Raw genomic sequence first — 54711 nt, forward strand, 5'->3', positions numbered from 1 at the left:
GCGCGGTTCCCCGCCGGCGCGCTCCGGGCTCGGAGAGGGGCCGATCATCTCCAGCGCCTCCCGGGCCGGGGCCTGGACGACCCGGGGCTCGGCCGGGCCGTCCGGGCGCGGCGCGGACGAGCGGGCCCCGCCCGCCGACGGGTCGGCCGCGGCCGGACCCCTGACCGTCGTACAGCCGGTCAGGGCCGAGACAGCCACGGTCACCAGAAGCGTTGCGGTGGTCGTCGTTCGATGCACCCGCGCCACTCTGCTGGTTCGGGCGCCCCGGCCGGCGCCGGACGGGCGGAGGTTGCCCCGCACGGGTGATCTCCGGCCCCGTACGGAGGCCCGTGGGCGCCCGGGGGTGACGTCAGTCGCCCGTGGCTCCGTCCAGCCGCTCGCGGAGAAGGTCCGCGTGTCCGTTGTGGCGGGCGTACTCCTCGATCATGTGGGTGTGGATCCAGCGCAGGGTGTAGCGCTCGCCGGTGCGCAGGTGCTTGCCCCGGGTCGGTTCGTCCAGGGGGACGCCGGCCGCGTTCCGGCGGGCCGCCTCGATCTCGGCCTGCCAGGTGGCGTGGGCCTGAGCGAAGGTGTCCGCCTCGGTGAGCCGGAACTCGCCGTCCGGATCCTCGTCGGAGTAGTAGATCGGGCCCGCGTCCTCGGCCGCCAGCACCCTGCGGTACCAGCTGCGCTCCACCTCCGCCATGTGCCGGACGAGTCCCATCAGGGACAGCGTCGACGGTGCCACGGCGGCCGTCCTCAACTGCTCGTCGGTGAGTCCCTCGCACTTCCAGGCGAGGGTCTGCCGGTGGTACTCGAGCCAGCCCTCCAGCATCGCGCGTTCGTCGGCGTCGACGGGGGGTTCACGGCGTTCGGTCGTCATCCCGGCATCCTCGCCCAGAACGGGCCGGTCCCACCAGGGGGTTTCAGCTGTCCGGCCCGCCGCCCAGCATGCCGTCCAGGAGCTCCCGCAGCCCCGACCGCACCTCCTGGAGGCTCGGCACCTCGGCGTGGAAGGTCCCGGCCACGCAGCTGAACATCAGGCCGTCCGCCCAGGCGACCAGCGAGAGCACGTGCCGGGCCGGTTCGGCCGAGCCCATCGCGGTGACGAGGGCGCCCAGCTGCTCCCGGAAGCGGGCGCCCGCCGTGTCGAAGTGCGCCCGCAGCTCGGGGCGGCGGGTGGCCTCCAGCGCCAGTTCGTACCGGGCCAGCGTCAGCGCGCGGTTGCGGGTCAGGGCGCGGTGTGTCGCCAGCGCCAGCGCGTCCACCAGGGCGTCGAGGCCGGCGCGCGGGTCCGGCATCTCGTGCAGCGCCAGCACCCGGGCCTCCCGGTCGGCCAGCCGCCGCACCGCCAGCTCCAGCAGCGCCTGCCGGGTCCGCGCGACGTTGGAGGTGGAGCCCTGGGGGAGCGCGGCCGTCTCGTCGACCGCCCGGTGCGTGAGCCCGCGCATCCCGCGCTCGGCGAGCAGGGCCAGGGCGGCGTCGGCGACCAGGTCGGCGCGGGAGGCGCCCGCCGAGGGTCCGGGGGACGCGGTGTGTGCGGACATGGAGATCAACCTACCCGGCTCACTACGGCTGTAGTACAGTCGACGGCGAGTGCTACTACACCTGTAGTGAGCCATGCGTCGAGGAAGTGCCGAGGAGAGTCATGACCCGCACGAAGACGGCCGTCGTGATCGGCGGCGGCATCGGCGGCCTGACCGCGGCGGCCGCCCTGCACCAGAGCGGCCTGCGGGTCACCGTCCTGGAGCGGGCACCCTCGCTCCGGCCGATCGGCGCGGCCATCTCGCTGTCGCCCAACGCCCTGCGCGCCCTGGACGTGATCGGACTCGGCGAGGAGATCCGCGACCTCGCCGCCTGGCAGGGCGACGGGGGACTGCGCACCCCCGGCGGCCGCTGGCTCTCCCGGACCAGCGCCGAGGCCGCCGCGGCACGCTTCGGCGGTCCGCTGGTGCTGCTGCACCGGTCCACCCTCGTCGAGCGCCTCGCCGCGCTGCTGCCGCCGGACGCCGTCCGCACGGCCGCCGACGCGATGGTCGCCGACCCCGGGAACCGCGACCGTCCGGCGACGGTCCGCACGCCGGACGGCGAACTGGAGGCCGACCTGGTCGTCGCGGCCGACGGCATCCACTCCGTCGCGCGCCGCGCGCTCTTCCCGGACCACCCGGGGCCCGTCTACTCCGGCTTCACCACCTGGCGGATCGTGATCCCGGTCCCCGGCGCCGAGTTCGCCTCCCACGAGACCTGGGGCCGGGGCCGCATCTGGGGCACGCACCCGCTGGGGGACGGCCGGGTCTACGCCTACGCCGCCGCCGTCACCCCGGCCGGCGGACACGCGGCCGACGAGAAGGCCGAACTGCTGCACCGCTACGGCGACTGGCACCATCCCGTCCCCGCCGTCCTCGCGGCCGCCCGCCCCGAGGACGTCCTGCGCCACGACGTGCACCACCTCGCCGAACCGCTGCCGGCCTACCACCGCGGCCGGGTCGCCCTCCTCGGGGACGCCGCGCACGCCATGCCGCCCAACCTCGGCCAGGGCGGCAACCAGGCCATCGAGGACGCCATCGTGCTCGCCCACCACAGCCAGGACCTCGCCGCCTACACGGCCGCCCGGCTGCCCCGCACCACCGCGATCGCCCGGCGGGCCGTCAAGGTCGCCCGCCTCAACCTGATGGGCAACCGCGCCGGGACCGCGGTCCGCGACGCCGCGATCCTCGCCCTGTCCAAGGCCGGACCCGCCCTGTTCCTGCGCGGCTTCGACGGCATCGCCGACTGGCGGCCACCGCAGCCCCCGTATGCTTCCCGGCGGACCCAGGTCGGCGAGCGTTACGAGCGTTAGAGGAGTACATCCCGTGAAGGTCGGCTGCATCGGACTCGGCGACATCGCGCAGAAGGCCTACCTGCCGGTGCTCGCCGCCCTCCCCGGGATCGAACCGCACCTGCAGACCCGCACCCCCGCCACCCTCACCCGGGTCGCGGACCGGCTGCGCATCCCGCCGGCGCAGCGCCACGCCGACCTCGACGCGCTCCTCGCCCAGGGACTGGACGCCGCCTTCGTGCACGCGCCGACCGCCGCCCACCCCGAGATCGTGACCCGGCTCCTCGAAGCCGGCGTCCCCACCTACGTCGACAAGCCCCTCGCCTACGAACTCGCCGACTCCGCACGCCTGGTGACCCTCGCCGAGGAGCGCGGCACCAGCCTCGCCGTCGGCTTCAACCGGCGCCACGCCCCCGGGTACGCGCAGTGCGCCGAGCACCCGCGCGAGCTGATCCTCATGCAGAAGAACCGCACCGGACTGCCCGAGGACCCGCGCACGATGATCCTCGACGACTTCATCCACGTCGTCGACACCCTGAGGTTCCTGGTGCCGGGACCGGTCGACGACGTGACCGTGCGCGCCCGTGCCGAGGACGGCCTGCTCCACCACGTGGTGCTCCAGCTCGCCGGGGACGGCTTCACCGCGCTCGGTGTGATGAACCGGCTCAGCGGCTCGGCGGAGGAGATCCTGGAGGTCTCCGGCCAGGACACCAAGCGCCAGGTGGTCAACCTCGCCGAGGTGATCGACCACAAGGGCCAGCCCACCGTGCGGCGGCGCGGCGACTGGGTCCCCGTGGCCCGTCAGCGCGGCATCGAGCAGGCGGTGCTCGCCTTCCTCGACGCGGTGCGCTCCGGCAAGGTGCTCAGCGCCCGGGACGCGCTGGAGACCCATGAGCTGTGCGAGCGCGTGGTGCGGGCCGTGCTCGACCGCTCCGCCTGAGCCGCACCGTCCGTACACCCTCGGCGGCGCCCCAGGCCGCGAGGGTGAGCAGCGCCGCGTACACCGTCCAGTCGCCGTAGCGGACGTACGGCGTGGTGCCGTGGGTGAGGGGGATCTCGTACACCCGCGAGGTGCTCGCGTCGGTGCCGAGCCAGGAGCCGATCCGCGCGCCGTTCGCGTCGTAGACGGCGGAGACGCCGGTCAGCGTCGCGTGCACCATCGGCCGGCCGGTCTCGGCGGCACGCAGCGCGGCCAGCGAGGCGTGCTGCTCGGGTGCCCAGGTGTGCTGGAAGGTCGAGGTCGAGGACTGGGCGACCAGCACCTCGGCACCGTCGGCGACGAGACTGCGGCTCATGTCGGGGAACGCGCTCTCGAAGCAGACCATCGGCCCGATCCGCAGGCCGTCGCCGACGTCCATCACCACCTGCTCGGTGCCCTGCCTGCGGTCCTCGCCCGCCGCCTTGCCCACGGAGGTGGCCCAGCCGAGCACCGAGCGGAACGGCACGTACTCCCCGAAGGGAACGAGCCGCATCTTGTCGTACCGGTCGCCGGTCGGGCCCTGGGGGCCGACGAGCACCGAACTCTTGTAGATGCCGGGTTTGTCGGAGCGCCGCGCGTCCACGTTGACCAGGATGTCCGCGCCGGTCTCCCGGGACAGCGCGGCGAGCCGCCGGGCGAGGTCCGGCCGGTCGTCCAGGTCGAATCCGACGCTGCTCTCGCCCCAGACGATCAGGTCGAGGTCCCGGTCCGTGAGCCGCCGGGTCAGCTGCTCCTCGCGGTCGAACCGCCGGTCGGCGCTGTCCGCCCCGGCGACGACGCCCGGCTGCACCACGGCGATCGCGGCCCGCTCGTCGGTGTCGGGGCGCGGCGACCAGACCCAGGCCGCCGAGGTGGCCGCGGCCGTGGCGAGGAGCCCCGCCAGGGCCGGCACCCTCGCCCGGCGCACGGCGACGAGGACGGCGAGCGCGACGTTGACGGCCACGACCAGGAAGCTGAGCAGCCACACGCCGCCCACCGAGGCCAGCCGCAGCGCCGGAGCCACCTGCCACTGGCTGGCGCCGAGCATCCCCCAGGGACCGCCGAGCCCCTGCCAGGAGCGGACCAGCTCCGCCAGCAGCCAGCCCGACGGCAGCACCACCAGGGCCGCCGCGACCCGGCCGGCGGACGGCGCCCCGCCCAGCGTCCGGCGCACCAGCCAGCCCCACGGGACCCACAGCGCGCCGAGCAGCGCGGCGATGACGAACGTGAACACGTGCAGGTTCGGCAGCAGCCAGTGGTGCATGGCCAGCACGAACCCGAACCCGCCGCACCACCCGTCGTACGCCGCGCGCCTGCCGCCCGGCGCGGTCCGGGCCAGCAGGATCCAGGGGACCAGCGCGAACCAGGCCCACCACCACAGGGCCGGGCCCGGGAAGGCGAGCACGGGCAGGGCCCCGGCGAGCACGGCGACGGCCGAGCGCCGCCACGGGGAGGCGAGCCAGTGGTCGAGCGTCTTCATGGGCTCCTCTCTACCGATGATCCCTACCCGGTGATCCCTACAGTGTGCGCACGCGACGGGGTGCGAATTCAGTTGATCACACCGAAGTCCGTGTCCGTCAGTCCGTCACCCCGAAGCCTGTCCAGCGCCTGAGGCCTCACCTAGGATGATCGATGATCGATCAAAGCCTGGAGGTAGCTCATGACACGGCCCATCACGGTGGTCACCGGCGGCAGCAGGGGGATCGGGGCGGCGACCTGTCTGCGCCTGGCGGCGGACGGCCACGACGTCGTCGTGGGCTACGCGCGAGACTCCGCGGCCGCCGAAACGGTCGTGTCGGGGGTGCGCGACGCGGGCGGCCGCGGGGTCGCGGTGCGCGCGGACACGTCCGTGGAGGCCGACGTCGAGCGGCTCTTCGACGTGGCGGAGGAGCGGCTGGGCCCGGTCACGGGGCTGGTGAACAACGCGGCCGTGACCGGCCCGCTGGGGCGGCTCGCCGACAGCGACACCGCCGATCTGCGCCGGGTCCTCGACGTCAACCTGCTGGGCGTGCTGCTGTGCGCCCGGCGGGCGGCGCGGCTGATGACGCCGCGCGGGAGCGGTGCGATCGTGAACGTGTCGTCGGGCGCCGCGACCCTCGGCAGCCCGGGGGAGTACGTGCACTACGCGGCGAGCAAGGCGGGCGTCGACGCGCTGACGCTGGGCCTGGCCAAGGAGCTCGGCCCGGACGGGGTCCGGGTCAACGCCGTCGCACCCGGGGTGATCGACACCGAGATGCACGCGGCGGCGGGCGACGCCGGGCGGGCGGAGCGGATGGGGGCGGCGGTGCCGCTGGGGCGCGCGGGCCGGGCGGAGGAGATCGCCGCGGCGATCTCCTGGCTGCTGTCACCCCAGGCGTCGTACACGACGGGGACCGTGCTCCGGGTGGCGGGCGGGCGCTGACGGGGCCAAGGGGGCGGGGCGGGGGCCGGGCGGTGGGGCGGCGTGGGGTGGTCCGCCGCTCAGGCCGCCTCGATGACCTGGCCGCGGATCGCGGTCGCCCACTCGACCACCAGCAGCTCGTACTCCACACGCTCCTGCGCGGACAGGGTCCCGCCCGCACGCCGCCACAGGGCGCGGATCTGCTCGTTCAGTTCCGCGGCGGACCGCACGGAACCAGGGGTCACGTAATCGGGGGACATGCGGACAAGCCTAGGGGCAAGCACTGACACTGCGCTACCGCACGGCTACACAAGCGGATCGTCTCAGCCGGAGGACTCCGCGGCGTGCGGGCTGAGGGCACCCGTCGCGACCAGGGCGATGATGACGATGCCGAGCGCGATGCGGTACCAGACGAACGGCATGAAGCTCTTGGTGGAGATGAACTTCATGAACCAGGCGATGACCACGTACCCGGTGGCGAAGGCGATGACCGTGGCGAAGAGCGTCGGTCCCCAGGAGACGTGGTCGCTCTCCATCGCGTCCTTCAGCTCGAAGACGCCGGAGGCGAGCACCGCCGGGATCGCGAGCAGGAACGAGTACCGCGCGGCGGCCTCGCGCCGGTAGCCCATGAAGAGGCCGCCGCTGATGGTCGCGCCGGAGCGGGAGACGCCGGGGATGAGGGCCGCCGCCTGGCACAGGCCGTAGATCAGGCCGTCCCGCACGCCCAGGTTCTCCAGTTCCTTGCGCTGCTGCGGCGCGCGGTGCCGGCCGCCCTTCTCGTCCCGGGCGGCCATCCGGTCGGCGATGCCGATGACGACGCCGACGACGATCAGCATCGTCGCGGTGATCCGCAGGTCGCGGAAGGGGCCCTCGATCTGGTCCTTCAGCGTCAGGCCGAGCACACCGATCGGGATCGAGCCGACGATCACCAGCCAGCCCATGCGCGCGTCGGGGTTGTGCCGCATCGACTTGTCGGTGAGCGAGCGGGTCCACGCCGCGATGATCCGCCCGATGTCCTTGCGGAAGTAGATGAGCACCGCGGCCTCGGTGCCGATCTGGGTGATCGCCGTGAAGGCCGCGCCCGGGTCGTGCCAGCCGGAGAACGCCGCGGTCAGCCGCAGGTGCGCGCTGGAGGAAACGGGGAGGAACTCGGTCAGTCCCTGGACGAGTCCGAGGACGAGGGATTCAAACCAAGACATGGAGTTACGTCAGTCCAAGCGGCGATCGGGGAACGGCGAGAAACGGTCGGCGGACACGCCGAACCGTCGCGTGCGGTGATCGGGACCTGGCGTGCCGAGGGGCAGCGTAGCGCCCCGAAATGAACCCGGGACGACGGGGGTGAGCAGGCCCCTGCGCCACCGCGGGGCCCGGCACCGTCCAGCCGGGGACGCCACGAGCGTCATCAGGACCGACCCGCTGCCGATGCCCACCGGCGTCGTGCCGGCCCGGCGGCAGGAGACCGGCGCCGACCGGATCCCGGAAGCGGTGCAACGCCCCGTCAGTGCCCGCGCAGCCGGTGCCGCTTGCGCCAGGCCACCACCACGCCCGCGAGGCCCGGCAGGGCGATGCAGGCCAGCGCGATCAGGAAGGCGGGAGAGGTCGGCGTCGAGGCGCGGGCGCCCGCGACGACGTAGGCGGCGGTGTTGGGGATCGAGCCGAGCCCCGTCGCCAGCAGGAAGGGCAGCAGGCCCATCCGGGACACGGCGGCGCAGTAGTTGGCGGCGGCAAACGGCACCCCGGGGAACAGCCGCGCCGCCAGCATCGAGCGGAAGCCGTGCCGGCTGAGCTGCCCGTCCGCGGCCTTGAGCCACTTGCCCCGCAGCAGCGGCCGCAGTGCCTCCTGGCCGAGTACCCGGCCCAGACAGAAGGCGATCCCGGCGCCGAGCACCGTCCCCGCCAGCGCGGAGGCCAGCCCCAGCTGCGAGCCGAACAGGGCGCCGGCCGCCAGGTTGAGCAGCGGGCGCGGCACGAAGGCGACCGTGCACAGTCCGTACGCCACCGCGTACGCGAGGGCCGCCGCCGCACCCCCGAGCTGCGGCGGCCAGCCGTCGGTCAGCAACTGCTGCGGCTGGAAGAGCACCACAGTCGTCGCGGCCGAGGCCAGCAGGGCGACGAGCAGGGAGAGCCGCGACCACGGCGACAGCAGCACTCTCGTCACACGTGCGGCGAAGCCGGCCGGCGCGACCGGTCCGGCGGCGGTGGCGACGGCGAGTTCGGCGGCGGCCCGGGGAGAGACCGTGGCGGTGCCCCCAGAGCGGGTGGTGGCATCGAGCATCCGGTGACACTAACCGACACATGTGTGTGATCGCCGTATGGTGCGTCTCATGAGCGTCACAGCCCGGCCGATTCCGGACGCGCCGCACAGCGCCCTCGCCGACACGGTACTGGAGCGGCTCATCGTCGAGTACCCCGCCGCGGCCGACGCCGGGCGGGCCGCCGGGCAGCGGGCGTACATGAAGGACGTGGCCCCGTTCCTGGGCCTGACCTCGCCCGTTCGCCGCTCGCTGTCCCGCACGGTGCTGGCGGGCGTGCCCCGCCCGGACGAGTCGGACTGCGCCGCGGTCGCGCTGCGCTGCTGGCGGCTGCCCGAGCGCGAGTACCACTACTTCGCCGTCGACTACCTGCGCCGGTATGTGACGCACTGCTCGTCCGGTTTCCTGCCCGTGGCCCGGTATCTGCTCACCACGGTCCCCTGGTGGGACACCGTCGACCTGCTCGCCGCGCATGTCGTCGGGGGCCTGGTCGCCGCCGACCGCGGCCTCACGGCCGACATGGACGCCTGGATCGGGGACGAGGACCTCTGGCTGGTCCGCGCGGCGCTCCTCCACCAGTTGCGCTACAGGGAACGCACCGACACCGACCGCCTCTTCGGCTACTGCGTGCGCCGGTCGGACCACGGCGACTTCTTCGTCCGCAAGGCCGTCGGCTGGTGCCTGCGCGAGTACGCCAAGACCGATCCGGACGCCGTGCGCGCCTTCGTGGCCGAGCACCGGACCGGCCTCGCACCGCTGTCCGTCCGCGAGGCGCTGCGGACCATCGGCCCGTAGCGCGTCCGACGGCGGGACGTCGAACTCCCGTTCCGGTAAAAACCATTCGACGCGGGACGAAGCGTCGGCAATGATCGGCGTCATGTTCCGGTACGCCTTCCACCTCGCAGCATCCGCGGTCGCGGATGCCCCGAAGGCTGCCGTCGCCCACTTCACCGCCGCAGTCGACGGCGCCCGAAGCTGACCCTCCCCGGATCGTCCGGCGGACCCCGCAGGGGGAGGGTCGGCCGGCCCCAGGGGTCCCCACCACCGCCACGAGGCTTCGAGGTACCGCCATGTCCAAGACGGCGTACGTCCGCACCAAACCGCATCTGAACATCGGCACGATGGGCCATGTCGACCACGGCAAGACCACCCTGACCGCCGCCATCACCAAGGTCCTCGCCGAGCGCGGGGCCGGCACGTTCGTGCCCTTCGACCGCATCGACCGTGCCCCGGAGGAGGCGGCGCGCGGCATCACCATCAACATCGCGCACGTCGAGTACGAGACCGACACCCGGCACTACGCGCACGTCGACATGCCCGGCCACGCCGACTACGTCAAGAACATGGTCACCGGCGCCGCCCAGCTCGACGGGGCCATCCTCGTCGTCTCGGCGCTGGACGGGATCATGCCGCAGACCGCCGAACACGTGCTGCTCGCCCGGCAGGTGGGCGTCGACCACATCGTGGTCGCGCTCAACAAGGCCGACGCCGCCGAGGACGGCGAGGACACGGTGCTGACCGACCTGGTCGAGCTGGAGGTCCGCGAACTGCTCAGCGCGCACGGCTACGGCGGCGACGCCGTGCCCGTCGTACGGGTCTCGGGGCTCAAGGCCCTGGAGGGCGACCCGCGGTGGACGGCGTCCGTCGAGGCGCTGCTCGACGCCGTGGACACGTACGTGCCCATGCCCGAGCGGTACCTGGACGCGCCGTTCCTGCTGCCGGTGGAGAACGTGCTCACCATCACCGGCCGCGGCACCGTCGTCACCGGCGCCGTCGAGCGCGGCACCGTGCGCGTCGGCGACCGGGTCGAGGTGCTCGGCGCGTCCGTCGAGACGGTCGTCACCGGCCTGGAGACCTTCGGCAAGCCGATGGAGGAGGCGCAGGCCGGGGACAACGTGGCGCTGCTGCTGCGCGGAGTCGCCCGCGACACCGTGCGCCGTGGACACGTGGTCGCCGCACCCGGCAGCGTGGTGCCCGCGCGCCGCTTCACCGCGCGGGTGTACGTGCTGTCGACGCGCGAGGGCGGCCGCTCCACGCCGCTGACCACCGGCTACCGGCCGCAGTTCTACCTCCGCACCGCGGACGTGGTCGGCGACGTGGACCTCGGCGAGGTGGCCGTCGCCCGGCCCGGGGACACCGTCACCATGACGGTCGAGCTGGGGCGGGACGTGCCCCTGGAGACGGGGCTCGGCTTCGCGATCCGCGAGGGCGGCCGCACCGTGGGGGCGGGGACCGTGACCGCCGTCGGATGAGACCGGTGCTTGGCACAATGGGCAGGTGAACGAAGCCATACCCGTCAGCCGCGTCACCGACCACGGCACCGCCAAGCTCATGCCCGACGTCGACCGGGAACGGGCCTGGCTGCTCACCGTCGACGGGGCGCCGCAGTCGTACGTCGACCTGGACGAGCCGGCGCACCTGGAGTTCGAGTACACGCGCCGGCTCGGCCACGTTCTGGACACGGCCGCCGAGCCGGGGCGTGCGCTGGACGTCCTGCACCTGGGCGGCGGCGCGTTCACCCTGCCTCGGTACGTGGCCGCGACCCGGCCCGGCTCGCGGCAGCACGTCGTGGAGGCCGACCGGGGGCTCCTCGACCTGGTCGCCGAGCACCTTCCGCTGCCACCGGACGCGGGCGTCACCGCGCACGGCGCCGATGCCCGCGCCTGGCTCGCGGCCGCGCCCGCGGACTCGGCCGACGTGCTGGTCGCCGACGTCTTCGGCGGCTCACGGGTGCCCGCGCACCTGACGTCCGTCGGCTACGTGCGCGAGGCGGCCCGCGTCCTGCGCGCCGACGGCGTGTACGTCGCCAACCTGGCCGACGGGGCGCCGTTCGGCTTCCTGCGCGGCCAACTGGCCGGATTCGCGGCCTTCTTCCAGGAACTGGCGCTGATCGCCGAACCGGGCGTGCTGCGCGGGCGCCGCTTCGGCAACGCGGTGCTGGTCGCCGCGCACCGGCCGCTGGACACCGCGGCCCTGGCCCGGCGCACCGCCGCCGACGCCTTCCCGGCCAGGGTCGAGCACGGGCCCGCCCTGCGGGACTTCGTCGGCGACGCCCGTCCGGTGCGCGACGAGGACGCCGTACCGTCGCCCGAGCCGCCCGCCGGGGCGTTCGGCATCGGCTGAGCGACGTACGAGCCCCGTGGGACGGGGGCGCTACGACTCGGTCGGCGGTTCCTCGGTGAGGCGCACGGTGCTGAGGATCTTCTGGATCGTCGCCTCGGGGACCTCGTCCTTGACGCCCTTGGCGCCGTACAGGTTCCAGGTGACGAAGTCGCCCGCGCTGTTCTTGAACGCGAAGGTGATCGCCTTGCCCTCGGTGTCGCACTTGCCCTTCTTGGGAGCGCCCTCCGAGTGCGCCGTGATGACACTCCCCTTGATGCCCGACGCGGTGGTGTACGCCTTCGGCTTGCCGTACTTCACGCTCTTCTTGTCCGGCTCGGTGAAACCGCCGTAGATCCACCACGGCACCCGCGTCTCGGCCGCCTGGTCGGTGGTCTTGGCGCCGCTCTCGCCCCGGGTGCCCATGGTGGCGAGGGCGGTGCTCTCCTTGCGGCCGTCCTTGTTCTCGTCGGTCGTGCACCACTCGGACTTCAGGTAGGCCGGGGCGGTGACGGTGGTGCGGTCGGTCTTGCCGTCCTCCTCCCACTCGAAGCCGACGCTGGTGTCGGTGCTGTCGATCTCCCAGTCCGCGGGCACGTCGAACATGGTGCCGAAGCGCGGATTGGCGACGACCTTCCAGCCGTCGACGGTCGCCTTCGCGCCCTCGCCCCCGCGCGGGTTCTCGTCGGAGCCCGACGCGCTCGGGTCGGCGGTGGGGGACTCGGACTTCTCCGCGGTCGGGCTCGCGGACGTCTTCTTGTCCTTGCCGTCGTCCGCCTGGTCGTCCTTGTCACCGCCGAGCACCAGGAACCCGGTGACGCCCGCGGCCACCACCACGGCGAGGGACGCGACGATCGCGACCAGCTTCGTCCGGTTGCCGCCACCGCCACCGCCGCCCGTCGCAGGCTGCGGAACGGTGGCCGGCTGCGGCGTGCTCCACTGCTGCTGCCCGTACGCCCCGGGCTGCTGCTGGTAGCCGGGCTGCTGATACGGATTCGGCTGCTGGTACCCCGGCTGCTGGTACGGATTGTTCTGCGGGTTCTGCTCGCCCCCGGGCGGCTGCTGTCCTGGCCACATGAGCAGTCACCCTAATGCCGCCCAGGACACGATTCGGTCACCGGGCCTTGTCAGGGACGTACCGAAACGGCGGAGCTCAGGACTGCGACGGGGTGTACTCCCTGACGGTGGCGAGGATTTCGCGGACCGTGGCGTCGGGCACCTCGTCGGCGACGTCCGCCGCGCCGAAGAACGACCACGAGACGAAGTCGCCGTCGGCGGACGTGAAGGCGAAGGTGGTCGCCTTGCCGTTCACGTCGCACTTGTCCTTCTTCGCCACCCCGGACGACCGGGAGGTGGCCACGCTGCCCTCGATGCCGGAGGCGGTGGTGAACGACGTCACCGGTCCGGTGGCGACCTTGTCCCGGTCCGGCTGGGTGAAGGCCCCGTAGACCCAGGTCGCGGAGTCGGTGCGGGCGATCTCCTCGGTGCTCCGGGCGCCGTTGTTGCCGCGGGTGCCCGCACTGGCCAGGGGCGTGTGGTCGACCGAGCCGTCCCGGTCGTCGTCCGACGCGCACCACTTCTCCTTGAGCACGGCGGGGGCCTTCATGGCGACCAGGGGCTTCTCGTCGGGGTCGTCGTCCTCCGCGACGTAGGTGACCCAGTCGCGCGACTGCGGTACCCAGGACGCCGGTACGTCGAAGGCGATGCCGCGGTCGGGGTCGGCCACGACGGTCCAGCCCTCGACGGTGGGCTTCGGGGAGTCGTCACCGCCGCGCGGGTCGTCGGCGGCGGACGCGGCCGGGGAGGAGGCCGCCGCGGAGGAGGAGGCGGGGCCGGGCCGGGCCTCGTCGTCCCCGCCCCCGCCCAGGAGGACGGCCCCGGTCACGGCGGCGGCGACCACCACGACCGCGGCGACGACGACCGCGACCACCTTCGTACGGCCGTTGCCTGGCCCCCGTCCCGCCGGACCGCCGGAGGTGACCGTGGGCGCGTTCCAGGGGGCGGGCCGCTGCTGCCCCGCGTACGGCGGCTGCTGCTGGTGGCCGGGCTGCCGGTACGGGTTGGGCTGCCGCGGGTCCGGTCCGCCGGCGGACGACTGCTCTCCTGGCCACATGGGCGCCCAGCATACGGCGATCTTCCCGGGTCCCTGGCCCTGGATGCTACTCACGGGTAACCTGCCGTCATGAGCGCAGATCAGATGTCGATCGGCGAGTTGCTCGCCGCCACGGTGCCGATGGTCCGGACCCTGAACCTCGAGTACCTGGAGACCACCCCGGAGAAGGCCGTCCTGGCCCTCCCGGACCAGAGCGAGTACCGCAACCACGTCGGCGGACCGCACGCCGGAGCCATGTTCACGCTGGGCGAGTCGGCCAGCGGCGCGATCGTGCTGGCCGCCTTCGGCGACCAGCTCTCCCGGGCGGTGCCGCTGCCGGTCACCGCGGAGATCGCCTTCAAGAAGATCGCCCTCGGCCCGGTCACCGCCACCGCGACACTCGGCCGCCCCGCCGCGGACGTCGTCGCCGAACTGGACGCCGGCAGCCGGCCCGAATTCCCGGTGAGCGTCGCCATCCGGCGCGAGGACGGAGCCGTCACCGGTGAGATGACCGTCATATGGACCCTGCGCCCCAACGGCTGACCCCCGCCGACCCGGTACGCTTCCCGGTGCGCCTCGAACGAGGCGCACCGGGGAACAGGTACGCGAAGCGGAGGATGGGGCGTTGCACGTCCAGGAATGGCTCGACACGGTGCCCGCGGCGGCCGTCTACGCCGTCGTCGCGCTGGTCATCGGTCTGGAGAGCCTGGGCATCCCGTTGCCCGGCGAGATCATCCTGGTGTCGGCGGCCCTGCTGTCGTCGCAGCACGGCGGGATCGACCCGCTGGTCCTCGGCGCCTGCGCCAGCGCGGGCGCGGTGATCGGCGACTCCATCGGCTACGCCATCGGCCGCAAGGGCGGCCGGCCGCTGCTGGCCTGGCTGGGCGGAAAATTCCCCAAGCACTTCAGCGAGGGGCACGTCGCCACCGCCGAGCGGTCCTTCCAGAAGTGGGGCATGTGGGCCGTGTTCTTCGGCCGCTTCGTCGCCCTGCTGCGAATCTTCGCGGGCCCGCTGGCCGGTGTGCTGCGGATGCCGTACTGGAAGTTCCTGATCGCCAACGTCCTCGGCGGCATCGTCTGGGCGGGCGGCACCACCGCCGTCATCTACTACGTCGGCGTCGTCGCGGAGGACTGGCTCAAGCGCTTCTCCTGGCTGGGCCTGGTGGTGGCGGTCCTGATCGGTGTCGCCTCGATGCTGATCGTCAAGCGCAGGGCGGGCAGGGCCCGGCCGGAGCCCGAGCCTGCGACCGCCGGGGAGTGAGGCGCCCCGCAGGGGCGCGGGGCTGTGCCGATGTGCGGCTCCGCCGCGTGGGCGCGAGCCACCACGGCGAACCCGCGACGAACCCGCGATCGGCCGATCACAGAACCTCTCCCACCGCGTCCCGATGCCGCCCGGCCAGCGCCGCGTACATCGTGCCGTTCAGCGTGACCCCCTGACGCTCCTCCTCCGTCAGCTCCCGCTTCACCTTCGCCGGTACCCCCGCGACCAGCGACCCCGGCGGCACCCGCATCCCCTGCGGGACCAGCGCCTGGGCCGCGACCAGTGAACCCGCGCCGATCACCGCGCCGTTGAGGACCGTGGCACCCATGCCGATCAGGCAGTCGTCCTCGACGGTGGCGCCGTGCACCACGGCGTTGTGCCCGATGGAGACGCGCTCGCCGACGGTGACGGGGAAGCCGGGGTCGGCGTGGAGCGTGCAGTTGTCCTGGACGTTGCTGCTCGCGCCCACGGAGATCCGCTCGACGTCGCCGCGCAGCACCGCGCCGTACCAGACGCTCGCCCCGGCGTGCAGCGTCACGTCCCCGACGACCGAGGCCGTCGGCGCCACGAAGGCCTCCGCGTCCACCTTCGGGTCCTTGCCACCGATGCCCGTGATCAGCGCCTGCTGCGTCATCTTCGCCTCCTGCTCGGGTGTTGTACGGCACCGTACGTCACCCGGTGGGGTGAAGATCACAGCACGGTGCGGACCTGCGCGCGGCGCGCGCGGACTACCGTGAGCGGGTGCCCCACCGCAAGAACACGTTCTCGTCCTGGCGGAGCCGCCTCGCGCAGCGGGCCGTCCACGCGGGCTGGGCCTGGGCGCAGCGCACCGGTTCCGTCACCGCCGCGCACCCCGGGCGGTTCCGCTTCGGCGCGCTGGGCACGGGCACTCGGCTGGCCTTCCCGCTCGGCACGGTCTTCGGCGAGCCCTGGATCCACGTCGGCGCCCACTGCATCATCGGCGAGCAGGTCACGCTGACCGCCGGGCTCATGCCCGACCTCGACCTCGGCCCCGAACCGATCCTGCGCATCGGCGACGGGGTCGTCCTCGGCCGCGGCAGCCACGTCATCGCGGACACCACCGTCACCATCGGCAGCGACTGCTACGTCGGCCCGTACGTCTACGTCACCTCCACCAACCACTCCTACGACGACCCGCACCAGCCCATCGGCAAGCAGTGGCCGCGGATGGACCCGGTGGAGATCGGCCCCGGCTGCTGGATCGGCACCGGCGCGGTGATCCTGCCCGGCGCGCGGATCGGGCGGAACGTGGTCGTGGCCGCCGGTGCCGTGGTCCGGGGCACGGTCCCCGACCACGCCGTGGTGGCGGGCGCCCCCGCCCGTGTCGTACGGCGCTGGACACCCGCCGAGGGCTGGCAGCCGCCGCTCAGGACCCCGGCTCCGGTGCCGATCCCCGACGGGATCACGCCGGGGCAGCTGCGGGAGCTGTCGAAGCTGGACGACGAGGCGGTGGCCCGTCTCGCCGCGTTGGACGCAGATCCGCAGCGGACGCCGGGCAGGCTCGCGGAACCGGCCGCGGAGGGCTGAGGAGCGACCTGGAGGGTGTCGGCCGAGCGCGCTGTCACGGTCCGGTCGGCCCGCAGTACAGTTCCGTGGACCTTCGGGTGCGGCAGACCGCAGTTCAGTCTGAAGTACCACGTCATGCACATCAATGTACGTACCTGAACGAGTCCCTGGACGGAACGTGGCGGACCTCGACCTGCTGACCCAGTCCCTGGCGCGCAACGTCAGGCGCTGGCGCACCGAGCGCGGTTTCACCCTGGAGGCGCTCGCGGCGCGCGCCGGGGTCAGCCGCGGCATGCTCATCCAGATCGAGCAGGCGCGCACCAACCCCAGCCTCGGCACCGTCGTGAAGATCGGCGACGCCCTCGGCGTCAGCATCACCACCCTGCTCGACTGGGAGCAGGGCCCCACGGTCCGCGTCGTCCCCGCCGAACAGGCCGTACGCCTCTGGCACACCGACGCGGGCAGCTTCAGCCGGCTCCTCGCCGGGGTGGAGGCGCCCGGCCCGCTGGAGATGTGGGAGTGGCGGCTGATGCCGGGCGAGCACAGCCTCTCCGACCCGCACCCCGCCGGCACGGTCGAGCTGGTGCACGTCACGTCGGGCGAACTCGCCCTCACCGTCGACGGGGTGACCCACCGGGTGCCGACCGGCGCGAGCGCCTCCTTCGAGTCCGACACCCCGCACACGTACGGCAACGAGGGTGACGCGCCGATGGAGATGATCATGGCGGTGTCGGTGCCGCCCGTCCGCTGAGACGGCCGTTCTCCGGGCCCCGGCAGTTGTTAGCGTGCCGCCATGCACGCACCCATCGGGAACTTCGACAGCGCCACGCCCGCCCCGGATTGCCTCGACGAGCTGACCCGCCCGGTCGCCGACGCCGTACGCCACTGGAGCGGCACCGTACCGGCCGATCAGATCCTCTACGTCGACACCGAACCGGAGTGGGCCGACACCGCCACCTTCGTCGAGCACTACGGCCGTGAGCTGCTCGAACGGTCCGCCAACTGCGTGGTGGTCACCGGCAAGCGGGGCGGCGGCACGACCCTGGCCGCCTGCGTGGTGCTCTCCACCACCCGGGTCGACGTCAACGGCGTCGTACGCCGTCACCTCGGGGCGCGCAAGGCGTCCTTCGCGCCGATGGACACGGCCACCGGGGAGACCGGCATGGAGTACGGCGGCATCACCCCGGTCGGCCTGCCCGGCGACTGGCCCCTGCTGGTGGACTCGGCCGTCGTCGACCTGCCCCACGTCCTCGTCGGCAGCGGACGCCGGCGCGGCAAACTGCTCGTGCCGGGCAAGGCCTTCGCGGAGCTGCCCGGCGCCGAGGTCCTGGACGGGCTCGGCGTCGCCTGACCGTCGGGTTCAGGCGTGGTGGGCGATCGCCAGATGCGGATCCGCCTCGCCAGGGGACGGCGCCGGGTCCGCGTGGACCAGGGCGGCGGTGAGCCGCGGCACCGCGTGCAGCAGGGCGTGCTCGGCCGCCACGGCGATGCGGTGGGCCTCGCGGACCGTCGCCCCGCCGTCCACCACCAGGGCGACCTCGGCGCGCAGCCGGTGCCCGATCCAGCGCAGCCGCAGCTCACCCACCCCGCGCACGCCGGGAACCCCGTCCAGCACCCGCTCCGCCCGGTCCACCAGCGCCGGGTCCACCGCGTCCATCAGCCGCCGGAACACCTCGCGCGCCGCGTCCCGCAGGACCAGGACGATCGCGGCCGTGATCGCCAACCCCACGACCGGGTCGGCGAGTTGCCAGCCGAGTGCCGCGCCCCCCGCGCCCAGCAGCACGGCCAGCGAGGTGTAGCCGTCGGTGCGGGCGTGCAGGCCGTCGGCGACCAGCGCGGCGGAGCCGATCTCCCGGCCCACGCCGATGCGGTGGCGGGCCACCCACTCGTTGCCCACGAAGCCGACCAGGGCGGCCACGGCGACCGCCGGCACGTGCGCGACCGGGCGCGGGTCGAGCAGCCGGTCCACCGCCGTCCACGCCGCGAACACCGCGGAGGCGGTGATCGTCAGGACGATCGCGACACCGGCCAGGTCCTCCGCCCGCCCGTAGCCGTACGTGAAGCGCCGGGTGGCCGCCCGCCGGCCCAGGACGAAGGCGATGCCCAGCGGAACGGCGGTCAGCGCGTCCGCGGTGTTGTGCACCGTGTCGCCGAGCAGCGCCACCGATCCGGAGACCACCACCACGGCCGCCTGCGCCAGCGCCGTCGCACCCAGCACCGCCAGCGACACCCACAGGGCGCGCAGGCCGCGGGCCGAGGACTCCAGGGCCGGGTCCAGCTTGTCGGCGCTCTCGTGGGAATGGGGGGCGAGCCGGTGCGCGAGGCGGTGCGCCCACCGGCGCCACCGGGCGGCCGAGGGGGAGGGGCCGGGGTGGGCGTGGTGATGCCCGTCCCGGTGGTGATCGTGGCGGTGGTGCCGGTGCGGGTCGCTCATGGGTGTCCCTTCCGGTGTCCCGGCGTTCTGTGTGCCGGTGCGGCGGGTGGACGTTCGCCGTCCCCGACGCCATTATGTGCGTATGAGCGCACGCATGCACCTGTCAGCTGCGGACGATGCGCAATCGCGCACACCGGGCGAGGAGCAGTTCGCGCTCGCCGCCGAGATCCTCTCCCTGCTCGGCGACCGCACCCGCCTGACCCTGCTGCACGCCCTGACCGACGCAGAGGCCGACGTCACCACCCTCACCGAGGCCTGCGGGGCGGCCCGTCCGGCGGTCAGCCAGCATCTGGCCCGCCTGCGTCTGGCGGGGCTGGTCGGCACCCGCAAGGAGGGGCGCCGGGTCGTGTACTCGTTGCGCGACGGGCATCTGCGCCGCCTGGTCGACGAGGCGCTGAACGTGGCCGACCACCGGCTCGACGACCGGCCGCCGCACGACTGAGCGACCTGCCGTCCCCGGCCGGCGAGGCGCTCAGCCGGTGGTCCGCACGCCGAGGTAGCGCTCGGCGAACTCCGTCGCCGCGACCGGCGAGTCGAAGAGGCGGCGCAGCCGGGCCAGCGCGGCACCCGCGCGGTACGGATCGCCCGACGCCGTGCCGTGGTACATCTCGGCCAGCCACTGGGAGAACTCCTGGTAGTCCCACACCCGGGTGAGGCACGTGTCCGAGTAGCCGGACAGTGGGGAGTCGTCGCCCTTCGTCAGGGACGCGACCAGCCCGTCGCCGAGCAGGAAGGCGTCGTGCAGGGCGAGGTTCAGCCCCTTGGCGGCGATGGGCGCGGTCAGGTGCGCCGCGTCCCCGGCCAGGAAGAGCCGCCCGAAGGCCATCGGCTCGACCACGTAACCGTGCATGTCGAGCACGCGCTTCTCGATCAGCCGGCCTTCCTCGAGCGGCGGTGCGCCGGCCGCGCCCAGCCGTTCCCGCAGCTCTGCCCAGACGCGCTCGTGCGGCCAGTTCGCCGGGTCGTCGCCCGGCGGGCACTGCAGGTAGTAGCGGGTCACCTCGGGGCTGCGGGCCATGTGCCCGGCGAAACCCCGCGGATGCATGCCGAACACCACGCAGTCCGAGGACGGCGGCGCCTCGGCCAGCAGCGCCAGCCAGCCGACGCCGTAGTCGTGCCGAGCGAGGCGGGCCCGCTCCGGAGGCAGTGCGGCGCGCGTCACCCCGCGCGCGCCGTCGCAGCCCGCGACGAAGTCCGCCGTCACCACCCGGCGTTCGCCGGATTCCGGGCACGTGTACGACACCGACGGCCGCCCGGACCCGAGACCGTGCAGGCGTACGCCCCGGACGCCGAACCGGATCTCCCCGCCCCGCACGTCCGCGTACTCCCGGACCAGGTCCGTCACCAGGAACTGCTGCGGATAGATGAAGTGGTGACGTCCCGTCAGTTCCGTGTACGCGAAGCGGTAGCGCTCTCCGGCGAAACGGAACTCGCACGCGGTGTGGGTCTGCGCCCGCTCCAGCAGGGTTCGCGCCAGCCCGCGCCGTTCCAGCCCGCGCACGGCCCACTCCTCGATGACCCCGGCCCGCGGCCGCCGTTCGACGAACTCACGGGTCTCCGTCTCCAGCACCAGACAGTCGACCCCCGCGGCGCGCAGGATGTTGCCGACGGTCAGCCCGGCGGGACCGGCGCCCACTATGACGACGGAACATGCTTGAGCGCCGCCTGAGCCGGCGTGGGGGGAGGGTGCGGTCACGCGGCCATTATGTCGGCGGCGCGCGGGCCACGGGAACGGTCGCGACGGCCCCCGCCGTGGGAAAACACCTGGCGGGTCCCGAGCGGACGACGCTATGCTCCCCGCGATGACTACACCTCCTTCTGGCAGATTGGGGGACCCGTCCGCGCAAGGTGAGTGCTGATGGCCACTCACCTCGTGAACGGGGACTCCGACTCCCGCCCCTCCTTCTCCCGCCTCTCTTTCTGGCAGCGCGTGCGCGAGTTCGCCGTGCCGCCCTCCATGATCGAGACCGCGACCACCCGCCGCCGTGCCGGGGACTGGGCGGGCGCGTGCGCCGCCGCGGCCGTCGACGTCGACCTCGACCTGCGTTCACCGGCGCGCGTCCACGGCCACGCTCTCGCCTCCCGGCTCCGCGCCGACCTGCGGCACCTCGCTCCCGACCTGCTGCGCTGGCACCTGCCGAGGATCGCCCCGGACGGGCTGCTGCGCCCGGGCCTCACGCTCACCCTGGCCCGGTACGACACCGAGGGCCGCGACGGCGCACGCCCGGTGCACCTCGTCGTCCGTACCCCGCCCGCCTGGGCGGACGGCGGCCAGCGCATCAGCCTGGCGCTGTGGGACGGTTCGGGCCGGTTCGCCGGTACCGCACGGCATCCGCACCCCCGGCCCAGCCGGCGCTTCCGGCTCGACCTGCACCGTCACCTGTGGGACGCGCGCAGAACCGGTGAGCTGCGCGTCCGCTCGGGCGCCGACCTGCCACCGCCCGGGGAAGCACCGCCCGGACTCTTGGGCGCGGGAGTGACGGTGCCGCCCGGGCGGCGCTGGGCCCTCGACCGGTGGGAGGCCGAGGCGCGGCTCCTGCTCCGGGCCGAGGGGCGGGCGACCGGGGGCGCGGGGACACGGGAGGACACCACCGGTGTCGAACGCACCGGTGCCGGGGCGGTCGTCGTACGGGTGGGAGCCGGACAGCGGCTGGTCCTGGAACCGGCCGGGGACCGCACGCCGTCGTCCGCTCCGCGGATCGTCGCGGCGCCCGCGGGAGGCGTCTCGTCCGCGCTGCCGGTGCTGCCCGACGCCGCCACCTGGGTGCTGCCCGACCTCGAACTGGTCCGCGCCGGAGCGATCGGGGCCGACCGGCTGCACCCGCTGGTAGCCCCCGCACTGATGCCGGGCCAGGTGCCGACCGCACCGTTTCCGACACCGGACCCGGTGGCGGGCCCGCGGATCGTGGACTGCCGGGGAGCCAGGCACCGCATCGGCCTGGTCGACGGCGCGCTGGCGGCCCTGGACCACGATCCGGCCGAGGTCCGCCGGGAGGAACTGCTCGCCGCGCTGACCGGCACGCCGCTGCCCTGCTTCCAGGTCATCGACGCGGCGCACCGGCGTCCGCAGTGCCTCCCCGACATCCGTGAACGCCTCAACCACGGGGACACCGCCGGTGCCCTCGCCGTCGTCGAGAGTCTGCTGGGCCCCGCCGCCCGCCTGCGGGACGGCGCCCTGCGGGACGACCTGGAGGCCGCCGCGCGGCGGCGGATCGCCCACGGCATGTTCCGCGCGGGCCTCGACGAGCCCGCTCCGGGAGGCGTCGGTCCCGACCGGCACCGGCCCCGCACGGGCCGCTCCCGCCCGCGCCACGCCACCTTCGACTGACCCCCGGGACCGCCGACGTCCCTGCCGCGCCGCACCCCTGCGCCCGGCCCTCCCGCGCAGAACCTCTTCCCCTACCGATTCCCAGGTGATGACACATGACGACATACACCCCCGCCGTGCCCTCCCAGCTCGACGTCGCCGGTGAACTGCTCACGCTGCTGCGCGACACGACCACCGAACCGCGGCCCGACAACCAACTGGAGGCCCTCACCCTCGCCGTGGCCGCCGACCTCCCCGTGCTGCTGTGGGGCGAGCCCGGGATCGGCAAGACCGCGGCCCTCACCCAGCTCGCCACCGCCCTGGACCTCCCGCTGACCACCGTGATCGCGAGCGTGCACGAGCCGTCCGACTTCTCCGGGCTCCCCGTCGTCGGCGACGCCCCCGCGGAAGAGGGCGTTCCGATGGCCCCGCCGGACTGGGCCGTGCGCCTGGTGCGAGCCGGGCGGGGACTGCTGTTCCTCGACGAGCTGTCCACCGCGCCGCCCGCCGTGCAGGCGGCCCTGCTCCGCCTCGTCCTCGAACGGCGGATCGGCGCGCTGCGGCTGCCGCCCGGCGTCAGGATCGTGGCCGCCGCCAACCCGCGGTCCTCGGCGGCCGACGGCTGGGAGCTGAGCCCGCCCCTGGCCAACCGGTTCGTCCATCTCCAGTGGACCCACGACCAGGACGTCGTCGTACGGGGCCTCGGCGGTACCTGGCCCCGGGCGACCCTGCCGAGCCTCGACCCGGCCCGGCTGGGCGAGGCGGTGGGCTACGCGCGGCGGGCGGTGTGCGAGTTCCTCACCGCCCGCCCCGGGCTCGTGCACCGGCTGCCCAGCGGCGAGACGCGCCGGGGCGGCGCCTGGCCGTCGCCCCGGAGCTGGGAGACGACCCTGTGCCTGATCGCCTTCGCGACCGCGGCCGGCTCGTCCAGGGAGGTGCTCTCCCTGCTGGTGCGGGGGACCGTCGGGGACGGACCCGGTCTCGAACTGATGGCGAGCCTGGACCGGATGGACCTGCCGGACCCCGAGACGCTGCTCGCCGATCCGGCGGGCGCCGTACTGCCCGAACGGGGGGACCTCCGCCAGGCCGTGCTGGACGGGGTGGTGGCCGCCGTGCGCAAGCGGCCGGAGAAGTCCCGGTGGGACGCGGCGTGGGCGCTGCTGGCCCGGGCGACGGAGACCGGCGCGCCGGACGTCGTGGTGGTCCCGGCGACGACCCTCGCCACGCTGCGGCAGCAGGACTGGGACGTCCCGGCCTCGATCGACCGGCTCGCCGGAGCCATGTCCCTCTCCCGCCGCGCGGACCGCGCGGCCGACCGCGCGGCGGCCCGGCTCGCGGACACCGCGAAGACGGGCCGATGAAGGCCGTGAAGTCCGTGAAGCCGACGTCGCGCACGGACGCGGCCGGGCCGGGCCGGGTGCGGATGGACCCCGACAAGCTCTACGCCGCCCGGCTGCACGCCGCCCGGGCCCGGCCCTACCTGGCCACGGCGCTGTTCGCCCTGCACGTCGTGCCGTCGCGCGGGGTGCCGACGATGGCCGTGGACCGGTACTGGCGGTGCTACGCCTCGCCGGTCTTCGTGGACCGCACACCGGTGGAGGAACTGGCCGGCGTCTGGGTGCACGAGGTCTCACACCTGCTGCGCGACCACCACGGGCGCAGCGACCGGGTGGCACGCGAGCGCGGGCTGACCGGCCGGGCGGAACGGCTGCGGATGAACATCGCCGCGGACTGCGAGATCAACGACGACGTGTTCGGCGACGGACTGGTCGGCCCCGAGGGCGCGGTCGACCCGGAATTCCTGCAACTGCCGGAGGGGCAGCTCATGGAGGACTACCTGCGCCAGTTCCGGCTCGGGCGGCTCACCGAGAGTCTGGCCTGGCTGGACTGCGGCAGCGGGGCCGACGGCCTCGAACGGAGTGGGACCTCGGACCGGACGGCGCGGACGGACTCGGCGAACAGGAACGGGACGCGGTGCGCTTCCGGGTGGCACGCGGCATCAGCGCCCGCCCGGGCAGCGCCCCGAAGGGCTGGCGGCGGTGGGCGGAGAACGTGTTCCATCCGCCGCAGCCCTGGCGCGAGTTGCTGGGGGCGGCGGTCCACTCGGCGACCTCCTCGGGCGGCGCGGGCGAGGACTACACGTACGGCCGGCCGTCGCGCCGCTCGGCCGGGACTCCCGGTGTGGTGCTGCCCAGCCTGCGGCGCAGACCGCCCCGGGTCGCGGTGGTCGTCGACACCTCGGGATCGGTCAGCGACGCCGAGCTGGGCAGCGCGCTCCTGGAGGTCGCCGCGATCGTCCGCGCCGTCGGCGGCCGTCGCGACCTGGTCAGCGTGGTGCCGTGCGACGCGGCGGCCCGCCTCGCGCACTCCCTGTGCCGGACCGAGGGGATCCCGCTGGTGGGCGGCGGTGGCACGGACCTGCGCACCGGCTTCGCGAAGGCGCTCGGAACGCGTCCCGCGCCGGACGCCGTCGTGGTGCTGACCGACGGGCAGACACCCTGGCCGCGGACGCGGCCGGCCTGCCGGACGGTGGTGGGCCTGTTCCCCCGGGAGCGGGCGGGCGGGTCCTGGGACGAGGACGACCCCGAGTACGTCCCCGACCCACCGCCCGACTGGGCCCGCGTGGTGGTCATCGAGTCCGGTCCGGGACCGGGCGGGTGAGCCCCGGCGCGGTCAGCCCAGTCGCGGGATCTCGATCGCCGGGGTGATGTGGGGTAACTCCCCATGTACTCTGGGCGGAGGGGAGGCACTAGTCATGGTAGGGGTGGCATGGAGCGCGAAGACGCTGAAGAGCTGCGCGCACTCGGCTTCACAGACGAGGACTTGGCGGAGCTGGGGCTCGACAAGCCGGCGGTGGGTGAGCCGTCGGAGCTGGCTGACGTGTACCTGCGCCGGTCGAAGAAGCGCGAAGACCTGGCAACGCTCCGCGGGCACCTGCGGGACATCGTCAGGTACAACCGTGCGGAGGGACTCCAGATCCGTCACGTCTGGTTCGAGCAGCGCAGTGCAAGCAAGGCACACATCCGCCGGGACGAATTCGAGAACGCCAAAGCGGCCGTACTGGCTGGCCGCTCCAAGACGCTCGAAGTCTGGAAGACGGACCGTCTTGACCGCCGGGGAATGGGGGAAGTCGGGGGACTGCTCGACGAATTGGACCGGCGCCGGGCGCGCCTCGTTTCGACATCGGAAGGGCTTGACAGTTCAAAGGGCGGGCGCATCGTATTCGCCATTCTCTCGGAGCGTGCCAGGGACGAGGCAAAGGACATCGCACTGCGAGTTCAGATCGGCCTCGACTCACACCGCATCCTGGGACGTGCGCCGGGCGGCAAGCCGCCTTTCGGTGTGAAGTTCGTGGGGGAAGGAAAGGTCGGACCGAACCCCGTCGAATATCCCACGGCGCGAAAGATCGCGGAGGCGCTCCTAGCGGGAGATCCGGCAACGACTGTCGCCCATCGGCTGACGGCCGACGGCGAAAAGACTCGGACGGGCCGGCACTGGTCCGCCAACGCCATCAGCCGCATGGCTCAGTCGCCTCTGTGGGCGGGGCTCGTGCCGTACCGGGAGCGGAAGACAGACGAGTACGGAAACCCCATCGACAAGTGGGGCTGGAAGGCCGAACCCCTCGTCGGTGCCGACGGGCATCCCGTCTCGTGCGGCACCGGAGTCGTCTCTCTGACGGAGTGGTACGCCATCCGCAGCTACTTCAGCAGCCGGACCGTGCGGGGCATCAAGGGGCGCCATGGCGTCAAGTCCCCGGGCAAGCTCCTCACGGGCATCATGCGCTGCCCGCACTGCAAGGTGGGCATGGTGTCAGGGGGAGACTCCTACCGGTGCCGGACGCGGATGGAGGGCGGTCCGGCGGCGTGCTTCGGGGTCCGGACGAAGGCGTCGCGCGTCGACGAGGCCATGGGGGAGTTCTGGGTGACCCACGTGTCCGCCCTGGACCCTGAGGACCCCGTTCTCCACGAGATCGCACAGCGCTGGTACGCCTACCAGGACCCGGAGAAGGAGGAGCGCAGGAAGCACGTGTCCGCGGCTCTGGACGACGCAGAGCGGCGCTCGTCAGAGCTGGACGACGCCTACTTCGTCCACGGACGGATGAAGGGCGACCGGTACGCGTCGCTGAGCAAGGCACTGGCGGAGCAACTGAGCGCGCTGAAGGCGGAGCTGACGGAGTTGCGACGTCAGACGGACCTGACCCCGCTCCTCGACGGCGTCCTCCTCGCGGAGGCGTGGCACGCGGCAACGCTGGGCGACAAGCGGATGTTGATCCGGTGCGCAGTCGACGAGATGGAGCTACTCCCGTCGACCGGGCAGGGCGACCGACGTCCGATCAGCGACCGACTGAAGATCAAATGGGTGTCCGTCGGGGCACCAGACGCGGAGGGGGAGCCGGAGGAGGGTAACAAGTAGATAACGCCCTGGCCCGTCGTCGCTCGCTCCATCGACGTCGGCGCACGCCTCGTCCTCCACAGGCTTCTGTGGATAACTGCGGACAGTTAGCGACGACGGGCCAGATGTCACCCTGGGTAGCTCTAGTGGTCAATCCAGGTGCCAAAGTGTCGAACTAACCGCCTTTTTCATTTTCTCTCTATGCGCGTTAGAAGAAAATGAAAATAGGGGGTTAGTTTGCATGTTTGGCCAAGTCTGGCCACGGCGCCCGCGGAGGACGAGGCGGATCCCGTTCGACGTCCAGCGTCACATCTGGCCCCGATTACGACACAACTCCTGTAGGAGGTGGTGTCGGTGTTCGGCACGGAGGACTGGACGGGGCGGCCGGTGTGCCGACAGGGAGAGTGCACGGAGCCAGCCGTGATCGCGGGGCAGTGGTGCCCCGGGCATGCTCTGGGACGTCTGCGACGGGACCTGGAGCGGCCCGAACCGAAGACGACGTTCAAGCGGGGCGCCACTGCACGCGTGTGCGCAGCCGGCCACGGGTGTCAGTACCCGGCGGTCGGCTCGTCGGGGCTCTGCGGGCGCCACGAGCGTCAGATGGAGCGGTGGGGGAGGACGACGCCGATTGCCCAGCGACGTCCCCGGGGTGCGGCACTGCTCCGGGATGCTCAGGGGCGGAAGCAGTGTTCTGTGTGCCTGACGTGGCAGGAACTTGGCGCATACGCGGCGTCGCCTGTCCAGGCTGACGGCCTACAGCCCCGCTGCAAGGGCTGTGTGCGCTTCGCGACGTACCACGTGACCCCAGAGCGCTATGCGGCGCTGGTGGAGGCTCAGGGAGGCGTGTGCGGCCTCTGTGGGCAGCGCGACTCGTCAGGACGAGACCTGACTGTCGATCATGATCACCGGTGCTGTCCGGTGCCTCGCTCCTGCGGCAGGTGTGTTCGCGGGCTGCTGTGCAACCGGTGCAACGTTGGCCTTGGACGGTTTCAGGACTCGCCCGAGATGTTGCGTGCGGCTGCGGCTTACCTGACGTTCTGGAGCGCGCAGCCTCCGCGACGTGTGCCGGCGGAGCCTCCCAAACCCAGGGGGCGCAGGTGGCCGAAGTTCCGACTCACCGACGAGGAGTACGCGCGGACGGTGGCGGCACAGGGAGGATCGTGCGCAGTGTGCCGCAGGGAGCCGGGGCGACGGTCGCTGTCGGTCGACCACGATCACCGATGCTGCGCCACGACACCAGCCTGCGGGACGTGTGTCCGCGGGCTTCTGTGCACGAGCTGCAACACGGGTCTGTCCCACTTCAACGAGGACGCAGAGCTGATCATTCGGACGGCGGAGTACGTGGAGGCGCACATGATCGTTTGTACTTGATCCAAACAGGAAGTCATACGACATAACAAGGGTAGACAGGTAGTTAGGCGAGCCGTAGCGAATGGCGTGCGGCCCCGACTCCTGTCCTGACGGCCGGCACCGCTCCCAGTAGCTCCGTGGCACTCTCCTCCCACGTCGCAGCCTGGTTGCAGCGGTCCGGCCGTCCTAGGGTTCCCGTCGACGCCCAGGGGGCGGACGGCGGGGAGGTGGTCGCGTGCTCCGAGAGGCCGAAGGAGTGACACTGCCAAGATCCTTACCCGTCCGGCAGTTGGGCGAAGGGTGGGACCGCGGGTTCAAATCCCGTCGCGACTACGACGCACGCCAGGGCTCCGGCCGGAGTCACCAGCGTGCTTAACCCGTGACGTTGAGACGTGCTAGCCACACGCCGGCTCGCGGGGGATTCTTGCTGTACCCGGACGGACGCTTCGTCAGCGACCCTTGTCCCGGGACAGAGGACGCGGCGGGGTGACACCCACTGCAACGCGCGGCGTCCACCGACGAGCCGGAGCCATGCGCAGGTTTGCGCGGTAGCTCAATCAGGCAGAGCGCCGGGGCTGTGTCTCCGGTGGGTGCGGGTTCAAATCCCGTCCGCGACGGCTCGTCACAGACTTCCCTCCGCACGGAACTCAGGGCGTGGAGGACGAGGAACAACCACATAAGCAGGCGCCGGGTAGCTCCCAGCGCCTAGAGCAGCCCCACGGTCCCCCTGAGCCGTGGGGCTGCTCGTCGTTTCCAGGGGTGGATGACGTGAGTGACTCGCGAGAGTGCTCGTTCGACGGCTGCGGTAGACCACTCAGAGCGCGCGGGCTGTGCAGTAGCCACTACCGTCACCAAGCGGCCGGGAGAGCACTGATGGTCATCCGTGAGCAGCGCGGACCACGGTTCCGCGACGAGCAGGGCCGCAAACAGTGCCGGGGCTGTGGCCAGTGGCTCCAGGAGGGCGCATTTACCCTCAACAGGAGCACGGCCGACGGACGCCAATCGCACTGTCCGCGGTGCGTGCGTAACCGTCGGCTGTGGTACCGATACGGCATTACTGGCGCTCAGTACGATGATTTGTTGGCGGAGCAGGGTGGCGTGTGTGCCATCTGCAAGGCTACGAACCCGGGAGGGAAGGAGCTAGCTGTCGACCATGACCACGCTTGCTGTCCCGAGCGGTCGAAGAGCTGTGGTGAGTGCGTGCGTGGACTGCTGTGCGACCTGTGCAATGTCGGCATTGGCAGTCTTCGGGACGACACCGAAATCCTTCGAGCAGCCGTCGAGTACCTAACGGCTGCGTAGCAACCCCAGCGACGCCCCGCCCCGGAGGACCTAACCCGGGAGCGGGGCTGACGTGTTTCAGGACTGCGGCAACTCGACAGAGAAGGCTGGCTTGTCGGCCCACGGGTCGTCGGAGCCGACGTAGCTCACCGTGCCGCCTTTCCTAACGATGTCCAGCACGAGCGTTCCGGTGACTGACTGGCCCGGCTTGTACGTGGTGTCGAGATCGGGCCCCTCACCTACGCCCGCAAGCGACGACGCGTCCTGAGTGGCTGTCTGGTCGTCCTCCCAGCGCATCATCCCGTACGACGCGAACCGGCCTGGCGCGTCGCCGATGTTCTTTAGTGTGAGCGTCAGCTCGACGTACTGACCGTTGTCTGGCTCCCCATAGATCGGGGTCTGGTCGGCGTACTTCGCGCTGACGGCCGTGACCGACATCTTCGACGTCGCCTTGTACGTCCCGTTGTCATCGACCTCCCCCGTCTCGAACTCCCCCGACTCCCCGATTTTCAGAACCGGGGCGGAGGGTGCGGAAGACGAAGGCGCCTGCGACGGCAAGTCCGCGGGGTCGATCGGGACTTCCGACGCCGGATCTTGCTTTGGAGCGGCATCGTCGGACCCGCCCTCGTCAGAACACCCCGCCACCAGAACGGCTAGCAGTGCGACGGCCGGCACCACGGCATGGCGAATGTAGGCGCGCATAGCGCATCCCCCCATTACTCAGTGGCCCTCCCTGGCCACACGGAGCCCACAGCGTAAGGCATGGGTGCAGGCCGAGGAGGCGCAATGGCGTGGGCAGGAAGTACACGTAAGGCCCGCCTTCCGAGGAACTGGGCCGCACTGCGACGCCGTGTCCTGCGCAGGGACAAGGGCCTGTGTCAGATGCCCTTCTCTGACGGGCGCCTGTGTGGGGCTGAGGCCACAGACGTAGACCACATAGTCCCTGGTGATGACCACAGCATGGCCAACCTACGGGCCCTGTGCACGTGGTGCCACGCACGTAAGAGTGCCAGTGAAGGCGGCACCGCAGCAGCCCTTACACGCGTGCGCATAGACCGGCCCAAGCCCACACACCCAGCCCTGGAGGACTAGGCATGGCAGGTGCACACGTGGTGCTGGAGGAGGCAGACGACACGGGCGAGCAAGGCGTCAGCATCACACGAGTGATCATCAATGGTGTTGATGTTGGAAGACTTGCAAAGACACCAAAGATCAACGTTGGAACTGATCGACGTTGCACGACGGTCACGCTCACGCTCGTGCCCAGCCGCCTGGAGATCAGAGGCGAGCACGCTGACGGTGATCGTCGAGAGCCCCGGGCCGGCTTCGGTTCGAAGATCGACTAGCCCCTACCCCAGGGGGGTATACCCCTCCGGGCCGCCTTGCTCACCGTTAAGGTGCTGGGTCTCGCGGTCTGTACGGGTCTGGGGGATGTGGGCGAGGCGTCCACAGGCGCCCTGTGGAGGGCCGTGCGCCGGCCTCCTGGACTGATCCGGACCCCGAAACGGCAGGCGGGCATACAGCGCCTCAGTCATTCAGTGGATTACAAAGCCCCTGCTCAGAGCTTGTTTTACCGTTACCGGCCGCACTAGAATGGCACCCATGAACACACGGAAGTGCGAGCGTTGCTCGGAGCATCTCGGCGCGAGGCACTCGCACCGGGCGCGCTTCTGCTCGACTCGTTGCCGTGTCGCTGCGCACCGCGCGGCGAAGAACGACGCCACTCCACGAGAGCTGACGACCCGCGACAGGTGGGTCCGACGCTCCGCGGCGAAGGTCCCGCTGACGTCGGCTGGCATGGCTGCGTCCTCGACGGACCCGACGACCTGGAGCACGTACAAGGACGCCACCGCCTCGACGGTCGGCGTCGGTCTGGGCTTCGTCCTCTCCGACGAGGACGACGTCATGTGCCTGGACCTGGACCACTGCATGAACCCGCTCACCGGGCAACTCGCCCCGTGGGCCTCCGCCATCCTCCGCGACGCGGGAGCCACCTACGTAGAGGTTTCCCCGTCCGGCGATGGCCTGCACATCTGGGGCCGCGCCTACGTCCGACAGGGACGGCGTATCCGACGCCCCGACGGTACGGCCGTGGAGATCTACGGCACGGGCCGGTACATCGCAATGACGGGGCGCCGACATGGCTCCTCCCCGTCCATCCTCGCGGACCTCTCCGCGGTGGTTGCCAAGCTGACGGCTCGCTAGCTCCCGACAGGGGACGGCACGGCCGTTCTTACCCGGGAGGTACTCGAATGACGACCGACCTTTCCTTCGGCTCGTCGCTAGACGGTTTCGCTGCCCGTAGGCGGGCAGCCGCAGGTAGCGTTCGTCGTGCTCGCGAGATCGAAGGCAAGCGGTACGACGTAGAGGACGCTGAAGACTTTCACGACGATCTGCGCACGTCGTTCGACGCGGCCCTTCGCAACGCGCTGAAGACTCCGGGCATGGCTGTTGCGCACTTCGGGTGCGCCACATGCGCCACGATCGTGCTGACGCAGCGGAGTACCTTCTGATGGCCGGCCGCGGACCAGCCCCCAAGGACCCGTCGAAGCGCCGCAGACGCAATGCCACGGAACCGGAGACGGTCGTCACCGCTGACGACGAACTCCGCGGTCCCGACCTCCCTGACGGCGTTCTGGGCGTCGACGAGAAGACTGGCGAAGTCGTCGAGTGGCACCCGCGCACTCAGGCGTGGTGGGAGTCCTGGCGCACGTCGCCCATGGCTCAGACCTTCGTCGACACCGACTGGGACTTCCTCATCGACACCGCCCTGATGCACCACACGATGTGGGCCAAGGGGCGCTGGGAGTTCGCCTCTGAAGTGCGCCTCAGAGCGGCCAAGTTCGGCGCTACGCCGGAGGACCGGGCGAGATTGAAGCTGAAGGTCGACAACCCCACCGCAGGCCCCCAGAAGCCCGCACAGCGCCCTGACGGAGTGACGGACATCAACTCCCGTCGCGCCCGCCTGACCGGTTAGGAGACCGCGAGTGCCGCACGTCACCGTGCGCGCCCCCGGTCATGACCGCTCCCGCTCTCTCGGGTGGATGGCGGTCGCATGGATGGAGTACTTCGTCGTTCACGGCCCTGGCGACGTCCAGGGCGAGCCCGTACGCCACGGCGACGAGTACACCGGCTTCGTCGTGGACTGCTACGCGGTCGACGAGCACGCCGGGAGGATGCTCTACGACTCCGCGTTCTTCTCCCGCCCAAAGGGCTGTGACAAGTCCGGCCTAGGTGCCCGCATCGGCCTCTTCGAGGCTTTTGGCCCTTCCCGCTTCGCCGGCTGGGCTGAGGGTGGGGAGGTCTACCGCGACCCCTGGGGGCTCGGCTTCGAATACATCTACGAGCCCGGCGAGCCGATGGGCCGCCCAGTCAAGGTTCCCTACCTCCGCATCATGGCGACGGAGGAGGGCCAGACCGGGAATGTCTACGACACCATCTACTTCAACCTGACCGACGAGGCGTCGCCCCTGTCGCAGATCCCGGGAGTTGACCCGGGCCTGACCAAGATCAACCTTCCCGACGGCGGGGAAATCACCCCGTCGACCGCCTCCAGCTCCTCGAAGGATGGCGGCAAGGAAACGTGGGTCTGTTTTGATGAGACGCACTTGTACAACACGCCGGAATTGAGGCGTATGTACGCGACGGTGACCCGAAACCTGCGCAAGCGGAAGAAGGGGGCGCAGACTTGGTATTTGGAAACAACCACCATGTTTGCCCCGGGGCAAGACTCCGTCGCTGAGCGCACCTACGAGGAAGCGGAGGCCATCCGCGAGGGGAAGAAGAAGCGCGGTCGCGCTCGACTCCTCTACGACCACCGCTACGGTGTCTGCAAGAACTTGAAAGACGAGAGCGAACTCCGGTCAGCCCTCATCGATTCCTACGGCGACGCCATGGAGTGGATGGACCTGGAGACGCTGGTTGACGACTTCTACGACCTGCGCAACGACTCCGCGGACGGCAAGCGGTACTTCCTGAACTCCCGAACCTCCACCTCCGACTCGTGGATGGAGCCGGACGCGTGGGAACTCTGCCGCCGACCGGAGCAGCTCCAGCCTGGTGACCTCGTCACCCTGGGCTTTGACGGCTCGATCCGCGACGACGCCACGGCGCTCGTCGCCTGCCGCGTGTCTGACGGCCATCTTCAACTCCTTGGAGTCTGGGAAAAGCCCGAAGGACACGAAGGCGAAGGCTGGCAAGTCGACCGCGAAGCCGTCGACAACGCCGTTGCCCGCGCCTTCGACGTCTACGAGGTCTGCGGCTTCTACTGCGACCCGCCCCACTGGCAGGACTACGTGGACAAGTGGACGTCGGAGTACGCCGAAGGGCTCCAGATCAGCGCCGTACAGTCGCGTCCCTTGGAGTGGTGGACCAACCGCCCCACGGCCATGGAACACGCGCTTGACCGCTTCGTGGAGGCCGTCGACGACAAGGCACTGAGCTTCGCCGGCACGGCCAAAGCGGACGACGACGAGGCGACGTGGTCGAAGTTGGGCGCCACGCTGACCCGCCACGTGCTGAACGCGAAGCGCAGGCCGATGGGCCGCAACCACATGGGCATTGGCAAGGAACACCCCAAGTCACCCAAAAAGATCGACGCCGCCATGGCGGCAACTCTCGCCTACGAATGCCGCGCTGACGCGGTTGCCGCAGGCATCACCAAACGCAAGAAGAAGTCCGGTCGTCTAGTCGCCTTCTGAGGGAGGTCCGTGAATGCCTGTCGATGCATCGAAGGTGGAGTCTCCCGGTTGGTGGCTTCAGCGTCTCGGTAAGAAGCTTCTCGATGAGCGGGAGGACGACACCGACGCCCACGGCGAGACGACCCCGGGACTGGACACCCTCCGCGACTTCGCCGAAGGGCGCCCGCCAGTCCCGCATGTCCTGGGTGTCGACCCGCGCGAAGCACGCGAGTGGATGAAGGACGCCCGCACCAACTGGACTGCGCTTGTTCTGGACTCGCCGACGGAGCGCATGCACGTCGACGGGTTCCGCTTTGGCGCCCCTGACGACGACAGCGAAGACGCCCGCAAGGCGGACACAGAGGCTAACCGCATCTGGCAGGAGAACAGCCTCGATGCGGACGCAGACCTGATCCATTACGGCGCCCTCTCGCAGCGACGAGCCTTCGCCCTTGTCGAGAGTGGTGACGACGGTCGCCCCGTGATCACCCACGAGACGCCCCGTCAGGTGGCCGTGGAGCACGTCCAGGGAAGCCGACGGAAGCTAGCGGCCGGTCTGAAGCTCTGGCGGGATGACTGGACCGGGAACACCCGGGCCACTCTGTGGACTCCAGCGCGGATCTACGACTTCATGTCGACGTCGGATCTCGTGACTTTCTCCGGCCGTGCTGCGAGCCTCCGCGGCTGGGACGCGTTTGTTGTCCCCAACTCCACGGACGGCGAGCGGCGCAACGTACTCGACATAGTCCCGCTCATCCCGTTCATCAACCGACGCAACCGGCGCCTGACGGGCTTTGCGGAGCACGAAGACGTCCTCAGTATCCAGAACCGCATCAACCTCAGCCTGATCAACCTCATGGCCGCCATGAAGTACGGCGCCTTCCGGCAGCGTTGGGCCGCGGGCCTGGAGGTTGGGGAAGACCCCGTCACAGGCAAGCCTATCGAGCCCTTCCAGCTCGACATCCGGCGCCTGTGGACGACGGACGACTCCGAAGTCGAGTTCGGTGAGTTTGCTGCGACGGACCTGAAGCCCTATGTGGCAGCCGTACAAGCGGCTGTACAGGATCTCGCCGCCATCTCCAGAACGCCCCCGCATTATTTGATCGGGGCCGTCGTCAACGTTTCTGGTGACGCCCTGAAGGCCGCTGAGACGGGCCTCATCAGCAAGGTGCGGGACCGTCAGCGATCCTTTGGTGAGTCCTGGGAGCAGACCATGCGCCTGGCCTTTCGAGTCCTAGGCGACGAGGTGAAGGCGACCACCTTCACCGCTGAGACCCTGTGGCGTGACCCGGAGTCGCGCTCCATCGCAGAGATGGCCGATGCGGCAGTGAAGAAGGAAGCTGCCGGCGTTCCGTGGCGTCAGCGCATGGAAGACATGGGCTACACCCCGGCGCAGATCTCCCGCATGGAGATCGACCGTGCGGCCGACGCCATGAACGCTCAGACGGCGACCGATCCGACTGCGCCGCCTCCGGCCCCTCTCGACGACGCTCGCGCCCGGCGTGACCAGCGCACGGTGATCAGTCGAGAGGCGGAGGACGATGGCGCTAACGCTGCTTGACCGTCGCTACGGCTCCGCCGTCCGCGGAGTTTGGACGACGGTCCTGGGGAGGACGAACCGGGCCTTCCGGGACCTGGGCTCCTGGCGTGATGACGACGCCGAAGGCTTCAGGAGCCAAGTCCTCCCCATCATCCTGGCCGGCGAACGCCGGGTAGCGACGCTGACGGCGTCCTACCTCGAACAGCTCTATAAGGATGTGGACGGCGGGGCACGCCGGGTGACCCTGGACCTCGACGAGGTGACAGGTACAGCACTCCGCGGCGTCAACCCCGCCGACGTCTACGACCGCCCCTTCAAGGAGCTGCGTGCCGCCCTGGGGAACGGGGCTGACCTTGATGAGGCCGTCGACCGGGGCGCTAACCGGCTGAACGTCACGATCAAAACGGATCTCCAGCTAGCCCGCACGCACACGGTGCGGCAGGTGGCTGACGAGATGCCCAAGTTCGAGTACACCGTTCGCGAACTGTACGGCGAGTACGACTGCGCACTCTGCATCATCGCCTCGACGCAGCGCTACCACAAAAAGAACCTTCAGCCGATCCATCCCGGGTGTGACTGCATCCCCAAGACGGTCACCGCCGACTACGACCCGGGCCAGATCATCGACGAGGACACGCTAGAACGCCTCCACGACCTCGTTGCGGAGGCTGTGGGCAAGTCGGACCGCGGAGGACGAGCGGTCGACTACCGAAAGATCATCGTCGCCAACGACCACGGCGAGATGGGGCCCGTTCTGGGCTTCAAGGGCCAACGGTTCACCGGGCCCGACGACATCAAACTTCCGACCTGACGCCCGACACGGGCTGACGACTCCCGACAGGGGATACCGCATGCCTCGACGCACTCTTGCGCGCCGTACCAGCCTCCTGACCCTGGCCCACGAGCCGTGGACCCTCTACGAGGACGACCCGGGTGCCGGTGGGGGAGGTGGCGGAGGCGGCAACACGGTGGTCGTCAACGAACACGGCTACCCGGACAACACTCCGACGGCCGAAATGACGGCGGAACACCAGGTTGCCTACTGGAAGCACCACGCCCGCAAGCACGAGGCGGCTGCGAAGTCGGCCCCTGACACTGCGGAGTTGGAGCGCCTCCGGGCGGCTGAGGCGGAGCTGAACACCCGCAAGGCCGCGGACCTGTCGGAGACAGAGCGACTCCAGAAGGAGCGCGACGAGGCCGCCGCAGAGGCCGCTACCGCGAAGGCAGAGCGGGACGAAGCTGCCCGCAAGGCACTCCTCCTGGAGGTCGCCGCAGACAAGGGCCTGACTACTTCGCAGGCTTCCCGTCTCCGGGGCTCCACGAAGGAGGAGCTGGAGGCCGACGCCGACGCCCTGAAGGCGGAGTTCGGTACGTCCGGAGGCAGCACCCCGCCCCCGCGCTCTGGTGGCAACCGGGGAGGCGACGTCGGCAACTCCGGCGGCGTGTCGACGGGCGCTGAGCGCTTCCGCCAGAAGCACGGCAAGTAACCACCACCTCTTGGAGGACACATGGACCTCAACCTGAAGGTTGAGTCTTTCACTCAGGACCGCCGGGATTGGCTGGGGTCCGCTCACGGCACCGACGCCCCCGTCTCCGTGACCCTCGACGTCTCGAAGTTCACGAAGGCGACCCACTACCCGGACGGCTACGTCAAGTCGGGTATCCCGCTCGGCAAGATCACGGCCGGCGGCAAGTACGGGCCCTACGACGACACCGCGACCGATGGCCGGCAGACCCTCGTGGGCTTCCTCTTCACCGCGCAGGACGTTGACGCCCGCCAGGTCGCCTCAACCTCCGTCGTCGGCTCGATGCTCATCCACTGCTTCATCCGCGAGGCGAAGCTCCCTGTCGCCGTCGACGCTGCCGGAAAGACCGACGTCGCCGGCCGCATCATCTTCGTCTGAGAGGCCCTGATACATGCAGCTCATCACTGAGTACGCGACTCCCGCGGAACTCACCGGCTACGCCCGCGAGGCGCTCCGGTTCCGCGAGGAGAACGCGCTCAACCTGAACCGTTGGCTCCCCAACGAGACCATCAACGACCTGACGTTCCGGTTCAACCGGGGCGGAGGCGGGCTGACGGAGGCGGCGAACTTCCGCGCCTTCGACGCTGAGTCGGACATCGCGACCCGCTCCGGCGGGACCCGGGTAAGCGGCGAGCTGCCGCCCATCTCGCGGAAGATGCCCGTCGGCGAGTACGAGCAGATCCGCATGCGGAACGTCGACACGCAGAACGCCGAGATCCGTGACGCCATGGAGTCCGACTCCGTGAAGCTCGTCGCCCAGATCGCGGCCCGCCTGGAGCTTGCCCGCGGGCAAGCTCTTTTCAACGCTTCCGTCACCCTGAACGAGAACGGCGTTCAGGCGTCCGTGGACTTCGGTCGGTCGGCGTCGCACTCTGTCGCCCCCACCACGGCGTGGACGAACACGGAGACCGCGACCGCCTACGACGACCTTCAGGCGTGGCTGGAGGTCTACAACGACACGAACGGCGGCCTCCCGGCTTACACGCTCATGTCGCGGAAGATCTACAATCAGCTTCGGAAGAACAAGCAGATCCGGGAACTTGCCTTCGCCGGCTCCGCCTCCGCTCCGGGCGTCCTCACTCGTGAGGGCCTGAACGCTGTCCTCGGTCAGTACGACATCCCGCCCATCGAGATCTACGACGCCAAGGTGTCCGTTGGTGGCGTGGCCACTCGCGTGACCCCGGAGGACAAGCTCCTCTTCCTGCCTGAGCAGGGCGACGCGGCCGGTAAGACCCTGTGGGGCGTGCCGGTGGAGGCGAACGACCCGCGGTACGGCCTGGCCGGTGACGCGGCAGGCATCGCCGTTGGCGGCTACAAGAGTGAGGACCCACAGACCGTGTGGACTCGCGCTACCGCCATCGCGCTTCCCGTCGTGGCGGCTCCCGACCTGACCTTCGTCGCCGACGTCCTCTGACCAGAAACGCGAGGCACTGACACATGGCCACCCTGGCAACGAACGTCCACGTGACGGACGACAAGGGCGTGACCCACGTCTTCGGCCCCGCGGACGAGGTCCCGACGTGGGCTCAGGCCCTCATCACCAACCCGAAGGCGTGGGCGGAGGCGCCGTCCGTCGAACGACTCACGGAACCCGCCCCGCCGGCGAAGCCCGCTGCGAAGCGTGCTGCGCCACGGCGGAAGGCGGGCGGCAGTGGCACTGTTCAGTGAGACCGAACTTCGTACGCTCCTGACGCGCCCGCTGACGGCCGACGAGTGCACGCTCGCTCACGACCTCACCGCAGATGCGTTCTACGGTGAGGTAGGGGAGCGGCTGACGGACCCGCCTCAGCGCGGAGTGAAGTCGGTCGCCCTGGCCGTTGCTGCCCGCATCCTGACGAACCCCGCCGGGGTCCGCAGTGAGCAAGCGGGCGGCATGCTGATCAGCTACGCCGACTCCGAGACGGGCGTCATGCTCTCGGAGGACGAGCGGAAGCGGCTCCGACGGGCCGTCGGCATGGCGGCTGGGGCCTCGTCCCTGGACATCGCTCCGGAGGACTACTGTCCGCCGGTCCGGGTCTGGAGGGCGCAGTGAGCCTGATAGCTCAGGTCATGTCGGAGACGCTCACCATCAAGCGGCCCGGTGAGCCGGTACGGGACTCCACGGGGTCCGAAACCCCTGGCCCGCCCGTCCTGATCACCGTCGAGAACAGCGCGATCATGAGCCCCTACGGCGTGACGGTTGGCAGCTCGACGGAGACGCACGACGCGTCGACGGTCATTGAGACCCGGCGCGTCTTCGCGGCTCCTCTCGGCACCGACGTCCGGCCGGCAGACGAGATCCTCCGGGGTGACGAGGTCTGGCTAGCGGAAGGTGAGCCCCTTGTCCTTCCCTATACGTCCTTGGCCCGGGTGGAGATCTTCGTAAGGCGGGTGAGCGGATGACGTCCCACACCTCACGTTCCTTCTACCGTGGCCGGTATTCCGGCATCGGAACCATGTTCCAGCGTCCTTGGCTTCAGCGCGCCGCCCGCAAGGTAGCAGTCGACATGAAGGCAGCCGCGGAGGCGCAGTCGCCCCGGGAGACCGGCGAATACTCTCGCTCCTTCGACGTCGTCCCCGTCTTCCTGAATATCCCGTTCGAGGGCAAGCCCCGCATGCGTGCCGGTGCGCGGCTGATCAACGTGAGCGACCACGCCCGACACGTCGAGTACGGCAACGGCAACACGCCTCGATACGCCGTCGTCCATAAGACAGTCGACGAGTTCAAGGCGGCCCACCGTGGCTGACATCGAAGCCGTCCTGAACCCTTGGGCAGAGGCAACGACGGGCGTCAAGGCCGGTGCGGAGACGCCGCCGGAGTTGGAGAAGAAGCTCCCCCGTATCCGCATCGAGCGAGCCGGCGGTTACGACGAACGCTTCACGGGCCACCCCCGGGTGTTTGTCGACGTCTTCGCCGCCACGGCGGACGAGGCGCGGACCCTGGCGAACAGTCTCCGTGACGCGCTGCTCTTCCTCCGCGGCCCGGTGAACGGCGCAGTTATCCGCTCCGTCCGGTGCGACTCCGGCCCCTCCCGGCAGCCGTGGACGAACGAGTCGATCCACCGACGGGGCGCCACCTACACCGTGTCCTTCCGGGGCGCGTAAACCACTGACACTCCGACCCGCCGTCCTTGGGGCGCTGCGGGTCTCTCGCATGCCCTGGAGGGCACATGGCGGACACCCGCAACGCCGATCTCACTTTCGGCGCAACTGACTACCTGGTTCACATGGCGGCTCTGAACGCCACGGCTCCGACCGACTTCGCCGACCCGGCGACCCCTTGGCAGTGCCTGGGCTGGGTCACCACCGACGGCGGCACCTTCACGATCGAGGAGGAGAGCCAGGACGTCAACGCAGCCGGGAGCCTGGAGCCGATCCGGACTCTGATGACCCGGTCGACGAAGTCGCTTCAGGTCACCTTCCTGGAGGGCCTGAACCCCCTCGTCCGGTCGCTCTACGACAACGTCCCCGTCGCGAGCCTGAAGCCGGAGACCACGACCGGCATCGCGACCTACGATCTCCCCGACAAGCCCGCGGACCTGCGGTTTGCCTTCCTCTTCGACACCATCGACGGTGACAAGAAGATGCGCTATTACATGCCGAACGGGAAGGTCGTCGAGAGGGGCGACGAGCAGCCCCAGACCGAGGACGTCATGTCGGTCCAGATGACCATGCGCTTCTACAAGGGTGCGGCGAACGCTGCGGCCGTGACGAAGCTGATCGACTACGGCAGCGTGGACGTCTCGGGCTTCTTCCCGACCACTCCGTAAGTTACTAGCGGGGCCCGTATCTGCGCGGGTCCGGGCCCCGCTTCATTCCAGACCCGCGCACAACGTTTTACGCAACGACCTAGGAGACCCGCGCATGTCTGAAACCATCCCCGCTGAGGCGCAGGAGATCGAGGCGACGGAGGAGTACGCCACGGCCGAACTGTGCGGCACGGAACTGCGCGTGAAGAGCGCGCTCCACTGGCGCCCCTCGCACATGCGAGCCCTGCGACAGTCCGACTTCGACACCTGGGCAGCCGGTGTCCTCCACGAGGACGACGTGCAGACCTTCATCGAGATCGACGCCACCTTCTCCGAGATCTTCGACTTCGTCGGCCAGGCGGGCGAAGCCGTCGGCGAGCCGGTGGGAAAGTCGAGCGCACGTGCTCGATCCTCGCGCAGCACGCGGAAGCGCTAGAGGCTGACATCCCGCGGTACTACCCGGGCTGGACCGTCCACGACGTCTACCGCGGACGGATGTCCCTGCGCACGCTCCGGGTGTGGATCGAACATCTGCCCCCGGAGAGCGCGACGAAGACAGCCATCCGCAACTCGATCACTCCAGAGCAGATGGCGGAGGCGACGGACGACTACCGCCCCGACCTCTCTCCGTGGAGCGGCGCAGAGACGCTGCTTGCGCAGGTGAAGGACGAGATCACTCGCCTCCGGCACACCCTGATCGCCGTCAACGGCGGCAAGCCCGGCGAGTTCACCCCAACCCCGCGTCCCGGCGTCCCGCCGAAGCGACAGAAGACGTACCGCCGTCTGAGCGACGAGCAGCGAGCCGCCCTTGATCCGCGGCTGAGAACCCAGCCGAAGGAGTAAGCATGGCCGGCAGCACGGACATCGTCGGTGTGGTCGGTGTCGACGTCGTCCCCGTCGCGCCGATGCTCCACACCCGCCTGAAGGCGCTCGTCCTCCCCATCGCCACTAAGGTCGGGGAGGACGCGGGCGAGAAGATGGGCGACGCCATCTCTCGCAAGATCGTCGTATCCATCCCCGACGCCATTACGTCGGGTGGCAAGGCCGCGACTGTGGCAGCCACCCGCCAGGGCAACAACACGGGTGGCTCGTTCGCCCGCTCTCTCCGCGCAAAGTTGGAGCAAGCGTTCCGCTCCATGCCCAAACTCGACGTCAAGCTGAGTGATACCGGCGTCGACGCCGAACTTGCCCGGATCCGGGCCAAGCTGGAGCAGCTCTCCAACAAGCGCATCGGCATCGACATCGACGCCGAGACTGCCCGCGCCAAGGTGGAGGAGCTGGAGGCGGAACTCCGTCGCCTGGGAGCCGCCCACCCCAACGTGGCCGTCCGCGTCGACACTGCCGCCGCACGTGCCGCCCTGGCAGCGTTCCGGGAAGAGGTCGACGCCGCTACGGCAGACCCCGCACGCATCCGGATCGAGACGGATGGTGCGCTAGGCGCCCGCATCCGTGCTGCGGTGCGGGAGGCAGAGGCGAGCCTCCCCAACATCAACATCGACGCCGACACGTCGGAAGCGCAACGGGAGATAGCCGCCCTGCGTGCCCGCCTGACGGCGATGCGAGACCTGAAGATCGGCGTCGACATTGACGCCGCTACAGCGCTTGCACAGGTTAACGAGGTTCAGGCCCGGCTTCGGGCGCTCTCCGCCCAGCGGGCCACGGTCGACGTCGACACGGGCCGTGCACGAGCCGCCATTACGAACCTGAACCTGATGATCGACCGTCTCCGCGGGCGGACGCCGACGGTAGACGTTCGAGTCGACGCAGCAGCAGCGGAGGCGCGTCTCGCAGCCGTCCAGCACCAGGTCAACGACCTGGACCGCGACGACGTCCGCATCCGCGTCCACGCCAACACCGCGCAGGCGCATGCCGCCCTGCTTCAACTCGCCATCGCCATCGGCCTCGTCACTGCCGCTCCGCTGCTTCCCATCGCAGCCGCCGGCATCGGAGCCATCGCATCGGCCGCCACTGTGGCAGCCGCTTCCGTCGGGGCGTTCGCCCTGGCGGCAATCCCTGCTATCAAGGGCGTCACCAGCGTCATTCAGGCGAAGACCGCCGCGGACAAGGAGTCGGCCTCAGCGTCGGACAACTCTGCGGCAGCTAGCGTCCGGGCCGCTCAGCAAGCCCTTCAGATGGCGTCAGCACAGGAATCCCTAGCGTCCGCCCACCGCAACGCCGCGCGCTCCATCGCTCAGGCCAACCGCCAGGTGGAGGACGCCGAACGAGCCCTGGGCCAGGCTGCCGCGCGTGCCATGCAGCAGCGCGAGCAAGCCGCGAAGGCCGTGGAGCGTGCGGAGCGGTCGCTCGTCGACGCCAATCGGGGCGTTGAGCAAGCAGAACGGTCCCTCGCCGACGCTCAGAGGGATGCCCAGCGGGCACAGCAGTCACTCACCGACGCCCGTGCCGACGCCGCGCGGCAACTGTCCGACCTGAACGACCAACTGGAGCGCGGCTCACTCGATGAGCGTGACGCCACGCTCCGCGTCCAGGAGGCGCAGGAGGAACTCAACCGCGTACAGCGGGAGTACGACGCCGGCAAGGCCACGGACCTCCAGCTCCAGCGTGCCCAGCTTGCCTACGACCAATCGGTTCAGGCGGCAGAGCAGCAGAAGAAGGACTTCGCGCAGCTTCAGAAGGACGCGGAGGCGGCGAAGAAGGCCGGCGTCGACGGCAACGAGGACGTCAAGCGCGCAGCGGAAGCGCTCTCGGAAGCCCAGCAAGGCGTCGTAGACAAGACTCAGGCCGTTGCTGACGCTCAGGGCAACGTGCGCGACCAGGCGGAGGCCGTAGCCGACGCTCAGAAGGATGCCGCCAGGACGCAGGTTGAGTCAGCTCAAGCAGTCGCCGACGCACAGCGTGCGCTCTCGGACGCCGTCAGCGGTGTGGCTGACACTCAGGTCCAGGCTGCGGAGTCCATCGAGGCTGCGGAGCGCGGTGTCGAGTCGGCCCGGCTCTCGTCCATCGACACGACCGCGAAGGCGATCACGAAGGCGGACGAGTACCGCGAGGCACTCGCGAAGCTGACGCCTGAACAACGAGACCTGTACGACTCGATTGCCGGCCCTGACGGACTGATCCCCGCCTTCAAGGAGTGGTCCGCCTCCCTCCAGCCGGAGACGCTCCCGATCTTCACGCGGGGCGTCAACGGGGCGAAGAAGGCGCTGCCGGGCCTGACGCCACTCGTCAAGGGCGCGGCCGACGGCATTCAGACCCTCATGGACCGGGCCTCCGCGGACCTGAAGGGCGATCCATTCTGGAAGCGATTCCGTGACGGGATAGCCGACTCTGCAAAGCCAGCTATCGAGGGTCTCGGCGTCTCCTTCGGCAATGTCTTCAAGGGCATGGCGGGAATCCTCGAAGCATTCTTCCCCCACATGGACTCCATATCGGAGCGCATGCAGAAGATCACGAAGCGGTTCGCTGACTGGGGGACGAGCCTCAAGGGCTCCGAGGGGTTCGAGAAGTTCCTTGACTACGTCAAGGAGACGGCGCCACTGGCGTCGGAGGCTTTCGGGGATATAGCGGAAGCGCTACTTGGCCTTGGCAGCGCACTGAAGCCGTTCTCGAAGATCTTCCTCGAAACCCTGAGCAACGCGTCCGACGGAATCAGCTACGTGGCGGAGCATGCTCCGTGGGCTATCCAGCTTCTCTACGGCCTGTTCGTGGCCACAAAGCTATGGGCGCTCGCGATGGCCATGAGCCCCATCGGACGCGTCATCACCGGACTCGTCCTCCTTGCCCTGGGCGTCAAGTACGCCTGGGATCACTTCGAGTGGTTCCGTGACATCGTCAAGGGTGCCTGGGAGGGAATCCAGGTAGCAACGGACTTCGCATGGACCAAGGTTCTCAAGCCCGCCTTCGACGGAATATGGGGCGGGCTGAAGTGGGTCGGCGACAAGGCCATGTGGCTCTGGCAGGAAGTGTTCAAGCCTGTCTGGGACGGCATCGTCTTCGCCGCGAAGCTCGCCTTCGCTATCATCGTGACGGCCGTCCTGACGCCCATCTGGCTGGCGATTCAGCTCGTCGGAGCGATCGCCATGTGGTTGTGGACTGATTGCTTCAAGCCGTCGTGGGACAATATTTCCGCCGCGTCGACGCTGCTGTGGGAGACCGTCCTTCAGCCGTTCTTCAAGTCCATCTGGGACGGTGTCCAGTGGGTCGGCGACAAGTTCGTCTGGCTCTACGACCACGCTATAAAGCCGTCAGCCGATTGGATTGCCGAAAAGGCGAAGTGGCTCTGGGAGCACGCCCTTCAACCCGCTTTTCAGTGGATCTGGGATGGCGTCCAATGGGTCGGCGAAAAATTCCAGTGGCTCTACAACCACAGCGTGAAGCCGATCGCCGACTGGATAGCCGAAAAGACAGATTGGCTGTGGGACAAGGGACTCAGCCCGGCCTTCGAGACGATCAAGGATGGCGTCGCCCTTGTCGGTGACGCGTTCGAGGCGGCGAAGAAGGCTATCGGAGTCGCCTGGGACAAGATCAAGGACATCGCCAAGGGGCCCGTAAACTTCATCATCGAATGGGTTTACACGAAGGGCATCAAGGCGGTATGGGACAAGGTGGCGGACTTCGTCCATCTTGACCACCTACCCCCGGGCCCTAAGCTCCTCGAAGCCGGCGGAACCGTCGGAAGCGGCTGGGGCGTAGCAGTCCCGATGAAGGTCAACAAGCCGACGGCCATTGTCGGTGAAGGCGACCCGCGGTACCCCGAATTCGTAATTCCGACGGACCCGAAGTACCGATCCCGTGCTCTCGCTCTGCATCAGCAAGCGGGAACTCAGCTCCTCGAAGACGGCGGCATCATCGGCGGTGCCTGGGACTGGACGAAGGACAAGGTCTCCGACGTCGTCGGCAAGGGCATCGACTGGGCTAAGACGGCAGCAGATCTCATGCTCAACCCGTCGAAGGTCTGGAACACCCTGACGAAGCCGATCCTGTCCAAGGTCACCGATGGTGTCGGCGATTCCAAGATGGGCAAGGCCATCGGGAAGATCCCCGGGAAGATGGTCGGAGGTCTGAAGGACAAGATCGTCGATGCCGTGTCTGCTCTGACCTCTGAAACCGGGGGATGGGGCGGCGAGTGGCAGAAGCCCGTGAACGCTGGCATCGGCACGAAGTTCGGTGTCCCGGGCTCGATGTGGTCCTCCGGCTATCACACCGGTCTGGACTTCCCCGCAGCAACGGGAACGCCCGTCAAGGCCGTGGCCAACGGCCGCGTGTCTCTCGCGACGTCAGGCGGCCCCTACGGAAAGCACGTGATCATCGATCACGGGGGCGGTCTCCAGTCGCTCTACGCGCACATGTCGCGTCTGCGTACTACGGTGCCGAAGAGCGTCAACGGCGGCAGCCGTATCGGTGACGTCGGCGCCACCGGCAACACCACCGGCCCGCACCTCCACTTGGAGGCAAGGCTGAACGGCAAGGCCGTCGACCCCATGAAGTACTTGAGTGGAGGCGGAGGGTTCGACGCCAAGGCGCAGGGAGCTGCACAGAGCTACGCGAAGAGCATCCTCTCCAACTACGGCTGGGGCTCGTCGCAGTTCGGCCCCCTGAAGAAGCTGTGGCAGGGCGAATCCAACTGGCGCTGGAACGCCAAGAATCCCAGCTCTGGTGCCTACGGCATCCCACAGGCACTTCCCGCGAGCAAGATGGCGTCGGCCGGCGCGGACTGGCTGACGAACTACAAGACACAGGTCAGGTGGGGGCTGGGGTACATCAAGGGACGCCCCGACTACGGCTCCCCGTCGGCTGCCTACTCCAAGTGGCTCGCTAGGTCACCGCACTGGTACGACGACGGCGGCTACCTCCAGCCGGGCCTTTCCCTCGTCGCCAACGGCACGGGACGGCCTGAGCCCGTCTTCACCGGTTCCCAGTGGAACGACATCCGTGCCGCGAAGAGCGGCGGGACGCCGAACGTCGTCGTGCACGCACAGACGTTCCTCGGTGACCGCGAGATCACCGACATCGTCCGAACGGAGATCAACGTTTACGACTCCGAAACCGCAACCGATCTCGACAACGGAAGGTGGGCCTGATATGGCCGACGAGACTCCCGAAGTGCCGACGGAGCCGGTAGAGCCACCGGTCACCGTGGAGGTCCCGCCCATCATGGACTGGGGCACCGTTCCGGCGGACCCGCCCGCAGAGCCTCTCCCGTACACCCCGGGTGAGCGGGGGGCTGAAGGCGGATGAGCGTCCCCACCAACCTCCTCAGCGCGAATGTGGAGTCGGTGGAGACGGACACGAGCGGGTGGACTGCGGGGGCTAACACCAGCCTCTTCAAGTCCACCCGCTTCTACGCGGGCGCTGCGTCCTTGGGGCTGCAAGCGTCCACGGCCGGCACTGTGACGGCGACGACGGCATCCCGCGTCGCCGTCACGGCGGGCACCGTCTACCAGGCATACGCCTACTTCGTGAACCTCGTCGCGATAGCGGGCCGGACGTCGACCGTCAGAGTTAGTTGGTACTCCGCTCCGACCGGCGGGACGGCGATATCAACGTCCACCAGCACCGCCACGACGTTGACCACTACGACGGACTGGAACACTCCTCCGCCGCAGATCACAGCTGCCGCTCCCGCAGGAGCCACCCACGCCGCCATCACCGTAACGGTCACCGGTCTGGGCTCCGGCGCTCAGGTGGCAGTCGACCGCATCACCTTCGGGCTTCCGAACAACAACCAGACCTTCAACCTGATGCCCTACACGGCGTCGAGTGTGGAGGGGGACGCATCGGAGTGGTCGGCGCTGGAAAACGCCACCATCAGCCGACAGTCGACGTTCGCCTTCGAAGGCTGGTACAGCCTCGTCCTGACGTCGCAGGCACCCGGCGTGGTTCGCGTTGCCGGCCCAGCAGTCCCGGTAACTCCGGGCGTCACTTACATGGCACAGATGGTGGCACGGAACGCGAGCCCACCCATGCAAACCGCCGTCTACTGGTACGACGGCTCAGGGTCACAGATCTCCACCACCACTGGCATTCCGTGGACGCTGAGCGGCTCGTCCTGGACGGTGTGCAACACGGTGGGCATCGCGCCCGATGGGGCGGCGACTGCCCGCTTCGCGCTGACGCCCACCGCCACGGTCGCAGGGCAGGCGTGGGCGTGCGACGTAATGCGTTTCCTCGAACTGACGGCCGCCATCGTCCCCGGGAACCTTGTTCCCTACGCCCAGAGCGACGTAGACGCAGGCATCGTCGGCTGGTCGGTGACCGGCGGATCCCTGGCACTTAGCACCGACTACGTCTACAACGGCGACTACGCAGTCAAAGTGACGGCAGACGGCGGAGACTTGACTGTCGCCCTCAACGTCACGCCTGTGTCCCCGATCATCCCCGGGCAGTCCTACCAACTTCGGTTTCCGACACGCTCGCCGGGGGCGGCACTCCCCTTTACAACCCGTGTTGAGTGGCTCGACGTCAACGGGGCCGTCCTGCGGGACCGCTGGCAACCGTGGGTCATCACGGGCGGCTCCAGTACCGGTTGGTACACCGGACCGTCGGGTGACATCGCGCCGGAAGGTGCGGTCTCCCTCCGCATTTCCGTAAGCCTCACCGACGTGCCCGCGGGCCACACCTTCTACATGGACCGTATCCAGGTAACCCCTGGGGGGCTCACTGTCCAGGCCACTGAGGCGCCGGGAGGAGGAGCCGCTCTCGTCGTCAACGGGCTGTCCTCAGGCGGTCCGACCTGGAAGTGGTCTCTCGTCCGCCTCGACGGAGAGGGAGGAAGCGCTCCGGTCCGCGGCTGGTCCGAAGACCTGATCAACCAGACCGTAATCGGCGACCTGGCGGTCATCACGGACTACGAAGCACCCCTTGGGGTGCCCGTCTCGTGGCGCGTCACCATCACCTCCGACACCAACACCTCGTGGCGGTCGTACACCTCCGACATTCTGATCCTGCCGGCGGAGGACACCGACGTCTGGCTCAAGGACCCCGGCCTCCCACAGCGAAGTGTCCGGGTGACTGTCGGTACCCCCATGCCCTCGTGGCGCACGACGGCACGGCAGGGAGTAAACACGGTTCACGGCCGACGACTCCCCGTCGTCCTCAGCGACGTGCGAGGCGGCAAGACGGGCGACCTGACTGTCGTCACAGAGACGACGGAAGAGAAGGCAGCGCTCGAATGGGTCCTAAGCGCCGGGAATGTGCTCCTTCTCCAGTGGCCACCTGGCTGGGGCGAGGCCGACATGTACGTCTCCGTCGGTGACGTCAGTGCCGCGCCCATGGCCGATTATGCCGAGTTCCACGACCGCACTTGGACTCTGCCGCTCACGGAGACAGAGCGACCCATCGGCGGCGTCGTGGGCAGCGCCGACCGGACGTGGCAGACCGTCAAGGACAGCGGCGCAACCTGGGCTGACGTGCTCTTCGGCAAGGCGTCCTGGCTCGACATCTACACGGGAGCGTGAGGCACTGATGTACCCCGCCAGTTCGACGTTCCTCCGGACCCTGGCGACGTCACACGTCGTGGTCGCCAGGGTCGACGCCTACTACGCCGGCCAACTCGTCCAGTCGGACATCCCCTTCGGGTCTGGAACCGTAACCGTCGACCGGGCAAGCAAAAACCGACGGAAGCTCTCGCTGACGATCCCGGACCCGAAGCTCCTGCCGTGGGGCGAAACCGACCTCCTCGCGCCGTACGGGCAGCAGCTCGTCGTGTCCCGCGGAATTCGCTACACGAATGGCGACGAGGAATGGGTCCCTCTCGGAACATTCCGCATCGACGCCCCGTCCGGCGACGTCCACTTCGGCCCCATCACCGTGACGGGGACGTCGCTGGAGTCCTCCATCATCGACGACAAGTTCCAGTCCCCCGTCACCACAGGCGGATTGGGCGGCTGCGTCGACGCAATGACGACGCTCATTCGACAGACACTCCCCAACGCTGCCGTCGCCAACTTGACGGCTGGCAACCGTAATCCGGTTCTCGCCGTTGCGATGTGGGACGCCGGAAACGATCGTTGGGACGCCATCACGCAAATCGCTCGCGCGATGAACGCGGAGATCTATGTCGACGCCCTGAACCGGTTCGTGATTGCGGACCTGCCCGACGTAGTAAACGGCCCCGTTGCATGGGACATCGCGGAGGGAGAAGGCGGAACGCTCATATCAGCCGCGCGTTCTGTCTCACGAACGGGCGTTTACAACGCCGTTGTGGCGTCGGGCGAGAACTCGGCGTCGGGAGCGGCTCCGGTAAGCGGCTTTGCCAGAGACACCGACCCAACGAGTCCCACAAGATGGGGCGGCCCATTCGGGAAGGTCACGAAATTCATTTCGTCCGCCCTGTGGATCACAGCGGGAGCCTGTCAGAATGCCGCGAATTTCGCGCTGTACGACGCCATAGCGCCGAACGTGGAGACGTCCCTCGACACGCTCCCAAACCCCGCACTGGAGGGCAACGACATTATCCGGCTCTCTACCGCAGGCCGTAAGGAGCGTTTCCTCGTGCAGTCCTTGTCCATCCCCCTGACGGCCGACGGCGACTTCTCCATCACGCTCCGCGGGGGGAAGGAGGAGGCGGCGTGAGGCTCTCCGCACAGCTCAGAGACGCAGTTCAGCGCCTCGTAGTCCAGACCGTCGAGCAGCGTGCCGCCTCGTGGTTCCTGGCCAAGGTGACCGTCGTCAACGCCAACGGGACCCTCGACATAGACACCGCCCGCGGCCCTGTAACAGGCGTTCGCCGGCTGAAGTCCTATTCCGCCCCGGCGGTCAACGACGTCGTCAAGGTGTCGCGCAATTCCGACGGCAATTGGGTCGTCGATGGCGCCCTTGCCTGACCTACCTGTAAAGCGCTGGAGGAGGCGCCACACTCATGCCCCGAAATGACTCCTACGCTCAGGGGGTCCAGTACCCGATCCTGGGCGACGCACCGGATATCGAAGAGGCTTTCAAGCCCGTAGTCGACGGCATCGTGCCGAAGACCGTCATGCGTTTCGCCAACGCCAACGCGCGTTCGGCGGCGTTGACGGGTGCCACAAAGCCCGTTCCCGGAATGATCACCTACCTAATCGCGGAGGATCGATGGGACAGGCGAGACGGCGACAACGTTTGGCGTCCGTTGAGCCCCGGGCCGTGGAAGCCTTTTACGTTCGTGTCGAGTTACTCGGCAAGTTCGGGTGGACCGGCCTATCGCATCGTGAACAACACCGTCGAACTACGCGGGACGTTCCAGAAGACAAGCGGCGGGCTCTTCATCACGAATGACGAAACAAAGTTCGCAACGCTCCCAACGGAGGCGCGGCCGACGGGGGGATGGCGGTACTTCACCGTCGCCACGAACCTGCACCAGGTGACCGCGACGACCTACCACTCCGCCCGCCTCTCGGTAGGTACTGACGGGTCGATGAACTTCGCCTGCCAACTCAACTCAAAGACGCAGTGGATATCCCTCGACGGAGTCCGCTTCAGCATCGACTAACCGCAGCACACCGACGAAGCCCCGCAGCGACGGGGCGCTTTTCATGCCCTGGAGAGGACTGCACATGGGTGAAATATGGATCAAGGAAGCGGAGAGGCTGGGGGACGGCGACATCGGCGGATCGATGGACACCCCGTCGGCTCCGCCCCGTGTCGTCTGGCACACCACGGAGAGCGGGGCGGGGGACGCGGCCTTCAACGCCGTCGGCTCGTACCTCAGCCGCGCGGCGTCGGAGCCGCACATCCTCTACGACCCCGTCACTGACCGCATCGGACAGTACGGCCCGCTGAACGAGAGCGCGCGTGCTCTGCGGAACGACGGGTCGACGAGGACGAACCGCACCGGCCGCGTCTGTATCCAGATTGAGGTACTGGCCCGCGCCAGCAAGCCCTTCACCGACTACTGGAAGCCCGGCCCGAACTTCAAGGCCCTCATGCGTGCGATCCGCTCGTGGGGTGTTCCGGACACCTGGCCCGCCGGCTCCTGCGCTCCCGGCGCCTCCCGTCCCCGCACCACGTGGGCGACGCGGGGCGGGCACTACGGCCACTGCCACATCCCGGGCAACGACCACTGGGACCCGGGCAACATCGACCGCAACGCCATCCTGACGGCTGCGGGAGGAAGCGGCAGCGTCCCGCAGGGAGGCTCGTCGGGCGGCAGCTCCGGCGGCTCGTCCGTCGCCCGCTACCAGGTCACCATCAACGGCCTGAAGTACGGATACGGGGCCTCCGGCTCACACGTGACGGCCGTCGGCAAGGCTCTCGTCGCGCAGGGCTGCTCCGCCTACTCCGAAGGCCCTGGCCCGAACTGGACGGACGCGGACACCCGCAGCTACCAGAAGTGGCAGCGCAAGCTTGGCTACAGCGGGAGCGACGCCGACGGAGTCCCCGGCGAGTCGTCCCTGAAGCGCCTCCTGGGTACCCTGCCCGGCGCCTCGAAGCACTCTTCAAAGCCGACCGTCGACCTGTCCAACGTCGTCGCTGCGGCTCGTCGTGACCCGGGCCTGAAGCAGGGCGGAACGACTCACGCGGCCGACGTCCGCGTCGTCGAGGCGGCCCTGAAGGCGGAGGGCCTCCTCTCCTCGACCTATGCGTCCGACGGCTCCTTCGGCACTACCACTGTCGCGGCTTACCGCAAGTGGCAGCAGCGCTGCGGCTACTCCGGCTCCGACGCGGACGGCATCCCGGGCAAGGCGTCGCTGGAGAAGTTGGGCGCGAAGCGCGGCTTCAAGGTCAAGGCGTGAGTGCCTCATGGAAGTGCTGATCGCCATCATCGGCGCCCTTGGCGTCGTGGGAGCGGCGGCAGTGGCGGCCCTCATCCCCCTCATCACGCGCCGTACCCGCGGCGCAGTGGAGGCGGAGGGGGCCGTCACCCGGGAGGCCGTGGCGGACACCGTCGCGGCCCTCGGGGCGCAGCTCAATGCCCGTATCGACGACGTTCGCGACGACATGGACGACGTCCGCGAAAACCTCTCACGCGTCCGTGAGTGGCAGGCCGGCCACGACGCCGAACATCTGCTCATCGGGCGTCCCGACACACGAGGAGAATGAATGGCCATCCCCGAAGGCATCGCGACGGTCGCCGTCACGGGCCGATACATCCGCCCTGACGGGACTCCGCTGTCGGGGACGGTCAGCTTTACCCCTCCCGCGCGCCTGACCTTCCCCGACGCCGACACGATCAGCGCGGGCGCTGCAACGGTGGCGCTGGACGCCGATGGCGCCTTCTTCGTCAGCCTCATCGCCACCGACGTTCCCGGTATGCAGCCGGAGGACTGGACGTACACCGTCACGGAGAAGATGGGCAAGGCGCCAGAGCGCACTTACGCCATCGTGCTGCCCTCCGCCACGCCGTCCGTCGACCTGGCGGACATCGCACCGGCCAACCCGGCGGACGGAGAGTACGTCCTCGTTACCGGACCTGCGGGGAAGGACGGGTCGAAGATTTACAGCGGCACCGGAGCCCCCGCGACGGGGACCGGCGTCGACGGTGACTACTACGTCGACACGACCTCTGGCGCTGTGACGCTCTACGGCCCGAAGGCAGGCGGGGTATGGCCGTCGACGGGCGTTGTGCTGGGGAGTGGCAATCTCGTCACGTCGGTCAACACCAAGACGGGAGCGGTGACACTGACCGCCTCCGACGTCGGCGCAGTGCCCATCGCCGGCGGTACCGCAACGGGGCCTGTGAACATTCAGCCGACATCAGGCAACGCCCTCACGGCGTTTGGATCGACGGACCCCGCAACGTACTTCCGCGTGACCGCCGAAGGCCACCCGTACAGCAATAGCCTTCGGCCCACCTTCTACAACATCGGCATCGGCGACACCCTGGCCCCCTTCGGCGGAGGCAAGTTCGTGCTCGGTCTGAAGAACGTTCTCACGGTCCCCACGGGAACGCCGGGCAACGGCGGCATCCTCTACGCCGAAGGCGGAGCGTTGAAGTTCCGGGGCGGCAACGGCACCGTGACGACCATCGCCCCCGCCTAAAAATCTCCACCCCTCAGCGTCACATCCACCCCGGATTACGACACAACCAAGGTGTCAGGACGCAGAGGGGATGAGGACGCATGAACATCGGCATCATCGGCCGCGCCAGGGCCGGCAAGGACACCGCCGGCAAGTGGCTCGTCGACAACCGCGGGTACCGGCGGGTCGCATTCGCGGACGCGCTGAAGGAAGCGGCGCTGAAGGTGGACCCGGCTATCCCGTTTCCGCGAAGGTGCCCCGGGCAGGAGGAGCGGCTCGTCATGCGACTGTCGGAGGTCGTTACCACCTACGGGTGGGAGAGAGGCAAGGATCTCACTCCTGAGGTCCGCCGCTTCCTCCAGGAACTCGGAGCCGCCGTCCGCGACATCGACGAGGACTTCTGGCTCCGCGCCGCCATGAAGAAGGTGGTGGAGGCCAACGACGCGAGCGTCCCTGCGGTCATCACCGACGTCAGGTACCCGAACGAAGCGGCCTCCCTCAAGCGTGCGGGCTTCCACCTGGTCTACATCGACCGCCCCGGCGTTCCGCAGATGGACCACGCGTCGGAGAACTCCCTCACGTCGACGGACGCGCAGTACTACGTCCTCAATGCTGGCACCGTGAGTGACCTGCACGAGGACATGGAGTTCATCGCGGACAACATCACCGACGCGGAGTCCCGCCGCTTCGCCATGAAGTTCTAACGAAAGGTACTCATGCCCCAGCGCTTCTGGTCCTACCTCAACCGCCTCTACCTCCGCGGCCTCGTCGCCCTCCAGATCTTCGCCGCGCAGGAGCCCGTGCGACTCCGCGCGGCCCTGACGTCGGCCGTGATCGCCCTGACGGTCGTCTTCCCCGCCATCGACGCCGGCACGGCGGAGACGATCGGCGCCGTCGGCGTCGTGGCGCTGCCGCTCCTCGTCGGCGAGAGCGCGCGGCGGAAGGTGACGCCGACGGAGTAGGACGCGCAGTATCGAAGCCCCCTGTCATCCCACGTATTGGGACGGCAGGGGGCTTTTTGTGTTTGTGGGGAAGTTAGCTATTCGGACGCACATTCGGTTTACATCGACGGACCCCGTGCCCGCGCAGGTTGACACGCGACACGTGCAAGATGCACGCGTAAAACGACTCACGCCTTGACTGATTCTTGAGAGGTGGGGTGGCCGACATACCTCCTATACTCCGCGGCATGCCGACCTCACCCGGCCCTCTACTGT

The 54711-nt window shown here is 69.7% G+C and carries 58 protein-coding genes, 1 tRNA gene and 2 pseudogenes (1 of these 61 only partly in view); 48 read left to right on the plus strand and 13 right to left on the minus strand.

From position 1 onward, the window contains the following. From BZZ08_RS39180 to BZZ08_RS17130, 3 genes and pseudogenes are all read right to left on the minus strand, one after another. Positions 1 to 246: pseudogene (locus BZZ08_RS39180) on the minus strand (hypothetical protein); the annotation flags it as partial. Between the two features lie 103 nt (positions 247 to 349). Then, positions 350 to 862, minus strand: a complete 513-nt coding sequence (locus BZZ08_RS17125) for a DinB family protein (protein ID WP_104633100.1) — start codon at positions 860 to 862, stop codon at positions 350 to 352. 43 nt (positions 863 to 905) lie between these two features. Next, positions 906 to 1526 (minus strand): TetR/AcrR family transcriptional regulator, encoded by a 621-nt coding sequence (locus tag BZZ08_RS17130; RefSeq protein WP_104633101.1) that lies wholly within the window; start codon positions 1524 to 1526, stop codon positions 906 to 908. A 101-nt stretch (positions 1527 to 1627) separates the two neighbouring features. Here BZZ08_RS17130 and BZZ08_RS17135 point away from each other — a divergent pair, with 101 nt between their 5' ends. Next, a complete protein-coding gene (locus tag BZZ08_RS17135) occupies positions 1628 to 2818 on the plus strand; it encodes an FAD-dependent monooxygenase (protein WP_104633102.1) in 1191 nt (396 codons plus the stop codon). A gap of 13 nt (positions 2819 to 2831) precedes the next feature. Further along, positions 2832 to 3737: a Gfo/Idh/MocA family protein gene (locus BZZ08_RS17140; protein WP_104633103.1), complete on the plus strand. Its 906-nt coding sequence runs from the start codon at positions 2832 to 2834 to the stop codon at positions 3735 to 3737. Here the strand turns inward: BZZ08_RS17140 and lnt are convergent. After that, positions 3661 to 5235, minus strand: coding sequence for an apolipoprotein N-acyltransferase (gene lnt, locus BZZ08_RS17145; protein WP_104633104.1), 1575 nt, complete (start codon positions 5233 to 5235; stop codon positions 3661 to 3663). The genes BZZ08_RS17140 and lnt overlap by 77 nt on opposite strands. 180 nt (positions 5236 to 5415) lie before the next feature. On the opposite strand from lnt, the gene BZZ08_RS17150 reads away from it, so the two are divergent. Next, a complete protein-coding gene (locus BZZ08_RS17150; protein ID WP_104633105.1) occupies positions 5416 to 6156 on the plus strand; it encodes an SDR family oxidoreductase in 741 nt (246 codons plus the stop codon). 59 nt (positions 6157 to 6215) lie between these two features. On the opposite strand, the gene BZZ08_RS17155 is transcribed toward BZZ08_RS17150, so the two are convergent. The 3 genes from BZZ08_RS17155 to BZZ08_RS17165 all read right to left on the minus strand — a co-directional run bounded on the left by BZZ08_RS17155 (position 6216) and on the right by BZZ08_RS17165 (position 8410). Then, the gene (locus tag BZZ08_RS17155) at positions 6216 to 6395 is read right to left on the minus strand and encodes a hypothetical protein (RefSeq protein ID WP_104633106.1); all 180 of its coding nucleotides are present in this window, start codon (positions 6393 to 6395) and stop codon (positions 6216 to 6218) included. Between the two features lie 63 nt (positions 6396 to 6458). Beyond that, a complete protein-coding gene (locus BZZ08_RS17160; protein ID WP_104633107.1) occupies positions 6459 to 7334 on the minus strand; it encodes an undecaprenyl-diphosphate phosphatase in 876 nt (291 codons plus the stop codon). A 299-nt stretch (positions 7335 to 7633) separates the two neighbouring features. Continuing rightward, the gene (locus BZZ08_RS17165) at positions 7634 to 8410 is read right to left on the minus strand and encodes a TVP38/TMEM64 family protein (RefSeq protein ID WP_104633108.1); all 777 of its coding nucleotides are present in this window, start codon (positions 8408 to 8410) and stop codon (positions 7634 to 7636) included. A 49-nt stretch (positions 8411 to 8459) separates the two neighbouring features. Between BZZ08_RS17165 and BZZ08_RS17170 the strand changes: the two genes are divergently transcribed. The 3 genes from BZZ08_RS17170 (at position 8460) to BZZ08_RS17180 (ending at position 11510) form a co-directional block, all read left to right on the plus strand. After that, the gene (locus tag BZZ08_RS17170; RefSeq protein ID WP_104633109.1) at positions 8460 to 9182 is read left to right on the plus strand and encodes a DNA alkylation repair protein; all 723 of its coding nucleotides are present in this window, start codon (positions 8460 to 8462) and stop codon (positions 9180 to 9182) included. Between the two features lie 275 nt (positions 9183 to 9457). After that, positions 9458 to 10639, plus strand: a complete 1182-nt coding sequence (gene tuf / locus BZZ08_RS17175; protein ID WP_104633110.1) for an elongation factor Tu — start codon at positions 9458 to 9460, stop codon at positions 10637 to 10639. Between the two features lie 25 nt (positions 10640 to 10664). After that, positions 10665 to 11510, plus strand: coding sequence for a spermidine synthase (locus tag BZZ08_RS17180; protein ID WP_104633111.1), 846 nt, complete (start codon positions 10665 to 10667; stop codon positions 11508 to 11510). 30 nt (positions 11511 to 11540) lie between these two features. Here BZZ08_RS17180 and BZZ08_RS17185 read toward each other — a convergent pair whose 3' ends face one another. Next, entirely contained in the window at positions 11541 to 12563 is a 1023-nt protein-coding gene (locus BZZ08_RS17185; protein ID WP_104633112.1) for a hypothetical protein, read from the minus strand. Positions 12564 to 12639: 76 nt separating this feature from the next. Continuing rightward, the gene (locus BZZ08_RS17190; protein ID WP_104633113.1) at positions 12640 to 13599 is read right to left on the minus strand and encodes a hypothetical protein; all 960 of its coding nucleotides are present in this window, start codon (positions 13597 to 13599) and stop codon (positions 12640 to 12642) included. An 84-nt stretch (positions 13600 to 13683) separates the two neighbouring features. On the opposite strand from BZZ08_RS17190, the gene BZZ08_RS17195 reads away from it, so the two are divergent. Both BZZ08_RS17195 and BZZ08_RS17200 read left to right on the plus strand, forming a co-directional pair. Beyond that, positions 13684 to 14121, plus strand: a complete 438-nt coding sequence (locus BZZ08_RS17195) for a DUF4442 domain-containing protein (protein WP_064726772.1) — start codon at positions 13684 to 13686, stop codon at positions 14119 to 14121. 82 nt (positions 14122 to 14203) lie between these two features. Beyond that, a complete protein-coding gene (locus tag BZZ08_RS17200) occupies positions 14204 to 14839 on the plus strand; it encodes a DedA family protein (RefSeq protein WP_104633114.1) in 636 nt (211 codons plus the stop codon). A gap of 97 nt (positions 14840 to 14936) precedes the next feature. Here BZZ08_RS17200 and BZZ08_RS17205 read toward each other — a convergent pair whose 3' ends face one another. Then, positions 14937 to 15473: a gamma carbonic anhydrase family protein gene (locus BZZ08_RS17205; protein WP_104633115.1), complete on the minus strand. Its 537-nt coding sequence runs from the start codon at positions 15471 to 15473 to the stop codon at positions 14937 to 14939. A 107-nt stretch (positions 15474 to 15580) separates the two neighbouring features. Between BZZ08_RS17205 and BZZ08_RS17210 the strand changes: the two genes are divergently transcribed. From BZZ08_RS17210 to BZZ08_RS17220, 3 genes are all read left to right on the plus strand, one after another. Further along, on the plus strand, positions 15581 to 16387 hold the full coding sequence (locus tag BZZ08_RS17210) for an acyltransferase (protein ID WP_104633116.1): 807 nt from the start codon (positions 15581 to 15583) through the stop codon (positions 16385 to 16387). Positions 16388 to 16544: 157 nt separating this feature from the next. Continuing rightward, on the plus strand, positions 16545 to 17117 hold the full coding sequence (locus BZZ08_RS17215) for a helix-turn-helix domain-containing protein (protein WP_198601539.1): 573 nt from the start codon (positions 16545 to 16547) through the stop codon (positions 17115 to 17117). A gap of 42 nt (positions 17118 to 17159) precedes the next feature. Further along, positions 17160 to 17717: a YbaK/EbsC family protein gene (locus tag BZZ08_RS17220; protein WP_104633118.1), complete on the plus strand. Its 558-nt coding sequence runs from the start codon at positions 17160 to 17162 to the stop codon at positions 17715 to 17717. Between the two features lie 9 nt (positions 17718 to 17726). On the opposite strand, the gene BZZ08_RS17225 is transcribed toward BZZ08_RS17220, so the two are convergent. After that, on the minus strand, positions 17727 to 18800 hold the full coding sequence (locus BZZ08_RS17225; RefSeq protein ID WP_104633119.1) for a cation diffusion facilitator family transporter: 1074 nt from the start codon (positions 18798 to 18800) through the stop codon (positions 17727 to 17729). Between the two features lie 82 nt (positions 18801 to 18882). Between BZZ08_RS17225 and BZZ08_RS17230 the strand changes: the two genes are divergently transcribed. After that, complete coding sequence (locus tag BZZ08_RS17230) at positions 18883 to 19242, plus strand: ArsR/SmtB family transcription factor (RefSeq protein WP_198601540.1); 360 nt, start codon at positions 18883 to 18885, stop codon at positions 19240 to 19242. A gap of 30 nt (positions 19243 to 19272) precedes the next feature. Here BZZ08_RS17230 and BZZ08_RS17235 read toward each other — a convergent pair whose 3' ends face one another. Continuing rightward, positions 19273 to 20496 (minus strand): 4-hydroxybenzoate 3-monooxygenase, encoded by a 1224-nt coding sequence (locus BZZ08_RS17235; RefSeq protein ID WP_104633121.1) that lies wholly within the window; start codon positions 20494 to 20496, stop codon positions 19273 to 19275. A 162-nt stretch (positions 20497 to 20658) separates the two neighbouring features. Here BZZ08_RS17235 and BZZ08_RS17240 point away from each other — a divergent pair, with 162 nt between their 5' ends. From BZZ08_RS17240 to BZZ08_RS40115, 7 genes and pseudogenes are all read left to right on the plus strand, one after another. Next, entirely contained in the window at positions 20659 to 22128 is a 1470-nt protein-coding gene (locus tag BZZ08_RS17240; protein ID WP_104633122.1) for a hypothetical protein, read from the plus strand. Between the two features lie 95 nt (positions 22129 to 22223). Continuing rightward, the gene (locus tag BZZ08_RS17245) at positions 22224 to 23468 is read left to right on the plus strand and encodes an AAA family ATPase (protein WP_104633123.1); all 1245 of its coding nucleotides are present in this window, start codon (positions 22224 to 22226) and stop codon (positions 23466 to 23468) included. 62 nt (positions 23469 to 23530) lie between these two features. Next, a pseudogene (locus BZZ08_RS17250) lies at positions 23531 to 24768 on the plus strand (vWA domain-containing protein). 108 nt (positions 24769 to 24876) lie between these two features. Continuing rightward, on the plus strand, positions 24877 to 26520 hold the full coding sequence (locus BZZ08_RS17255; protein ID WP_198601541.1) for a recombinase family protein: 1644 nt from the start codon (positions 24877 to 24879) through the stop codon (positions 26518 to 26520). A 579-nt stretch (positions 26521 to 27099) separates the two neighbouring features. Then, entirely contained in the window at positions 27100 to 27870 is a 771-nt protein-coding gene (locus BZZ08_RS40110) for an endonuclease VII domain-containing protein (protein ID WP_446750262.1), read from the plus strand. A gap of 208 nt (positions 27871 to 28078) precedes the next feature. Then, positions 28079 to 28182, plus strand: a tRNA-OTHER gene (locus tag BZZ08_RS38825). Positions 28183 to 28722: 540 nt separating this feature from the next. Then, positions 28723 to 29151, plus strand: a complete 429-nt coding sequence (locus BZZ08_RS40115; protein ID WP_104633125.1) for an endonuclease VII domain-containing protein — start codon at positions 28723 to 28725, stop codon at positions 29149 to 29151. Positions 29152 to 29208: 57 nt separating this feature from the next. Here the strand turns inward: BZZ08_RS40115 and BZZ08_RS17275 are convergent, their stop codons facing one another. After that, entirely contained in the window at positions 29209 to 29832 is a 624-nt protein-coding gene (locus BZZ08_RS17275; protein WP_157953343.1) for a DUF4352 domain-containing protein, read from the minus strand. 180 nt (positions 29833 to 30012) lie between these two features. On the opposite strand from BZZ08_RS17275, the gene BZZ08_RS17280 reads away from it, so the two are divergent. The 29 genes from BZZ08_RS17280 to BZZ08_RS17425 form a co-directional block, all read left to right on the plus strand. Further along, on the plus strand, positions 30013 to 30222 hold the full coding sequence (locus BZZ08_RS17280; protein WP_241965494.1) for an HNH endonuclease: 210 nt from the start codon (positions 30013 to 30015) through the stop codon (positions 30220 to 30222). Positions 30223 to 30224: 2 nt separating this feature from the next. Continuing rightward, positions 30225 to 30476 (plus strand): hypothetical protein, encoded by a 252-nt coding sequence (locus BZZ08_RS17285; RefSeq protein WP_104633128.1) that lies wholly within the window; start codon positions 30225 to 30227, stop codon positions 30474 to 30476. A 451-nt stretch (positions 30477 to 30927) separates the two neighbouring features. Further along, complete coding sequence (locus tag BZZ08_RS17290) at positions 30928 to 31335, plus strand: hypothetical protein (RefSeq protein ID WP_104633129.1); 408 nt, start codon at positions 30928 to 30930, stop codon at positions 31333 to 31335. Positions 31336 to 31382: 47 nt separating this feature from the next. Beyond that, positions 31383 to 31643: a hypothetical protein gene (locus BZZ08_RS17295; RefSeq protein WP_104633130.1), complete on the plus strand. Its 261-nt coding sequence runs from the start codon at positions 31383 to 31385 to the stop codon at positions 31641 to 31643. After that, a complete protein-coding gene (locus BZZ08_RS17300; RefSeq protein ID WP_104633131.1) occupies positions 31643 to 32107 on the plus strand; it encodes a phage terminase small subunit in 465 nt (154 codons plus the stop codon). The genes BZZ08_RS17295 and BZZ08_RS17300 overlap by 1 nt, the downstream gene beginning before the upstream one ends. Before the next feature lie 82 nt (positions 32108 to 32189). Further along, the gene (locus BZZ08_RS17305) at positions 32190 to 33830 is read left to right on the plus strand and encodes a terminase large subunit (RefSeq protein WP_241965495.1); all 1641 of its coding nucleotides are present in this window, start codon (positions 32190 to 32192) and stop codon (positions 33828 to 33830) included. A 13-nt stretch (positions 33831 to 33843) separates the two neighbouring features. Next, complete coding sequence (locus tag BZZ08_RS17310) at positions 33844 to 35370, plus strand: phage portal protein (RefSeq protein ID WP_104633133.1); 1527 nt, start codon at positions 33844 to 33846, stop codon at positions 35368 to 35370. Beyond that, on the plus strand, positions 35351 to 36160 hold the full coding sequence (locus BZZ08_RS17315) for a hypothetical protein (protein ID WP_104633134.1): 810 nt from the start codon (positions 35351 to 35353) through the stop codon (positions 36158 to 36160). Before BZZ08_RS17310 ends, BZZ08_RS17315 begins: the two co-directional genes overlap by 20 nt. A gap of 40 nt (positions 36161 to 36200) precedes the next feature. Further along, positions 36201 to 36836 (plus strand): DUF4355 domain-containing protein, encoded by a 636-nt coding sequence (locus BZZ08_RS17320; RefSeq protein WP_107491002.1) that lies wholly within the window; start codon positions 36201 to 36203, stop codon positions 36834 to 36836. A gap of 21 nt (positions 36837 to 36857) precedes the next feature. Next, positions 36858 to 37253 (plus strand): head decoration protein, encoded by a 396-nt coding sequence (locus BZZ08_RS17325; protein ID WP_104633135.1) that lies wholly within the window; start codon positions 36858 to 36860, stop codon positions 37251 to 37253. Positions 37254 to 37266: 13 nt separating this feature from the next. Continuing rightward, positions 37267 to 38289, plus strand: coding sequence for a major capsid protein (locus tag BZZ08_RS17330; RefSeq protein ID WP_104633136.1), 1023 nt, complete (start codon positions 37267 to 37269; stop codon positions 38287 to 38289). Positions 38290 to 38526: 237 nt separating this feature from the next. After that, entirely contained in the window at positions 38527 to 38907 is a 381-nt protein-coding gene (locus tag BZZ08_RS17340; protein ID WP_241965496.1) for a hypothetical protein, read from the plus strand. Between the two features lie 17 nt (positions 38908 to 38924). Continuing rightward, positions 38925 to 39257 (plus strand): hypothetical protein, encoded by a 333-nt coding sequence (locus BZZ08_RS17345; RefSeq protein WP_241965497.1) that lies wholly within the window; start codon positions 38925 to 38927, stop codon positions 39255 to 39257. Beyond that, complete coding sequence (locus tag BZZ08_RS17350; RefSeq protein WP_104633139.1) at positions 39254 to 39601, plus strand: HK97 gp10 family phage protein; 348 nt, start codon at positions 39254 to 39256, stop codon at positions 39599 to 39601. Before BZZ08_RS17345 ends, BZZ08_RS17350 begins: the two co-directional genes overlap by 4 nt. Further along, positions 39594 to 39959: a hypothetical protein gene (locus tag BZZ08_RS17355; protein WP_104633140.1), complete on the plus strand. Its 366-nt coding sequence runs from the start codon at positions 39594 to 39596 to the stop codon at positions 39957 to 39959. Before BZZ08_RS17350 ends, BZZ08_RS17355 begins: the two co-directional genes overlap by 8 nt. A gap of 122 nt (positions 39960 to 40081) precedes the next feature. Continuing rightward, positions 40082 to 40624: a phage tail tube protein gene (locus tag BZZ08_RS17360; RefSeq protein WP_241965498.1), complete on the plus strand. Its 543-nt coding sequence runs from the start codon at positions 40082 to 40084 to the stop codon at positions 40622 to 40624. A 94-nt stretch (positions 40625 to 40718) separates the two neighbouring features. Continuing rightward, a complete protein-coding gene (locus tag BZZ08_RS17365) occupies positions 40719 to 41039 on the plus strand; it encodes a hypothetical protein (RefSeq protein WP_104633142.1) in 321 nt (106 codons plus the stop codon). 59 nt (positions 41040 to 41098) lie between these two features. Continuing rightward, positions 41099 to 41446: a hypothetical protein gene (locus BZZ08_RS17370; protein ID WP_198601543.1), complete on the plus strand. Its 348-nt coding sequence runs from the start codon at positions 41099 to 41101 to the stop codon at positions 41444 to 41446. A 2-nt stretch (positions 41447 to 41448) separates the two neighbouring features. Next, positions 41449 to 46641 carry an aggregation-promoting factor C-terminal-like domain-containing protein gene (locus BZZ08_RS17375; RefSeq protein ID WP_104633143.1) on the plus strand — a complete coding sequence of 1731 codons (5193 nt, stop codon included), beginning with the start codon at positions 41449 to 41451 and terminating at the stop codon, positions 46639 to 46641. 153 nt (positions 46642 to 46794) lie between these two features. Next, positions 46795 to 49017, plus strand: a complete 2223-nt coding sequence (locus BZZ08_RS17380) for a hypothetical protein (protein ID WP_104633144.1) — start codon at positions 46795 to 46797, stop codon at positions 49015 to 49017. A 7-nt stretch (positions 49018 to 49024) separates the two neighbouring features. Then, positions 49025 to 50134, plus strand: coding sequence for a DUF5047 domain-containing protein (locus BZZ08_RS17385; protein WP_104633145.1), 1110 nt, complete (start codon positions 49025 to 49027; stop codon positions 50132 to 50134). Beyond that, on the plus strand, positions 50131 to 50385 hold the full coding sequence (locus tag BZZ08_RS17390; protein ID WP_104633146.1) for a hypothetical protein: 255 nt from the start codon (positions 50131 to 50133) through the stop codon (positions 50383 to 50385). The genes BZZ08_RS17385 and BZZ08_RS17390 overlap by 4 nt, the downstream gene beginning before the upstream one ends. A 35-nt stretch (positions 50386 to 50420) precedes the next feature. Continuing rightward, on the plus strand, positions 50421 to 51026 hold the full coding sequence (locus tag BZZ08_RS17395; protein WP_104633147.1) for a hypothetical protein: 606 nt from the start codon (positions 50421 to 50423) through the stop codon (positions 51024 to 51026). A gap of 64 nt (positions 51027 to 51090) precedes the next feature. Beyond that, positions 51091 to 52269, plus strand: a complete 1179-nt coding sequence (locus tag BZZ08_RS17400) for a peptidoglycan-binding protein (protein ID WP_104633148.1) — start codon at positions 51091 to 51093, stop codon at positions 52267 to 52269. 7 nt (positions 52270 to 52276) lie between these two features. After that, positions 52277 to 52576, plus strand: coding sequence for a hypothetical protein (locus tag BZZ08_RS17405; RefSeq protein WP_104633149.1), 300 nt, complete (start codon positions 52277 to 52279; stop codon positions 52574 to 52576). Continuing rightward, complete coding sequence (locus BZZ08_RS39570) at positions 52577 to 53515, plus strand: hypothetical protein (protein ID WP_104633150.1); 939 nt, start codon at positions 52577 to 52579, stop codon at positions 53513 to 53515. Positions 53516 to 53595: 80 nt separating this feature from the next. After that, on the plus strand, positions 53596 to 54198 hold the full coding sequence (locus BZZ08_RS17415) for a deoxynucleotide monophosphate kinase family protein (RefSeq protein ID WP_104633151.1): 603 nt from the start codon (positions 53596 to 53598) through the stop codon (positions 54196 to 54198). A 12-nt stretch (positions 54199 to 54210) separates the two neighbouring features. Then, positions 54211 to 54456, plus strand: coding sequence for a hypothetical protein (locus tag BZZ08_RS17420; protein WP_104633152.1), 246 nt, complete (start codon positions 54211 to 54213; stop codon positions 54454 to 54456). A 227-nt stretch (positions 54457 to 54683) separates the two neighbouring features. Then, positions 54684 to 54711, plus strand: partial view of a hypothetical protein gene (locus tag BZZ08_RS17425; RefSeq protein WP_104633153.1) — the beginning only. Its footprint extends 599 nt past the window's final position; only the first 28 of its 627 coding nucleotides appear in the window; its start codon is at positions 54684 to 54686; its stop codon lies beyond the right edge, outside the window.

The sequence above is a fragment of the Streptomyces sp. MH60 genome (assembly GCF_002939385.1).
Classification (GTDB): domain Bacteria; phylum Actinomycetota; class Actinomycetes; order Streptomycetales; family Streptomycetaceae; genus Streptomyces.

Excerpts from the sequence above, each read along its gene's own strand:
- BZZ08_RS17155 (WP_104633106.1), bottom strand. The coding sequence starts at position 6,395 with ATGTCCCCCGATTACGTGACCCCTGGTTCCGTGCGGTCCGCCGCGGAA.
- BZZ08_RS17405 (WP_104633149.1), top strand. The coding sequence starts at position 52,277 with ATGGAAGTGCTGATCGCCATCATCGGCGCCCTTGGCGTCGTGGGAGCG.
- BZZ08_RS17345 (WP_241965497.1), top strand. The coding sequence starts at position 38,925 with ATGTCGGAGACGCTCACCATCAAGCGGCCCGGTGAGCCGGTACGGGAC.
- BZZ08_RS17365 (WP_104633142.1), top strand. The coding sequence starts at position 40,719 with ATGTCTGAAACCATCCCCGCTGAGGCGCAGGAGATCGAGGCGACGGAG.
- BZZ08_RS17165 (WP_104633108.1), bottom strand. The coding sequence starts at position 8,410 with ATGCTCGATGCCACCACCCGCTCTGGGGGCACCGCCACGGTCTCTCCC.
- BZZ08_RS17395 (WP_104633147.1), top strand. The coding sequence starts at position 50,421 with ATGCCCCGAAATGACTCCTACGCTCAGGGGGTCCAGTACCCGATCCTG.
- BZZ08_RS17195 (WP_064726772.1), top strand. The coding sequence starts at position 13,684 with ATGTCGATCGGCGAGTTGCTCGCCGCCACGGTGCCGATGGTCCGGACC.
- BZZ08_RS17170 (WP_104633109.1), top strand. The coding sequence starts at position 8,460 with ATGAGCGTCACAGCCCGGCCGATTCCGGACGCGCCGCACAGCGCCCTC.
- BZZ08_RS17360 (WP_241965498.1), top strand. The coding sequence starts at position 40,082 with ATGGCGGCTCTGAACGCCACGGCTCCGACCGACTTCGCCGACCCGGCG.
- BZZ08_RS17320 (WP_107491002.1), top strand. The coding sequence starts at position 36,201 with ATGCCTCGACGCACTCTTGCGCGCCGTACCAGCCTCCTGACCCTGGCC.
- BZZ08_RS17245 (WP_104633123.1), top strand. The coding sequence starts at position 22,224 with ATGACGACATACACCCCCGCCGTGCCCTCCCAGCTCGACGTCGCCGGT.
- BZZ08_RS17350 (WP_104633139.1), top strand. The coding sequence starts at position 39,254 with ATGACGTCCCACACCTCACGTTCCTTCTACCGTGGCCGGTATTCCGGC.
- BZZ08_RS17305 (WP_241965495.1), top strand. The coding sequence starts at position 32,190 with ATGGAGTACTTCGTCGTTCACGGCCCTGGCGACGTCCAGGGCGAGCCC.
- BZZ08_RS17400 (WP_104633148.1), top strand. The coding sequence starts at position 51,091 with ATGGGTGAAATATGGATCAAGGAAGCGGAGAGGCTGGGGGACGGCGAC.
- BZZ08_RS17380 (WP_104633144.1), top strand. The coding sequence starts at position 46,795 with ATGAGCGTCCCCACCAACCTCCTCAGCGCGAATGTGGAGTCGGTGGAG.
- BZZ08_RS17125 (WP_104633100.1), bottom strand. The coding sequence starts at position 862 with ATGACGACCGAACGCCGTGAACCCCCCGTCGACGCCGACGAACGCGCG.
- BZZ08_RS17220 (WP_104633118.1), top strand. The coding sequence starts at position 17,160 with ATGCACGCACCCATCGGGAACTTCGACAGCGCCACGCCCGCCCCGGAT.
- BZZ08_RS17160 (WP_104633107.1), bottom strand. The coding sequence starts at position 7,334 with ATGTCTTGGTTTGAATCCCTCGTCCTCGGACTCGTCCAGGGACTGACC.
- BZZ08_RS17300 (WP_104633131.1), top strand. The coding sequence starts at position 31,643 with ATGGCCGGCCGCGGACCAGCCCCCAAGGACCCGTCGAAGCGCCGCAGA.
- BZZ08_RS17315 (WP_104633134.1), top strand. The coding sequence starts at position 35,351 with ATGGCGCTAACGCTGCTTGACCGTCGCTACGGCTCCGCCGTCCGCGGA.
- BZZ08_RS17240 (WP_104633122.1), top strand. The coding sequence starts at position 20,659 with ATGGCCACTCACCTCGTGAACGGGGACTCCGACTCCCGCCCCTCCTTC.
- lnt (WP_104633104.1), bottom strand. The coding sequence starts at position 5,235 with ATGAAGACGCTCGACCACTGGCTCGCCTCCCCGTGGCGGCGCTCGGCC.
- BZZ08_RS17190 (WP_104633113.1), bottom strand. The coding sequence starts at position 13,599 with ATGTGGCCAGGAGAGCAGTCGTCCGCCGGCGGACCGGACCCGCGGCAG.
- BZZ08_RS17375 (WP_104633143.1), top strand. The coding sequence starts at position 41,449 with ATGGCCGGCAGCACGGACATCGTCGGTGTGGTCGGTGTCGACGTCGTC.
- BZZ08_RS17285 (WP_104633128.1), top strand. The coding sequence starts at position 30,225 with ATGGCAGGTGCACACGTGGTGCTGGAGGAGGCAGACGACACGGGCGAG.
- BZZ08_RS17290 (WP_104633129.1), top strand. The coding sequence starts at position 30,928 with ATGGCTGCGTCCTCGACGGACCCGACGACCTGGAGCACGTACAAGGAC.
- BZZ08_RS17230 (WP_198601540.1), top strand. The coding sequence starts at position 18,883 with ATGAGCGCACGCATGCACCTGTCAGCTGCGGACGATGCGCAATCGCGC.
- BZZ08_RS17225 (WP_104633119.1), bottom strand. The coding sequence starts at position 18,800 with ATGAGCGACCCGCACCGGCACCACCGCCACGATCACCACCGGGACGGG.
- BZZ08_RS17325 (WP_104633135.1), top strand. The coding sequence starts at position 36,858 with ATGGACCTCAACCTGAAGGTTGAGTCTTTCACTCAGGACCGCCGGGAT.
- BZZ08_RS17385 (WP_104633145.1), top strand. The coding sequence starts at position 49,025 with ATGTACCCCGCCAGTTCGACGTTCCTCCGGACCCTGGCGACGTCACAC.
- BZZ08_RS17295 (WP_104633130.1), top strand. The coding sequence starts at position 31,383 with ATGACGACCGACCTTTCCTTCGGCTCGTCGCTAGACGGTTTCGCTGCC.
- BZZ08_RS40115 (WP_104633125.1), top strand. The coding sequence starts at position 28,723 with ATGGTCATCCGTGAGCAGCGCGGACCACGGTTCCGCGACGAGCAGGGC.
- BZZ08_RS17135 (WP_104633102.1), top strand. The coding sequence starts at position 1,628 with ATGACCCGCACGAAGACGGCCGTCGTGATCGGCGGCGGCATCGGCGGC.
- BZZ08_RS17415 (WP_104633151.1), top strand. The coding sequence starts at position 53,596 with ATGAACATCGGCATCATCGGCCGCGCCAGGGCCGGCAAGGACACCGCC.
- BZZ08_RS39570 (WP_104633150.1), top strand. The coding sequence starts at position 52,577 with ATGGCCATCCCCGAAGGCATCGCGACGGTCGCCGTCACGGGCCGATAC.
- BZZ08_RS40110 (WP_446750262.1), top strand. The coding sequence starts at position 27,100 with ATGGAGCGGTGGGGGAGGACGACGCCGATTGCCCAGCGACGTCCCCGG.
- BZZ08_RS17205 (WP_104633115.1), bottom strand. The coding sequence starts at position 15,473 with ATGACGCAGCAGGCGCTGATCACGGGCATCGGTGGCAAGGACCCGAAG.
- BZZ08_RS17275 (WP_157953343.1), bottom strand. The coding sequence starts at position 29,832 with ATGCGCGCCTACATTCGCCATGCCGTGGTGCCGGCCGTCGCACTGCTA.
- BZZ08_RS17310 (WP_104633133.1), top strand. The coding sequence starts at position 33,844 with ATGCCTGTCGATGCATCGAAGGTGGAGTCTCCCGGTTGGTGGCTTCAG.
- BZZ08_RS17130 (WP_104633101.1), bottom strand. The coding sequence starts at position 1,526 with ATGTCCGCACACACCGCGTCCCCCGGACCCTCGGCGGGCGCCTCCCGC.
- BZZ08_RS17280 (WP_241965494.1), top strand. The coding sequence starts at position 30,013 with ATGCCCTTCTCTGACGGGCGCCTGTGTGGGGCTGAGGCCACAGACGTA.
- BZZ08_RS17185 (WP_104633112.1), bottom strand. The coding sequence starts at position 12,563 with ATGTGGCCAGGACAGCAGCCGCCCGGGGGCGAGCAGAACCCGCAGAAC.
- tuf (WP_104633110.1), top strand. The coding sequence starts at position 9,458 with ATGTCCAAGACGGCGTACGTCCGCACCAAACCGCATCTGAACATCGGC.
- BZZ08_RS17420 (WP_104633152.1), top strand. The coding sequence starts at position 54,211 with ATGCCCCAGCGCTTCTGGTCCTACCTCAACCGCCTCTACCTCCGCGGC.
- BZZ08_RS17255 (WP_198601541.1), top strand. The coding sequence starts at position 24,877 with ATGGAGCGCGAAGACGCTGAAGAGCTGCGCGCACTCGGCTTCACAGAC.
- BZZ08_RS17330 (WP_104633136.1), top strand. The coding sequence starts at position 37,267 with ATGCAGCTCATCACTGAGTACGCGACTCCCGCGGAACTCACCGGCTAC.
- BZZ08_RS17370 (WP_198601543.1), top strand. The coding sequence starts at position 41,099 with ATGTCCCTGCGCACGCTCCGGGTGTGGATCGAACATCTGCCCCCGGAG.
- BZZ08_RS17150 (WP_104633105.1), top strand. The coding sequence starts at position 5,416 with ATGACACGGCCCATCACGGTGGTCACCGGCGGCAGCAGGGGGATCGGG.